General features: G+C 54.6%; 40 protein-coding genes and 2 pseudogenes. 22 read left to right on the forward strand and 20 right to left on the reverse strand.

Translation table 11 applies throughout. The annotated features are described in order from the left end of the window. The coding region (locus CUN67_RS20380; RefSeq protein WP_208717285.1) for a transposase at positions 1 to 305 on the forward strand (305 nt) is incomplete at its 5' end. 124 nt (positions 306 to 429) lie between these two features. Here the strand turns inward: CUN67_RS20380 and CUN67_RS20385 are convergent. Beyond that, on the reverse strand, positions 430 to 1,344 hold the full coding sequence (locus tag CUN67_RS20385) for a LysR family transcriptional regulator (RefSeq protein WP_208717286.1): 915 nt from the start codon (positions 1,342 to 1,344) through the stop codon (positions 430 to 432). A 128-nt stretch (positions 1,345 to 1,472) separates the two neighbouring features. Between CUN67_RS20385 and hpxD the strand changes: the two genes are divergently transcribed. Then, entirely contained in the window at positions 1,473 to 2,504 is a 1,032-nt protein-coding gene (gene hpxD / locus CUN67_RS20390; protein WP_208717287.1) for an aromatic ring-hydroxylating oxygenase subunit alpha, read from the forward strand. Positions 2,505 to 2,515: 11 nt separating this feature from the next. Continuing rightward, complete coding sequence (locus tag CUN67_RS20395) at positions 2,516 to 3,484, forward strand: PDR/VanB family oxidoreductase (protein ID WP_208717838.1); 969 nt, start codon at positions 2,516 to 2,518, stop codon at positions 3,482 to 3,484. Here CUN67_RS20395 and CUN67_RS20400 read toward each other — a convergent pair. Continuing rightward, on the reverse strand, positions 3,481 to 4,086 hold the full coding sequence (locus tag CUN67_RS20400) for a LysE family translocator (protein WP_208717288.1): 606 nt from the start codon (positions 4,084 to 4,086) through the stop codon (positions 3,481 to 3,483). The genes CUN67_RS20395 and CUN67_RS20400 overlap by 4 nt on opposite strands. 111 nt (positions 4,087 to 4,197) lie before the next feature. Between CUN67_RS20400 and CUN67_RS20405 the strand changes: the two genes are divergently transcribed. Together CUN67_RS20405 and CUN67_RS20410 are read left to right on the forward strand one after the other, a co-directional pair. Further along, entirely contained in the window at positions 4,198 to 5,112 is a 915-nt protein-coding gene (locus CUN67_RS20405) for a LysR substrate-binding domain-containing protein (RefSeq protein WP_208717289.1), read from the forward strand. A 201-nt stretch (positions 5,113 to 5,313) separates the two neighbouring features. Beyond that, a complete protein-coding gene (locus CUN67_RS20410; RefSeq protein ID WP_013511857.1) occupies positions 5,314 to 5,478 on the forward strand; it encodes a general stress protein in 165 nt (54 codons plus the stop codon). Positions 5,479 to 5,885: 407 nt separating this feature from the next. Here CUN67_RS20410 and CUN67_RS20415 read toward each other — a convergent pair whose 3' ends face one another. Genes CUN67_RS20415 through CUN67_RS20425 form a run of 3 tightly spaced genes read right to left on the reverse strand, consistent with a single transcriptional unit; the run spans position 5,886 to position 9,714 of the window. Beyond that, a complete protein-coding gene (locus CUN67_RS20415; RefSeq protein WP_208717290.1) occupies positions 5,886 to 7,196 on the reverse strand; it encodes a c-type cytochrome in 1,311 nt (436 codons plus the stop codon). A 1-nt stretch (position 7,197) separates the two neighbouring features. Continuing rightward, positions 7,198 to 8,970, reverse strand: coding sequence for a GMC family oxidoreductase (locus tag CUN67_RS20420; protein ID WP_208717291.1), 1,773 nt, complete (start codon positions 8,968 to 8,970; stop codon positions 7,198 to 7,200). A gap of 24 nt (positions 8,971 to 8,994) precedes the next feature. Then, positions 8,995 to 9,714: a gluconate 2-dehydrogenase subunit 3 family protein gene (locus CUN67_RS20425; RefSeq protein WP_208717292.1), complete on the reverse strand. Its 720-nt coding sequence runs from the start codon at positions 9,712 to 9,714 to the stop codon at positions 8,995 to 8,997. Positions 9,715 to 10,160: 446 nt separating this feature from the next. Here CUN67_RS20425 and CUN67_RS20430 point away from each other — a divergent pair, with 446 nt between their 5' ends. The 3 genes from CUN67_RS20430 (at position 10,161) to CUN67_RS20440 (ending at position 12,633) form a co-directional block, all read left to right on the forward strand. Beyond that, positions 10,161 to 11,189 carry a LacI family DNA-binding transcriptional regulator gene (locus CUN67_RS20430; protein ID WP_208717293.1) on the forward strand — a complete coding sequence of 343 codons (1,029 nt, stop codon included), beginning with the start codon at positions 10,161 to 10,163 and terminating at the stop codon, positions 11,187 to 11,189. 157 nt (positions 11,190 to 11,346) lie between these two features. Further along, positions 11,347 to 11,877: a DUF2778 domain-containing protein gene (locus CUN67_RS20435; RefSeq protein ID WP_208717294.1), complete on the forward strand. Its 531-nt coding sequence runs from the start codon at positions 11,347 to 11,349 to the stop codon at positions 11,875 to 11,877. Positions 11,878 to 12,171: 294 nt separating this feature from the next. Beyond that, positions 12,172 to 12,633 (forward strand): OsmC family protein, encoded by a 462-nt coding sequence (locus CUN67_RS20440; protein ID WP_208717295.1) that lies wholly within the window; start codon positions 12,172 to 12,174, stop codon positions 12,631 to 12,633. A gap of 3 nt (positions 12,634 to 12,636) precedes the next feature. On the opposite strand, the gene CUN67_RS20445 is transcribed toward CUN67_RS20440, so the two are convergent. The 7 genes and pseudogenes from CUN67_RS20445 to CUN67_RS20475 form a co-directional block, all read right to left on the reverse strand. Further along, entirely contained in the window at positions 12,637 to 13,713 is a 1,077-nt protein-coding gene (locus tag CUN67_RS20445) for a diguanylate cyclase (protein ID WP_208717296.1), read from the reverse strand. Between the two features lie 171 nt (positions 13,714 to 13,884). Further along, positions 13,885 to 15,720, reverse strand: coding sequence for a methyl-accepting chemotaxis protein (locus tag CUN67_RS20450; RefSeq protein ID WP_208717297.1), 1,836 nt, complete (start codon positions 15,718 to 15,720; stop codon positions 13,885 to 13,887). A 151-nt stretch (positions 15,721 to 15,871) separates the two neighbouring features. After that, positions 15,872 to 17,189, reverse strand: a pseudogene (fabF, locus tag CUN67_RS20455) (beta-ketoacyl-ACP synthase II). A 21-nt stretch (positions 17,190 to 17,210) separates the two neighbouring features. Continuing rightward, entirely contained in the window at positions 17,211 to 18,770 is a 1,560-nt protein-coding gene (locus CUN67_RS20460) for a DHA2 family efflux MFS transporter permease subunit (RefSeq protein ID WP_208717298.1), read from the reverse strand. Further along, the gene (locus tag CUN67_RS20465; protein ID WP_208717299.1) at positions 18,767 to 19,798 is read right to left on the reverse strand and encodes an HlyD family secretion protein; all 1,032 of its coding nucleotides are present in this window, start codon (positions 19,796 to 19,798) and stop codon (positions 18,767 to 18,769) included. The genes CUN67_RS20460 and CUN67_RS20465 overlap by 4 nt, the downstream gene beginning before the upstream one ends. Then, positions 19,795 to 20,340, reverse strand: coding sequence for a winged helix-turn-helix transcriptional regulator (locus CUN67_RS20470; RefSeq protein WP_208717300.1), 546 nt, complete (start codon positions 20,338 to 20,340; stop codon positions 19,795 to 19,797). The genes CUN67_RS20465 and CUN67_RS20470 overlap by 4 nt, the downstream gene beginning before the upstream one ends. Positions 20,341 to 20,548: 208 nt before the next feature. After that, complete coding sequence (locus CUN67_RS20475) at positions 20,549 to 21,562, reverse strand: LacI family DNA-binding transcriptional regulator (protein ID WP_208717301.1); 1,014 nt, start codon at positions 21,560 to 21,562, stop codon at positions 20,549 to 20,551. Between the two features lie 305 nt (positions 21,563 to 21,867). Here CUN67_RS20475 and ascF point away from each other — a divergent pair, with 305 nt between their 5' ends. Further along, positions 21,868 to 23,316, forward strand: coding sequence for a PTS cellobiose/arbutin/salicin transporter subunit IIBC (ascF, locus tag CUN67_RS20480; RefSeq protein ID WP_208717302.1), 1,449 nt, complete (start codon positions 21,868 to 21,870; stop codon positions 23,314 to 23,316). Positions 23,317 to 23,328: 12 nt separating this feature from the next. After that, positions 23,329 to 24,759: a 6-phospho-beta-glucosidase gene (locus tag CUN67_RS20485; RefSeq protein WP_208717303.1), complete on the forward strand. Its 1,431-nt coding sequence runs from the start codon at positions 23,329 to 23,331 to the stop codon at positions 24,757 to 24,759. A gap of 149 nt (positions 24,760 to 24,908) precedes the next feature. Here the strand turns inward: CUN67_RS20485 and CUN67_RS20490 are convergent, their stop codons facing one another. Then, positions 24,909 to 25,733 carry a helix-turn-helix transcriptional regulator gene (locus tag CUN67_RS20490; protein WP_208717304.1) on the reverse strand — a complete coding sequence of 275 codons (825 nt, stop codon included), beginning with the start codon at positions 25,731 to 25,733 and terminating at the stop codon, positions 24,909 to 24,911. 104 nt (positions 25,734 to 25,837) lie between these two features. Here CUN67_RS20490 and CUN67_RS20495 point away from each other — a divergent pair, with 104 nt between their 5' ends. Continuing rightward, entirely contained in the window at positions 25,838 to 26,725 is an 888-nt protein-coding gene (locus tag CUN67_RS20495) for an SDR family oxidoreductase (RefSeq protein WP_208717305.1), read from the forward strand. Between the two features lie 92 nt (positions 26,726 to 26,817). Here CUN67_RS20495 and CUN67_RS20500 read toward each other — a convergent pair whose 3' ends face one another. Then, a complete protein-coding gene (locus CUN67_RS20500) occupies positions 26,818 to 27,639 on the reverse strand; it encodes a Cof-type HAD-IIB family hydrolase (RefSeq protein WP_208717306.1) in 822 nt (273 codons plus the stop codon). Between the two features lie 720 nt (positions 27,640 to 28,359). Between CUN67_RS20500 and CUN67_RS20505 the strand changes: the two genes are divergently transcribed. Both CUN67_RS20505 and CUN67_RS20510 read left to right on the forward strand, forming a co-directional pair. After that, entirely contained in the window at positions 28,360 to 28,518 is a 159-nt protein-coding gene (locus CUN67_RS20505; protein WP_208717307.1) for a membrane lipoprotein lipid attachment site-containing protein, read from the forward strand. Between the two features lie 85 nt (positions 28,519 to 28,603). Then, positions 28,604 to 28,882 carry a DUF3761 domain-containing protein gene (locus tag CUN67_RS20510; protein ID WP_208717308.1) on the forward strand — a complete coding sequence of 93 codons (279 nt, stop codon included), beginning with the start codon at positions 28,604 to 28,606 and terminating at the stop codon, positions 28,880 to 28,882. 30 nt (positions 28,883 to 28,912) lie between these two features. Here CUN67_RS20510 and CUN67_RS30695 read toward each other — a convergent pair whose 3' ends face one another. From CUN67_RS30695 to CUN67_RS20525, 3 genes are all read right to left on the reverse strand, one after another. Continuing rightward, entirely contained in the window at positions 28,913 to 29,056 is a 144-nt protein-coding gene (locus CUN67_RS30695) for a DUF551 domain-containing protein (RefSeq protein ID WP_208717309.1), read from the reverse strand. A 186-nt stretch (positions 29,057 to 29,242) separates the two neighbouring features. Beyond that, positions 29,243 to 29,719 carry a type II toxin-antitoxin system YafO family toxin gene (locus CUN67_RS20520; protein WP_208717310.1) on the reverse strand — a complete coding sequence of 159 codons (477 nt, stop codon included), beginning with the start codon at positions 29,717 to 29,719 and terminating at the stop codon, positions 29,243 to 29,245. A gap of 66 nt (positions 29,720 to 29,785) precedes the next feature. Continuing rightward, positions 29,786 to 29,980, reverse strand: coding sequence for a hypothetical protein (locus CUN67_RS20525; protein WP_208717311.1), 195 nt, complete (start codon positions 29,978 to 29,980; stop codon positions 29,786 to 29,788). Positions 29,981 to 30,376: 396 nt separating this feature from the next. Here CUN67_RS20525 and CUN67_RS30430 point away from each other — a divergent pair. Continuing rightward, positions 30,377 to 30,638, forward strand: a pseudogene (locus CUN67_RS30430) (hypothetical protein); the annotation flags it as partial. Here the strand turns inward: CUN67_RS30430 and CUN67_RS20530 are convergent. Further along, entirely contained in the window at positions 30,598 to 31,497 is a 900-nt protein-coding gene (locus CUN67_RS20530) for a LysR family transcriptional regulator (protein WP_208717312.1), read from the reverse strand. The pseudogene CUN67_RS30430 and the gene CUN67_RS20530 overlap by 41 nt on opposite strands. A 98-nt stretch (positions 31,498 to 31,595) precedes the next feature. Between CUN67_RS20530 and CUN67_RS20535 the strand changes: the two genes are divergently transcribed. Continuing rightward, positions 31,596 to 32,654, forward strand: coding sequence for an SDR family oxidoreductase (locus CUN67_RS20535; RefSeq protein ID WP_208717313.1), 1,059 nt, complete (start codon positions 31,596 to 31,598; stop codon positions 32,652 to 32,654). Here the strand turns inward: CUN67_RS20535 and CUN67_RS20540 are convergent. Next, positions 32,620 to 33,564, reverse strand: coding sequence for a LysR family transcriptional regulator (locus CUN67_RS20540; protein ID WP_208717314.1), 945 nt, complete (start codon positions 33,562 to 33,564; stop codon positions 32,620 to 32,622). The two genes, CUN67_RS20535 and CUN67_RS20540, sit on opposite strands and share 35 nt — an antisense overlap. Positions 33,565 to 33,676: 112 nt before the next feature. Here CUN67_RS20540 and CUN67_RS20545 point away from each other — a divergent pair, with 112 nt between their 5' ends. The 5 genes from CUN67_RS20545 to CUN67_RS20565 all read left to right on the forward strand — a co-directional run bounded on the left by CUN67_RS20545 (position 33,677) and on the right by CUN67_RS20565 (position 39,702). Continuing rightward, positions 33,677 to 34,822 carry a M20 family metallopeptidase gene (locus CUN67_RS20545; protein WP_208717315.1) on the forward strand — a complete coding sequence of 382 codons (1,146 nt, stop codon included), beginning with the start codon at positions 33,677 to 33,679 and terminating at the stop codon, positions 34,820 to 34,822. Further along, complete coding sequence (locus CUN67_RS20550; protein WP_208717316.1) at positions 34,819 to 36,216, forward strand: YfcC family protein; 1,398 nt, start codon at positions 34,819 to 34,821, stop codon at positions 36,214 to 36,216. The genes CUN67_RS20545 and CUN67_RS20550 overlap by 4 nt, the downstream gene beginning before the upstream one ends. A 195-nt stretch (positions 36,217 to 36,411) precedes the next feature. Beyond that, on the forward strand, positions 36,412 to 37,674 hold the full coding sequence (locus tag CUN67_RS20555; protein ID WP_208717317.1) for a DUF1479 domain-containing protein: 1,263 nt from the start codon (positions 36,412 to 36,414) through the stop codon (positions 37,672 to 37,674). Positions 37,675 to 37,768: 94 nt separating this feature from the next. Further along, positions 37,769 to 38,521: a DeoR/GlpR family DNA-binding transcription regulator gene (locus tag CUN67_RS20560; RefSeq protein ID WP_208717318.1), complete on the forward strand. Its 753-nt coding sequence runs from the start codon at positions 37,769 to 37,771 to the stop codon at positions 38,519 to 38,521. An 83-nt stretch (positions 38,522 to 38,604) separates the two neighbouring features. After that, positions 38,605 to 39,702: an NADH:flavin oxidoreductase/NADH oxidase gene (locus CUN67_RS20565; RefSeq protein ID WP_208717319.1), complete on the forward strand. Its 1,098-nt coding sequence runs from the start codon at positions 38,605 to 38,607 to the stop codon at positions 39,700 to 39,702. Between the two features lie 102 nt (positions 39,703 to 39,804). Here the strand turns inward: CUN67_RS20565 and CUN67_RS20570 are convergent, their stop codons facing one another. Next, entirely contained in the window at positions 39,805 to 41,178 is a 1,374-nt protein-coding gene (locus CUN67_RS20570) for a PLP-dependent aminotransferase family protein (RefSeq protein WP_208717320.1), read from the reverse strand. Positions 41,179 to 41,298: 120 nt separating this feature from the next. Between CUN67_RS20570 and CUN67_RS20575 the strand changes: the two genes are divergently transcribed. Then, complete coding sequence (locus CUN67_RS20575) at positions 41,299 to 42,162, forward strand: DMT family transporter (RefSeq protein WP_208717839.1); 864 nt, start codon at positions 41,299 to 41,301, stop codon at positions 42,160 to 42,162. A 145-nt stretch (positions 42,163 to 42,307) separates the two neighbouring features. Next, the coding region (locus tag CUN67_RS20580; RefSeq protein ID WP_208717321.1) for a helix-turn-helix domain-containing protein at positions 42,308 to 42,768 on the forward strand (461 nt) is incomplete at its 3' end.

Genomic DNA, 42,768 nt, shown 5'->3' on the forward strand with positions numbered 1-42,768 from the left:
AGGTGAGTCGCCATGCGGGACTACACGTTAAGCAGAGCCAGTCAGGGAGCAGCGTAAACCGGCCGGGGCGTCTGGGTAAGGCAGGGAACGGTCACCTGCGCAGGGCAATGTATATGGCGGCGCTGAGTGCGGCGCACCATGAACCACGGGCCAATGCGTTTTACACGGCGTTAGTGGCGAGGGGCAGGAAAAAAATCCAGGCGATATGCGCCATCATGAGAAAATACCTGACCGGCTTATGGAGTTGCATAAAACACGGTCAGGACTTTGATGCAGCGAAGCTTTTTAGTGACAGGCATCCGTAAATACTTGACGCGAGACAGAGTATCTACGGCCCCGTATAGTTATTGACCTGGTCGGCATTACGGTGCAAACCGGTATCATGATGCAACGTGGTTCAACTAAAGACGGCACCACACCCACTGCCGCTCAGCCACCGGGCGGCGTCATCTCATCAATCACTTCGGTGATCCGCTGAATCACCCGTTGTGCCGCACGCGACAGCTGGCGGGAAGGTGCAGTACACAGCGCCAGCGTCAGGGGGCGCAATACGCTGTTTTTTAGCGGCACAAAGTTCAACTGCTTTTCTTCCACTTCACTCATCACATCCAGCCGACTTAACACGCAGATACCAGTGCCCTGGGCAATCAGGCTGCGGATCAGCCGAATATCGTTGCAGGCGATGATATTATCCGGCTCCAGCCCCTGCTTGCGATACAACGCGGCGACACGTTCATGCACCACCAGCGATTCGCCGGGGATGATATGACGTTCACCACTCAGTTCACTGAGCGACAACGATGCCCGTCCACTCAGTGCATGCTGTGGCGGCAGCACTATCCCCATCTCCAGCTCGGCAAACGCCAGCACTTCCAGTCCGCTTTGTCCGGCGGGATCGAAAATCAGGCCAAAATCAATTTCCGCCTGGCGGATTAACTGGCTGATGGCATGGCTGTTGTCTACCGTCAGCTCCAGCCGCAGCCACTGATGTTGCCGGGCGATGTCCGCCAGCGCATCGGCCACGCTGCCTCTGGTCAACGCCTGCACCAGACCGGCACTGACATTGCCGCGTTTCAGTCCCTGAATATCATCAAAACGCTGGCGGGTGACGCGAAATTCACGCTGCCAGCGCATCACATCGTCATACAACAATTCACCGGCGGTCGTCATGCGCAGACCATCCGGCAGACGCTCAAACAACGGCGTACCAAAACCTTCTTCTGCCTGCAAAATCTGCCGGTTGATGGCAGATGCCGATACATGCAACTTCTCCGCCGCTTTGCGCAGGCTGCCGCTGCGTGCCACCTCGGCAAAATAAACCGCGAATCGCGAAAATGGACTCATGTTTCACCTGTACTAATTTTTGCAACACATAATTGAATTAATGCTGATGGATTTGTACAGGGATAATTATCAACAATGACCAGACAAAAATGAAGTCTTTTAATGTGAGCAACCGACAGGACATCGCTATGAACACCATCACCCCACCCGCCCACTGCACGTTTGAACCTGATGACTGGTTGCGTCTCGCAAGCCAATGGCACCCGGTAGCGCGTTCCTGTGACATCGTCGGTGCACCCACCAAAGCGGTGCTGCTGGATGAGCAGCTGGTGGTGTATCGCATCAAAGGTCAGGTGGTGGTGGCACGCGATGTGTGTCCGCACCGCGGTGTACCACTGACACTCGGTTTTCATGATGAAGAAGGAGTGGTCTGTCCTTATCACGGCCTGCGCTTCGGTGAAGGTGGACGTTGTAACCGCATCCCTTCCAGCCCCGGCCAGCCGATCCCAGCCAAACTCAATCTGATTAATTATCAGGTGGAAGAACGCTATGGGCTTATCTGGGTGTGCATGGCACCGGACGCTGACAACCCCGCTCCACTGCCGGTGATGCCGCACTGGGACGATGCCGGGTTCCAGCAGATTAACTGCCCGGGTTTTGATGTTAACGGTTTTGCCGGTCGCCAGGTGGAGGGTTTTCTCGACGTGGCGCATTTCGCCTGGGTGCACACCGAAACCTTTGCCGACCCGGAGAACCAGACCGTACCGCCTTATAACCCCATCGAAACCAATTACGGTTTCGCGGTGGATTACTGGAGTTCCGTGAGCAACTTCGCTGCCGACAGCGACCAGCAGGCTCCGGAAGGTTTCGAGTGGCTGCGCCATTTTGAGATGCACCTGCCCTTCACCGCCACGCTGACCATCCATTTTCCCGGCGAGGCGCGACTGGTGATCATGAATGCGGCGTCACCGGTTTCAGCACGTAAAACCCGCATGTTCGCCCCGATTGCCCGCAATTTTGATTTGCACATTCCGGTAGAAGATGTCCACGCCTTTAACCAGCGCGTTTTCGAGGAAGACCGACTGATGGTGGAAACCCAAATGCCAGAACGCCTGCCGCTTGACCTGACGCTGGAGGCACACATCCCGGCAGATCGCAGCTCGATCGCCTATCGTCGCGGCCTGAAACGCATGGGCTTCGGTGAGTTTTTCCTGGTGTAATGGAGGCGATGATGAACAACGTTTTACGGGTCGTGGTGGATGGTATTTATCGTCAGGGGCGACACAACCTCGGGATTAACCTGGTGGCAGAAAATGGTCAGCCTTTGCCATGCTGGCAACCGGGAGCACATATCGATGTCCATTTCCGCGAGGGTCTGGTACGACAATATTCGTTAACCGGAAAGAGCGAAAACACCGACCATTACCAGATTTGCATTGCGCGTGATAAGCAATCACGCGGTGGATCGCGCTACGTGCACGATGTTCTGCGCCCGGGCCAGGCCATAGACATTTCTCCGCCACGTAACCTTTTCCCGCTCACTCCCGCAGGGAAAGTGATTCTGATGGCGGCAGGTATCGGTATTACCCCGCTGTATGCCATGGCACAGGCACTTGAAGCCGCCGGCGTACCTTTTGTGCTGCACTACTATGTCAGGGAAAGGGGGGACGAAGCCTTTTTGTCGGAGTTATCCAGACCGTTCCAGCACGGTTTCTGCGAAATCTGGCACAGCAGCGAAGGTCGCAGTCCACGCAATCATGCCCCGGCAGAGCTGCTGGACCCCGCTGAAGATACCCATCTCTACCTGTGCGGTCCGGAAGGGTTTATGGCCCATATGTGCGCAACAGCAGCGCAGCACGGCTGGCATAAGGAGAATATCCATACCGAAGCCTTTAAACCTCTGACTGCCGCTCCGGCTAATAGCGATGATGAAAGCTTTACCATCACCCTCGCCTCCAGCGGTCAGCAATGGCCGGTGCCGCCTGACAAGACCATTGCCACGGTGTTGCTGGAAAACGGTGTCGATGTCTCGCTGTCCTGCGAGATGGGCATGTGTGGTGCCTGCCTGACGCGCGTAACCGAAGGACAGGCTGATCATCGTGATACGGTACAATCAAATGCCGAGAAAAACGCCACGGAGCAATATATCGCCCTGTGCTGCTCTCGCAGTTTGTCACGTAATCTGGTGATTGATCTTTAAAGCATTTCCCACAGGTTGTACCCCGCGCCTGCCAGGGCAACCAGCAGCAGAAAACATTGAGATAACATCTCCAGCCGCCGCTGCTGTTTGCCCGCGACCCAGCGGCGAACCACAAGGATGTAACAGGTCATCACGCTGAAATCGAACAGCATCCATACCAATGCCAGCACCAGCAAACTGCTGCCCACATGCGGTGTGATGGAGATGAACTGGGGAAACAGCGCGGCGAAAAACAGAATATCTTTTGGATTCGCGACGCCAACCAAAAAACCCTGACGCACCCCGCCCGGCATCACTTTTTGCTCGCCCGAGGGTAACGCAGATGTTCTCAATCCCCGCCATGCGCTAAAGCCGATATAACCGCACCCTGCCAGCGCCGCGATACGTAAACTTAGCGCATCAATCGACACCAATCCCACCAGCATCAGAGTCGCCAGTCCAATCAGCACCAGCGACGCCCCATGTGCGCCAATCACCGTGGCAAAGGCGCGCCGCATGCCATGACGCGCGGCAGTTCCGGTTACCAGAGCCACCACCGGGCCTGGCGTCACTAATAAGGTGAGAATGGTCAACATATAGGTACTGAGCAATGCCAGATTCATGATCGATAGCTGCAAAGAAAAAGGGATTGTCAGTATTATCGTGCCCGACCCGGTTGAAAAACGGATAAAACTCACGTTGAATGTGAGTTTTACTCAATATAGAAATTCATCATGTCACTCCCTCCCCTCTATGCCCTGCGCGCCTTTGCTTGTGCCGCCCGGCTTGGATCCTTCAGCCAGGCCGCTGCTGTTCTGCATGTTACCCCCGGTGCCATCAGCCGCCATATCCGAACGCTGGAAACGGCGTTTGGCTGTGAACTGTTTATAAGACGCGGGCCAAAGGTCGAAGTCAGCCCGGCGGGCAGCATACTGGCGCTGCAATTGCAGGAGGGATTCGACAACCTTGAACGTGCCTGTGCCACCTTCAGTCAGCAGGGCAAAGCCCTGCGGCTGAAAGCTCCATCGACGCTCACCATGCGCTGGTTGCTTAATGTATTGCAGGCATATCGTGAGCAAAACTCAACGCAACTCGTGGCAATCACCAGCGTCTGGATGGAAACGGACAGTGTCGATTTCAGCAGCGAGCCTTTTGATTGCGCCATCCTGCTCGGCAATGGTGATTTTGGCCCTGAGACTGAAAGTCGCTTGTTATTTGAAGAGTGGCTGATTCCTTTGTGCGCCCCGGCACTCAAACAGCAGGCGCAGCAAAACCTTGCCAGCTGCGAGTTAATTCATCCCACCACCGACCGTCGCGACTGGCGGCGCTGGTTGCACGCCACCGGGCAAACACCCGCCCCTAATCTCTGGCAGGGCAAGGTGTTCGACACCCTGGAACAAGGCAATATGGCGGCAATCAGCGGCCACGGTATTTCAGTCGGGGACCTGAAACTGAGTCTGGATGCCCTGCGCGATGGATTACTGGCGCTGCCGTTTACACAGGCGGTGGCAACCGGAGACGGATATTACTTTGTCTGGCCGCGCGCCTGCGCGAAAACCTCGCAGACCGAAGCGTTGTGGTGTTGGCTGAAAGAACATGTCCCAGGCGAACCGCCGGAGGCAGTCCAACGGGTAAACATTGGCGATTAGAACATTAGGCTGGAAATTATTTTATGGCTATCTAAATCAGCGAAAACAATTTTCACAGCAGAATTTAAACCCGACAAAATTGCAAACTTAGGATTATTCCTGGACCATCATAATTAAAATCACCGCTACAGTTACTCTTGCTTCATGAAGTAAAAGAAGCGCGTACCGTTAATCGCCAAACACATCGATGAGGAATAAACAATGACACAACGTCGTGGTGGTTCAGGTAACTTTGCAGAAGACAAGCAGCGCGCGGCTGAAGCGGGTCGCAAAGGTGGTCAGATGAGTGGTGGCAACTTCCGTAACGACCCGGAACGCGCCATCGAAGCTGGTCGAAAAGGTGGAAAAATCAGTCGCCGCAAGTAACGAAAACACCCGGATACTCCATATTCATTTCTTCTTTTTGTGGGAAATTCTTTCCTGACAAACATTTCACATGCTATCGGAGAGTTATTTTCCCACAAACACCAGGATATTCCCCACCATCTTATACAAGCAGACCATTTAATTTGTACAAGGATATTATCCTTGTACAAATTAAAGCAAAACCAGAGATCATTACATCTCAATTAATAAATGGATCAGACAGCTGCTAACTTTATAAAAAATTGTGATTTCCTGTATTTCCGATACAACTTTCCTGAAGAATATGTCTTTCGGTACGGGTGACTATTCGACACCGTATTGTGATGAGTTGTACAGAATGCACACAAAAACGCGATAAATCGCGCTGCTACCACCCCGCAGCACGCTTTATCGCGCAGGTTTAACGCTTAATGTTCTGCCATTTGCGCAGGCAGCTTCAGTGACGTGCGCTGTTTCGCCACGTCGTCAGTGGTCACAGCGGGTGCCGCATTTCCCCAGCTGTTACGCAGATAAGTCGCTACCGCCGCTACCTGTGCATCCGAAAGCTTCCAGGCAAAGGACGGCATGGCACCGCTGGTTGGGTTACCTGCAGTGACAGCCCCGCGACCACCCTGTAACACAGTGGTGATGATAGATGAGGCATCCTCCGCCATCAGTCCCGGATTACCGGCCAGGCTGGCCGCCAGCTGCGGTATACCTTTGCCGTCGCTGTTGTGACAGGCGCTACAGTTCGCCGCATAGACATTTTCACCCATCTTCATCTGCGCATTATCCGCAGACAACGGTTGCGGGCGCTGCGCACCTGAAGCTGGTACTGACTTGAGATACACCGCAATTGCCTGCAAATCCTTATCGGTCAGATGCTGAGTCGAGTTGGTCACCGCTTCAGCCATCGGACCAGACGCCACCGCGACATGGTTACTGCCCAGTTTCAGGTACTGCACAATTTGGTCGTTGCTCCAGCCACCGATGCCGGTGTAATCATTCGGCGTGATATCTGGTGCGTGCCACTCCGCCAGGTTGCTGCCCTGCAAATAATCGCTGGTATCACCGCCAATCAGGTTTTTCGCAGTATGGCATGCGGCGCAGTGTTCCGGCCCTTCCACCAGATACGCTCCGCGATTCCACTCAGCGGAATGATTCGGATCTGACTGAAAACCGGCGTTTTTAAAGAACAGCAGATTCCATCCCATCATCGCCAGACGGATGTTATACGGAAAGCCGAGGTTGGTTTCCGGCACCTGATAGTGCACCGGTTGTACCGAACGCATATACATCCACAGATCGTGCATATCCTGATCGGTCAGCTTAACGTAGGCGTTGTAGGGCATGGCCGGATAGAGATTCTCACCCTGCTTGCCTTTACCGTGGCGTACCGCGCGGAAAAAGTCCTGCTCGGTCCAGCTGCCAATCCCGGTTTCCACATCCGGTGTGATGTTGCTGGCGTAGATACCACCAAATGGCGTACTGATCGAATAACCTCCGGCCAGATGCAATTTGCTGTCCGGCATGGTGTGGCACGCGGTACAGTCGCTGGCAATCGCGACATAGCGGCCACGAACCACCGCCGCAGCATCATCAGCGCCGGGTGGCTGGCTGGTCAGCACATTCTGACTGGCGACGTCATCCGCAGACGTGTTCCCGTTTTGCCACAGCAAGGCCGCAGCCACGGCGGCGGCCACAATGACCACGCCACCTGCAATCGTTGTTTTTTTCATGTCACACCTTCACCAGCGGGCCAGGGTTTTTCCGGTACTGCTCAAGAATGGCTTTCGCCGTCCACAGACTGAGGGCACCAATGGTGCCGGTGGGGTTGTAACCTGCGTTGTTGGGAAAGGACGATGCCCCGAGCACAAACAGGTTATGTACATCCCAGCTCTGCTGATAACGGTTCAAAACGCTGGTTTTGGGATCGGTGCCCATCACCGCACCACCAATGGTGTGATCGCTGGCGAAGTTATAAGGGGAATAGCTACCCGACGCCGAGTTGGTGCCAATCACCTGTTTTGCACCCATCGCTTTACCAATTTCGACGCTTTTCTCTTCGATGAACTTCGCAGAACGACGATCGTTGTCGTTGTAGTCATAGGTGACGCGCAGCAGTGGATTGCCGTTGTCATCTTTGTATTCCGGGTCGAGATCGAGATAGTAATCTTCGTGTGAGTAGCTGGTGCCCTGACCGAAGATAAAGGTGGCGTTCTGGAACGCATGGGTATAGGCCTGTTTCCACTCTTTACCCCAGCGCGGCGTACCTGGCGGCAAGGCATCGGCGTTACCAATCGGCCGCGCGCCACGCGCAACCACCAGAATGCCAGCCCCGCCGATAAAGCCGAGGCCGGTGTGGTCGAAGTTGTCGCCGTTATAATCGTCAACCTGCTGCGACAGCGCACCGGCACCGATGTACTGGTTAAGGTTCTCATCCGCAAAAAACAGACTGGCACCGGACACGGTCTGGAAACTGTAGGCGCGTCCCACCACACCGGTTTTGCTCACCGGATCGTAAGGTTTACCAATTTGCGACAGCAGCAACAGCCGCACGTTTTGCATCTGGAATGCCGACAAAATCACGATATCCGCCGGTTGTTCCCACTCTTTCTTATTTTTATCGATATAGGTCACGCCGGTGGCCGTTTTACCATCAGCGGCTTTATTGACGCGCACCACCGCAGAATCCGTCAGCACGGTGAAGTTTTCACGTTGCATCAATGCCGGGATCACACAGGCGTTGGGGCTGGATTTGGAGAAGTTGCCACAGCCGTAGTACAGGCAGTAGCCACAATAGGTGCAGGGTCCCATACGCACGCCCAGCGGATTGACGTAAGCACGCGAAGCCTGTCCGGCGGGCACCATAAACGGATTCAGGCCCAGCTTCTTCGCACCATCACGGAATAAATCGGTCAGACGCATGCTTTCCAGCGCAGGCAACGGATATTCGCTGCTGCGATTGCCCTCGAACGGGTTGCCATCAGGAATGATTTCACCCTTCAGCTTGCCCGCTTTGCCCGACACCCCGGCAATCTTCTCGAAACGATCATAGAAAGGTTCCAGCTCGTCATAGGTGACGCCCCAGTCCTGCAAAATCAGCCCTTCGGCGATCTGTTTTTTGCCATAGCGAGTAACGGTCTGTGTATAGGGTTCAAAATCGAACGGGGTGAAGCGCCAGGCCATCCCGGCCCAGTGGGTTCCGGACCCGCCAACGTTATAGCCCAGCTCGTTGAGGTTCCACTCACGTGACGGCAGCGCTGTCTGGGTGCGATTGTTACGGAAAGTGGTGGTTTCCACCGCAGGCGGCAGTAGCATGCTGCGACGGGTATCCCAGCGCAGTTCATCGGTATCAATCGAGGGGGGAAAGTCAGTCGCGGTTTCAAACCACGGGCCACGTTCAATGGCAACGACATTCAAACCAGCACGGGTCAGTTCTTCGGCGATCAAAGAGCCACACCAACCCAGACCGACGATGACGACATCAGCTTTTGGACGGACATTATTCATGTTCAGAACTCGTTATTGCGGGAATTAAAGGGTGTTATCAATCAGGCTGGTAGGAATGATGTTGAGCTTTTGCCCTTTCTTCGCCAGCAGGTCACGGAAGTCATAGCGCGCGCCGGGGAAACCAATCATCTTCCAGCTGGCCATATCTTTATTGCCGCCGTAGATCGGATCAGACAGGAAACCTTCACGGACGTTTTGCAGTAGCAGTTCGAAGAACACCCTGGTTTCTACCTGTTCGCCGAGATCCAGTTTGTTGCTCTCCATCGCCTGTAATATCGCGTCCTGTTGCTCGCCATTCAGCGCCACAAAGGTTTTGCCGAACTGTTTTTGTGTCGCGGTATCGAGTGCCGCGATGCCGAGACGATAGCGCTGCGCGGGGGTCAGGGGTGACTGAGGGCCCTGCTCCGGGGTGCCTTTCACAAAGCGACCAAGACGATAGACCGCGACCGCGTGACCGTAATCACCGGCCAGCTGGCGATCAATAAAAATGGCGCAGCCTGCTTCTTTGCCACTGATGCTCAGGTCGTCAGCGGGAATAAAGCGCTCGGCTATGGCACCCACGGTGTCGAATTCGTGTTGCGTGAGATATTGCAGCCCCCCTGTTCTTGGTGGGGCGGGTGGCGTTTGTACTTTGCCGGGTTGCCAAGGCTGCCCGCCATTGACGACTTCAGCCTGCGCCAGCGTGGGGATCGAGGACGCCACTCCCAATGCGGTAATGGAAGTGAGAAATTCTCTGCGTTTCATATTTTCCCTGCCAATGAATTTGTCACATTGCAAACCGGGCTAAATAACAGACGTGTTTTAGCCTGGCGATAAACATGCCATAAAGAAAAACTGTATAAATTAAATACAGACGTGCCCTTTGGGCGTTTAATAATCAGAATAACAACGAGGTAAGAAGCTTTACATTCAAATCAAGGAATTAAATAAAATTTAACAACGATGCAAAGGTTAATTTCTCACCCTGCATTTTGAAAGGGTTTTCTTGATGGTTTTCCATCATGGATTTTTTTTAATTCTGGTTGCGATCGGTTGTACAGTGCGTTTTTGTTTCGCAACATTCCGGGGCTTGCAAGCGGCAATCGCCTGAGCATAATACGACGAAAAAATAAGCCCTGCTGTGATGAAGAAAGCAAACTTTGCTGCCGAATGATACGGCACGATTTTTATACTGGTGTCCTGAGGAAAAAATGAAAAAACTCACCCTGATTAAGGTGGCCGAACTGGCCGGGGTTGGGATCGCGACCGTCGACAGGGTGTTAAATGAGCGGGGCGGGGTCAAGCCCGAGACAGCACGCAAAGTATTGCGTGCCGCACGTCAGGCGGGTTTACAACGTCTGCTGCCGGAGGAATCTCAGCAGCCGAGGCAGGTTGAAGTTTTTTTAAGCAGCAACAACACCTGGTTTTTCCGTCAGTTGGCTGAAGAATTCGCCCATATCGCCGATCGACTTGGCTATCGCAAAATTAAATTATTTCGCACGCTGGTGGCTGAATCACAACCGGAAAAACTGGCAGAAAAGATAAAAATAAGTAGTGAATTACGCGACGGTATTATCGTCTTTGGTCACGATTATCCGGTTATTCATCAGGCATTACTGGATTGCCAGCTAAAATCAGTTCCGGTTATTTCACTCGCCACTGACTTACCCGAATCTTATCGTTTGTGCCACGTGGGAATAAATCAATATCAGGCCGGACGCACCGCCGGTTTATTAATGAGCCGCAGTATGCCAACGGAAGGTGACGTTATTATGGTCAGTGGGCGTTTTGATTTCCGCGCCCATATTCAACGTATTTCCGGTTTCCGCGATGCCATCAGCCAGCGCGCCCCCTGGCTGCGTCTGCGTGAAGTGCTGGCCGGTGAAGATGAGCGCCACAAAATACGTACCTTGCTGCATCAGACATTGCAGCAATCAACCAATGTGGTCGGCTTATATAATTCCGGCGATAGCAATAGCGATATCAGCGAACTGCTGCGGCAACATGGTCTGGCCGGTCGCTGCTGCTATATTACTCATGAGCTTTATGATGTGACGCACCGGTTATTACAGGAAGATGTGCTGGCCTATACCCTCGATCAGAACGCGCGCCAGCATCCCGAGCTTGCCACACAGCTACTGCTGCGCCATCTGGAACAAGGCTACCAGCCTGATTTATATCAGGATGGCAGCGTAGAACTTAGGATTGTCACCGCCGAAAATCTCCCGCAAAATCGGTAAAACGCCCCACGGCGTCGTCGCGCCGCGACGGACATTTCCCGCAGGTTGTACCCCGCGTCGCCAAACAGTTCAATACACCTGATTAATTACCAGGTGTTACTGTACATCACCCAGGAGTATGCTCCCCCTCTCCAGTAATTCTGTTTAAGGGAATAACATGCAGATAATGCGAATGAATTACGACGACCTGACTAAAGGTGGTGGTGAGGCTAAATTACACGTCTATGGGGTGGGAACCTTTCCAGTGTTTAGCGGTGAAAAACCTTACACTAACTATCCAAACTGCGCATTCATTAAAAACAGCGCTATTCCGGTCGGAAAATACTGGATAGTTGACCGTCCCCTGGGCAGCTTTGCAAACCAGGCAAGAGCTGCGATATGGGACAGCGTTTCAGGCAACAGACATGATGAGTGGTTCGGGCTATTCAGTGATTCGACAATGAGCGACAGAGTTTTCATAAATGGTGTAGCACGTGGTAGTTTTCGTCTTCACCCGGTAAGACCCGATGGCTCAGGAATCAGCCAGGGATGCATTACTTTTGTCAGACCAACTGACTTTCAGCTTGTTCGCCGCTGCATGTTAGCGAGAATGAAAACCCTCATTCGGCGGGGAAGTCTGGAACTATCGGTATATGGCAGAGTGGATGTGAGAGGGGAAAGTGATTTTGAAAACTGTAAATTTCGCTAAGAACATTGCCATTTTTGTCGTGTGTGCGGTGCTGGCGTTCATACTTTCAATGTATCAAATGCCCCTGAGCAACCTGACACAGTCAATTGTGACATGGTCGTATGATCACTTTAGTTATCTGCTTACTGATACCTATGAAAGTGAATCTGACCCTGTAACTTTCTTCACACTAATTTCGGTCCTGTTCATATACTCCATAATTATTTTCCTTATTTTTAAAATGGTTATGCGTTACTTTAAAAACAGCTAATCATTCAGATAATACGCGCCAATACAACAAAAGGAGCAGCAACGATGGCAGCACGGGAACATCATTATCAGGTGACAGTTCGCTGGACCGGCAATCGCGGTGACGGCACTGCCAGTTACACCGCTTATGATCGCAATGGTGAGTTACTGGCAAACGGCAAGCCAACCCTGCCGCTGAGTGCCGATCCTGCCTTTCGTGGCGATGCCACGCGCTGGAACCCGGAGGAGCTGCTGCTGGCGGCGGCCTCTGCCTGTCATAAGTTGTGGTATCTGCATCTGTGCGCTGATGCCGGAATTATTGTCGAGGGCTATGAGGATGCAGCGGAGGGGACAATGGTGGAAGGCACGCGCGGTCGGTTCACACAAATCACCCTAAAACCGCGCATTACCTTGCGCAACCCGGCGGATGCCGACCGTGCGCGGGAGTTGCATCATCAGGCCCATGAAGCCTGCTATGTTGCTAACTCCTTTAACTTTCCGGTGAACTGCGAACCGCAGTTCGATTAAGTTTCATGCCGCGCCAGCCAGCGCGGGTTGCCACAAGCGCACCCCGTTACGTCCGGCGCGTTTCACCTGATACAAAGCTTCATCTGCATGGCGTAACCAATAGCCGAGCGATTCCGCATTGGCGGCAGCGGCAATGCCAATGCTGACCGAGCAACTAAAATCGGCTGACGCTGGCAAACGTAACTGCGCAATCTTTTCCTTCAAACGTTCCGCCAGTGCCACCACCGATTCATCACAAGCGTGATGCACAATCACCCCAAGTTCATCGCCGCCAAAGCGGGCCGGAATATCCTGTATCCCGACATAGTTGCGCAACAACGCCGAGATTTCAGCCAGCAAAAAGTCACCGGCTTCATGGCCCCAGGTATCGTTGACCGCCTTAAAATTATCGACATCGATCAGCAATAGATAGGCGGAACTGTCACCCCGGCGTGTGCTGAGGAACTCACTCTCCAGACGCCGTTCAAACAAGCGCCGATTGGGGATTTCCAGCCCCGGATCCATCAGCGCGATGCGCTCCAGTTCGCGGTTCCGTTTGCGCAATTGCCAGGTCAGGTTGTAGGAAGCCACACTCAACGCCAGCATATATATCGTCGCCAGCGGCAAAGTCAGCCAGACTGTCTGGCGACTGAACGCCAGATGGAAGCCCGTACCATCGACCAGCCACACCACCATAAAGGTGCAAAAGAACGCCTGCAGCGCCGCCAGCAGCTGTGCGCCTCCGCCTGCGGCATAGCGGTCTGAAGCCAGCACCGCCATGATGACAAACGACGGCATCGGACTCATCCCCATCAGCGCCACCCAGATGCCACCAAAGGCGGCGTCCAGGGTCAGATTCCGTCTCTCCGTCGCGGTGGAATCTTCTGCCCGTAACGCGAGGCGATAGGCGATCCAGGGCCAGATAAAGGCGTTGATAAATAACAAACCACAGAATGCCAGGCCGCGATTCATTTCCATCAGAACCGAGAGGATCGGGAAGAAACACAGGATCGTGCCAAGTTGGCGCATCAGGAACATGCGACGGACGAAGCGTACAGAACGTCGCTTCAGGTGATTATCATCGGGTGAGTAGTAATTCATTCACGGGGAAATATCAGATCGTCAAGAAATCCAGTTTATCGGAAAAGCACGACCCCGAACGGATTTTTTCAGATTTTTTCCCTTGTACATTAGTAACAGAATAAATTTTTAACACTCTGGAGGGAAAACAAGCACCGCAAGCCATTGATCTGGCTTACGGCGCGTTGTTCTTTAGCGGGCAACACCTTGCAAACGGAACTGCGCTACCAGACGTTCCAGCATAACCGCTTGTTCTTCCAGCGAGTTAGCGGAGACCGATGAGGCGCTTACCAGAGACGCATTCTGCTGCGTGGTGGTATCCAGTTCACCCACCGCGCGGGCAATCTGTTCAATGCCACGGCTTTGTTCGTCCGATGCTGCCGAGATCTCTTCCATGATCTCATTCACACGCGCAATGCTGCTGAGGATGTGATCCATGGTTTCACCCGCCCGCGCGACCTGCTGATGACCGTTGCTGATGCGGCTGACTGATTCACTGATCAACTGCTCGATGTCTTTAGCCGCCTGCGAGCTACGCTGCGATAAGTTACGCACTTCACTCGCTACCACGGCAAAACCACGCCCCTGCTCACCGGCTCGCGCGGCTTCGACAGCGGCGTTCAGCGCCAGGATGTTAGTCTGGAAGGCGATGCTGTTAATCACTGCGGTGATATCGGCGATTTTCTTCGAACTTTCCGAAATCTCGCCCATGGTACTCACCACATCACGCACCGCGACACCGCCCTGATTGGCGTTGCGGGTGGCCTCAGCAGCAATCTGGCTGGCCTGGCGGGCGTTTTCGGCATTATTTTTCACCGTCGCCGTGAGCTGCTCCATACTGGCGGCCGTTTCTACCACGGCCGCCGCCTGCTGCTCGGTACGCGATGACAGGTCAAGGTTGCCCTGATTGATGGCGCTGGCCGCCTGCGACACGCTGTTGACGCTGCTCAGCACATCACCAATCATGCTGCGTAACCGTTCATTCATTCTCCCCATCGCCGACGTCAGTTTGCCAAGCTCATCACGACGATCGGTGGCAAACTGCGAGCTAAGATCGCCACTGGCAATGCGCTCCGCCAGCTCAAGGTTATGAAATACCGGCTGGGTAATCTGACGGATGATGTACCAGGCGACCAGCACGCCAAACAGAATCGCCAGCCCGCCAATCAGCAACGAAAGCGTTGAAGAACCGTTAGCCAGTTCATCATTACGAGTCTTAACGATGGTGATGATCTGTTTGATTGCCGCACTGCTTTTATCTCCCGCGACTTTCACACCGTCTTCCGCGCTGCGCAGCTGCGTATAAGCCTGAGCAGCCTGCAGGCTGAGATCTTTAAAACGTTCGGTATCCTGCCACAGCGCGTTAAATCCGCCCTGCTGTTCCGGCGGTAATTGCGCCAGCAGCGCTTTCATTCCTTGTTCCGCCTGGCTGAAATGGGTTTCCAGCGTTTTGCGCAGCGGCTCACTGACGTTAAAACGCAACGCCAGCGCTTCTTCGCGCACGTTGCTGATGGCAAATAACTGGTCGTAGATTTGGTTGGTGAGTTCCGGCGTCGTCACCGGGGTGCGGATCAACTGGGTGTAGCGCGAGGTGGTGTCCTGCTGGCTGATGCTATCGAGCTGCGCGCGCAGGCTATTGAGCTGTTGTGTCGCCTGGGTCATCGCGCCAATACGCTGCTGAAAATCCCCCAGATAAGCACTGATATTACGGATGATTTCCGTACCGCCATCTGACCAACTAAGCTTTTTGGCTTCATCGGTGAGTTGCTGCGCGTGAGTGACATACTTCGCCATCACCGCACCCGACTGGTCATCACCATAGAGATATTTGAGGCGGTTAATTTTCGCCTGGAAGACCTCAATGTTGATGTCATAAATCAGGTTGGTTTTCTGATAGATATTATGGATTTCATTAAAGCGCTGCACACTCAGCCCGGTGGCCAGCGCCACCAGCAGCAGCACGATGCCAAATCCTGCCGAGAGTTTTCTGGTGATGCGTACATTCCGCAATCGCGATACCAATCCCATGTTTCCCACTCCTGCGTTTATCATTCTTGTTTAGTTTGCTGCTGGAGTTATCGGAGGAATTACGGAATTGTTTATTGCATGGCGCACAAAAATGCGCGAGTCATCACACCGCCGACTGTAGCGGTGCGATTTATCGCGCGAGGTTTATGATTTATCCCTGCCAGCGCCGGAAAATCAGGCTGGCATTCACGCCACCAAAGCCAAATCCATTGGAAAGCACGTAGTCTATCGGCATCGGGCGAGCCGTCAATGCTACCAAATCAAGACCTGCGGCCGCTTCGTCGGGCTGATGCAAATTAAGCGTCGGCGGAGCCAGTTGGTCACGCAGCGCCAGAATGCTGAAAATCGCCTCAACCCCGCCTGCTGCCCCCAGCAAATGCCCGGTAGCCGATTTGGTCGAAGAGATTGCCACTGGATTGTCGGCAAAAACTGCACGGATCGCCGCCAGCTCACCTTTGTCACCAACCTGAGTCGACGTGGCGTGCGCATTGATATGCTGGATATCGGCTGGCGTGATCCCCGCCTGGCGAATGGCCGTCTCCATCGCCCGGCGTGATCCCCGCCTGGCGAATGGCCGTCTCCATCGCCCGGCGTGCGCCACTGCCATCTTCGGGTCCGGCCGTGAGATGATACGCATCTGCACTGGTGCCATAGCCCACCACCTCCGCCAGCGGCGTGGCACCCCTCTCCAGCGCATGCTCCAGCGATTCAATCACCAGCAATCCCGCTCCCTCCCCCATCACAAAACCATCACGCTGCTGATCAAAAGGACGCGAGGCGCTGGTGGGCTGATGGTTAAAACCACTGGAAAGCGCTTTCGCCGCAGCAAAACCGCCAAGGCTAACGCGATGAATCGCTGCCTCGCTCCCGCCACACAAGGCAATATCCGCCTCACCACTGCGAATCAGGCGCGCGGCATCACCAATCGCCTGTGCACCGGCGGCACAGGCAGTGACCGGCGCACCAAGCGGACCGCGAAAACCATGCGTAATTGAAACATGACCGGCCGCCAGATTGGCTAAAAACGAGGGCACCGTAAACGGTGACAAGCGGCGCGGACCACGCGTGTTGGTGGTTTCTACTGCCGCCGCGATTTCGTTAAAGCCGCCGATACCGGTAGCAATGATGGTTGCGGTACGCTCACGCAGTGCCTCCAGTTGCGGAAACCAGTTGGCCTGAGTCAGAGCTTGCTGGGCAGCAACCAGCGCAAACTCGATAAAGCGATCCATTTTTTTACGTTCTTTGGCCGGAATGACGGCCAGTGGATCGAAGCCGTGCTGCGGGTCCTGCTCAATGGAAGGCACCTGGCCTGCCACTTTGCAGGGAATGTCCTGCGCGGTGTCTTCCGGCAATGGGCTGATGCCGGATTGCCCTTTCACCAGAGCGCGCCAGACATGTTCCACGCCACATCCCAGCGGGCTGACAATACCCATGCCGGTCACGACGATGCGCTTTAATGAGATATCCATATGATCTCCAGATAGTGAGATTTAAGTTTTTGGCACTTTCATAAACGGCACCAGCAAGGCGGCGATAAAAAACCCGATCATGATTAGCCAGAAAGCGTCCGCGAAAGCCTGAGTTTTGGCTTCGCGGAGCGTAAGTGCCGCAAGGTTCTTCAGTGCGGCGGTCTGTGCAGCATCGGGGCTGAAGCCCTGTCGTATCAGTGCTGCGGTGGAAGATTGCATAAACTCGCCCAGCGACAGACTGGCGCTATTGAGATGGTCCGCCAGGCGACTGTAATGCAGGTTTGTTCGATCATTAAGTATAGTGCCGCACAGCGCGATGCCGATGGCGCCTCCCAGATTGCGCATCAGATTAAACAACCCGGATGCCAGTTTGAGACGTGGCGGCGGCAGGCTGCCAAGGGTGAGCGTCACCGTCGGAGCCACAGCGAACTGCTGGGCCATGCCGCGAAAGGCTTGCGGCAACAGGAGTTGTTCCGCGCCCCAGTCGTGGGTGATAGGCACAAAGCTGTACATCGACACGCCAAAAGCAATCAGCCCGGCGGCCAGCAGCCAGCGCAAATCAACCCGATTGGCTAACCAGGAATACAGCGGGATAGAAAGAACCTGAAACAGGCCGGTATAAAAGATCGCCAGCCCAATTTGCAATGCGCTATAGCCGCGCACCGTGCCGAGAAACAGGGGCGTCAGATAGATGGTGGAAAAAATGCCGACCCCGGCCATAAAGGAAAAATAACAACCAAGGGTAAAGGTACGGTCTTTTAACGCGTATAAATCCATCACCGGTTGCTTATGACGCAGCGTGCGCACAACAAACAGTACCCCGCAAATCAGCGCCAGCCAGCCGGTGAGGGTCAGGGTGCTATCATCAAACCAGCCCCAGCGCGGTCCCTCCTCCAGCGTGTATTCGAGACACCCCAGCGACACCGCCAGCAGGACAATGCTGAGATAATCGGCACCGCGCAGCAACGAGGTATCCGGCGAATCAATCTTCACCAGCGCAGGCACCGCCAGCGTGATGTAAATGCCTGGCAGGATGTTGATAAAGAACAGCCAGTGCCAGTTGAAATTCTCGGTGATCCAGCCTCCGACGGTAGGGCCAAGGGTAGGAGCCAGCGATGCCAGACCGCCGATAGTGGCGGCAGCGATCACCCGCTGTTTTCCCTGAAAGAACGCGAACGCCGTGGTGAACACCAGCGGAATCATCGAACCACCCGCCAGCCCCTGCAACGCGCGGAAGGCAATCATGCTTTGAATATTCCACGCCCAGCCGCATAGCACGCTCATCAGAGTAAAACCCGCCGCTGAGGCAGCGAATAACCAGCGGGTGGACATCACCCTTGCCAGCCAGCCGGAAAGCGGGATGATGATGATCTCCGCAATCAGATAGCTGGTCTGCACCCAGACGGTTTCATCATCCCCTGCCGACAAGCCCCCGCCGATATCCCGTAACGACGCGGAGACGATTTGAATATCCAGCAAGGCGATAAACATCCCCAGACACATGGTGGCAAAGGCGATCACCTTTTTGCTGACCGGCATCTGCAACGTGGGGATGGCAGGCAGCGTTGTCTGGTTGCTCATGGCAATGGCTTCTCATCAACCGTTACCGTGACGGACAACCCTGGCCGCAGCAGACCGAGATTTGCCGCATCCCCCTCCAGCGCGATACGCACCGGTACACGCTGAACAATTTTGGTGAAATTGCCGGTGGCATTTTCCGCTGGCAGGATACTGAAACGCGAACCGGTAGCCGGGGACAGGCTGACAACATGGCCGGTAAATGTACGCCCCGGCAGCACATCGGCAACGATCTGCGCCTTTTGCCCCGCCTGTAAATGTGCCAGCTGGTTCTCTTTGAAATTGGCATCCACCCATAATCCCTGCGCAGGCACCAGCGACAGCAACTGAGTCCCACTGGTGACATAAGCCCCTGACCAGGCACGCCGGTTACCGATCACGCCGTCAAAAGGCGCACGGATTTCGGTATAACTCAGGTTGAGTTTTGCCATATCCAGCCCCGCCTGCGCCTGAACCAGCGCCGCCTGTGTCTGCTTCTCACGGGCATCCAGCACCATCAACTGACGCACGGCGACGTTTTTGTCGGCGCGGGCCTTACCTTCCTGGGCCACCGCCTGGTGATAATCGGCCTGTGCATATTCGCGGGTCTGCGCCGAGACAATAGAATTCAGTGCCAGCGCACCATAACGTCGGCTGTCTCCGGCGGTTTTCTCCGTCACCGCCTGAGCGGCGCTCAGCGCCGCAGAAGACCCGACAATGGTTGCCAGCTGCAATTCACGCGTGGCGGCGATATCGGCCAGCGCGGCCTGTTGCGCATCCACCTCACCGCTGGCCTGCATTAGAGCGGCCTGATAATCACGCGCGTCGAGCCGCACCAGCAGCTCGCCCTTTTTCACCCGCATGTTGTCTTGCACCGCAATATCCTGCACGTAACCCGCCACTTTGGCGGAGATGGCGCTAATATCGCCGCCAACATAGGCATCATCCGTTGACTCGATAAAGCGACCTGATTGCCACCACCACAGGCCGTAACCGGCTGCCAGCACCACCGCTGCGACGGCCACCACCGGAATTACCACGCGTTTGTTCATTGCTGTTCGCCTTTTTGCGTCTGCGGCATAAACTTCAGTGCCGTCTCACCCGCGCGTTTTTTCTGCAAATACTCGTGGCGATAGTGAAGGATAGGTGCCGCTGCCGGGGCGGGGATCATGCTGTATTTATCTGGCGTGATCGGCTCGCCTGTCACGCTATCCACCATAATGGCCTGCACAGGACGTTGGGTGGCGATCTCCACCAGCTGCATCTGACGTCCTTCCGGAGAGAAATTGCGACTTCCCCATTCGGCCAGCGCCAGTATCACTGGCCGGAAATCCCGCCCCAAAGCAGTGAGATGATATTCGTAGCGTGGCGGTGTGCTGCTATAGCACACCTTTTCCAGCAGGCCATCTTCCACCAATTCTTTCAGGCGACGGGAGAGAATGTTGGGGGCGATGTCGATGCTTTTCTGGAACTCATCAAAACGGGTAAATCCGGCAAAGGCGTCACGCAGGATCATCATGCTCCAGCTGTCGCCAATCCTCCCGAGGCTGCGTGCAATGGGACATGGGGTCTGACAAAGCGGTTCGTTTTTCATGGTTCTGACTCAGATAAGGTCTTAATGCGCACAGATTTCCATAGTAACTTGCAAAATGCAAGTTACTAAATCGACGGCAGCTCAGAGTGCGAAGTGATTGAGTCAGGTGGATAAGGCCTGCCCAAGTGCGCATGAATGCGCACCCTACAATAGTAGGGTCGGCATTTATGCCGACCAGGCCAATAACCGCACGGAACCGTAGCGAAAATTAATGTTCAGGGGCAGGTCCAACTGATTCGCGCATCACCAGGCTGGCATTGAAACTTTTGCGCTGGCCGATTTCTCCACCATCCAGCATCGAAACCAGCTGTTCGATGGTTTGCTGCACCATTTCCGTCACCGGGATTTTCATACTGGATAAGGACGGGATGGTGTAAGGGGCCAGCGGAATATCATCGAACCCCACCACGGAAACCTGCCCCGGAATGGCAATGTTGGCCGCCGCAAGCTGTTTCATGGCACCTACGGCCATTTCATCATTGCTGGCAACAATGGCAGTAAAGCGGCATCCACGCGTCAGCAAGGTTTCCACCGCCGCCATCCCACTTTGCGCATTCCATTTGCCGGGGATAATCAGCGCATCCTGTACCGGTATCTGATGTTCACCCAGCGCCGCTTTATAACCTGACAGGCGTTCCAGCCCGGTGGGAGAATCGAGTGACCCGGTGATAAAGGCGATATCACGATGCCCGAGCGCCACCAGCTGGTTCACCGCCTGCATACAGTTGGCTTTCTGATCGGAATAGATGCAAAAGCTATGGTGCTGCCGCAGGCGACGATTGATCACCAGAATCGGTTGTTTATGCTGAGAAATGATGTCATCCATCTCATCGATGGAGAGAAAACGTGGATAAATGATGATGCCATCACAACGCAAATCCAGCAAAAACCGAATGGCCGCCCGCTCCTCCGCCGCGCTGTGTTTACCGTCAGCGAGGATTAACTGACGATCCTGCTGTTCCAGCAGGCGTGCAGAATGGGACATCAGCTCGCTAAAGTAGCTGCCGCTGTACAGGGTATTGGTGATCACCAGGCCGATGGTCTGGGTCGATTTAACCGCCAGATTGCGTGCCAGCAGATTGGGGCGAAAATCCGTCTCGGCAATCGCCTGCAGCACCCGTTCGCGCTTTTCCTGGCTGACATAGCCGTTCCCCGACAACACGCGTGACACCGTGGCTTTTGACACACCGGCTTTTTCAGCCACTTCCAGAATGGTCGTCATCGTTTTCTCATCTTATTCAAGACGTTTCGCAGTCTACCTAACATGCTCATTGATTGGGAAATTTTTCGCATGTCCGTCTTTTACACGCAAACGTCATTAAGTGATTCAGTTCACAATGTCATAAATCAAATTTTAAATGTCTTGCCAGGTTAAAAATACAATTTCATTATTTTGTGAAACCGGTTTCTCATGGCGAGAAATTGAGCAAACGCTTTTCCCTGGTGTGCAACATCGTGTCGCCTCTGTCCCTACAACAAATGCGCGACCGGCCAGAAAGTGACCTTTTGATAAGAGACGAAGAATCCATGTCGAAGAATTATGCCGAAGTCTCCCGCTCTATTGTCCAGGCGTTAGGTGGGCTGGAAAATATCGAAGCTGTGACCCATTGCATGACCCGCCTGCGCTTTGTGGTCAAAGACGGTAATCAAATCAACAACCCAGTATTGAAGGCCATCCCCGGCGTGATGGGTGTGGTGCATAACGATGAGCAATGCCAGGTGATCATCGGCAATAACGTCAATCTTGCATATCAGGAAGTGTTAAAGCTCGGTACGCCAGGAGCAAGCGCCGCCGCAACATCAGTGAAACGAAAAATCACGCTGAAAAGTATCGGCGCAGGCATCCTTGACGCGCTGGTGGGCACCATGTCCCCCCTGATTCCTGCCATCATTGGCGGGTCGATGGTTAAGCTGCTCGCCATGGTGCTGAATATGTTCGGTGTGTTCGCCGAAGGGTCGTCAACGCTGGTGATCCTTAACGTGATTGGCGATGGGGCGTTCTTCTTCCTGCCGGTGATGGTGGCTGCCTCCGCCGCGCTGAAGTTCAAAACCAATATGTCGCTGGCGATTGCTATCGCCGGGGTGTTGATTCACCCCAATTTTATTGACCTGATGGCCAAAGCGGCACAGGGACAACATGTTGAATTTGCCTATATTCCGGTGACCGCCGTTAAATACACTTACACGGTCATTCCGGCGCTGGTGATGACGTGGATCCTGTCGCATATCGAACGCATCGTCGATCGCATCACCCCGGCGGTGACCAAAAATTTCCTTAAACCGATGCTGATTGTATTGATTGCCGCACCGATCGCCATTGTGCTGATTGGCCCGCTGGGTATCTGGATTGGCAGCGGCATCTCCGCGCTGGTTTATACCATCCACGGTTATCTAGGCTGGCTGTCGGTTGCCATTATGGGTGCGCTCTGGCCGTTGCTGGTGATGACGGGCATGCACCGGGTGTTCACCCCGACCATCATCCAGACCATCGCCGAAACCGGGAAAGAAGGGATGGTGATGCCGTCGGAAATCGGCGCGAATCTCTCTTTGGGCGGTTCCTCACTGGCAGTCGCTTTCAAAACCAAAAACCCGGAGCTGCGCCAGACCGCGCTGGCTGCCGCCGCGTCAGCGATTGTCGCCGGTATCTCTGAACCGGCCCTGTATGGGGTGGCAGTACGTCTGAAACGTCCGCTGATCGCCAGCCTGATCAGCGGTTTTATCTGTGGCGCAGTGGCCGGGATTGGCGGCCTTGCCAGCCATTCCATGGCCTCGCCCGGCTTGTTCACCAGCGTGCAGTTTTTTGACCCCAATAATCCGATGAGCATTGTCTGGGTCGGTGCCGTGATGGTGCTGTCCGTGGTGCTCTCGTTCATTTTGACCCTGATGCTGGGCTTCGAAGACATTCCGGTGGAAAAAACCACCGCTGCCGCCCCGGCAACGGCACCTGATATCGTCAAACCCGTAAACGCCAATTAACTGAGGCTATTCATGTCTGAACTGACATTTCCAGCAGGATTTTTATGGGGCGGCGCTTTGGCCGCCAATCAGTCTGAAGGGGGCTACCTGGAAGGCGGTAAGGGACTCACCACCGTTGATATGATCCCACATGGTCAGTACCGCATGCCGGTCAAGCTTGGTCTTGAAAAGCGTTTTACCTTACGCGATGACGAATATTATCCCAGCCATAACGCTATCGATTTCTATCATCGCTACAAAGAAGATATCGCGCTGATGGCTGAGATGGGTTTTACCGTTTTTCGTACTTCCATCGCGTGGAGCCGCCTCTATCCAAATGGCGATGAGTTGCAACCCAATCCCGCGGGCATCGCCTTTTACCGCGATGTTTTCAGCGAATGCAAAAAATACGGCATCGAACCGCTGGTGACCCTGTGCCATTTTGATGTCCCGATGCATCTGGTAACCGAGTACGGCTCCTGGCGCAATCGTAAAATGATTGAGTTCTTTGCCCGCTACGCACGCACCTGCTTTGAAGCCTTTGATGGCCTGGTGAAGTACTGGCTGACATTCAATGAGATCAATATCCTGCTGCATAGCTCCTTTTCCGGTGCCGGGCTGGTGTTCGAAAGTGGGGAAAATCCTGAACAGGTGAAGTACCAGGCGGTGCACCATGAACTGGTCGCCAGCGCGTTGGTGACGCGGATTGCCCATGAGGTCAACCCGGAAAACCAGGTCGGTTGTATGCTGGCGGGTGGCAACTTCTATCCGTGGTCGAGCAAGCCGGAAGATGTCTGGGCGGCGCTGGAAAAAGATCGTGAAAACCTGTTCTTTATCGATGTTCAGGCGCGGGGAGCCTACCCTTCCTATTCCAAACGGGTGTTCCGCGAGAAAGGTGTGCAGATCGAGATGGAGGAAGGCGATAGCGAAATCCTGAAAAATACCGTGGATTTTGTCTCCTTCAGCTATTACGCCTCGCGCTGTGCCTCAGCGGAGATGAATGAGCAAAACAGCAGCGCCGCGAACGTGGTGAAATCGCTGACCAATCCGCACATTAAACGCAGCGACTGGGGATGGGGCATTGACCCGCTCGGTCTGCGCATCACCATGAATACCCTGTATGACCGTTATCAGAAACCACTGTTTCTGGTAGAAAACGGGCTGGGGGCGCGTGATGAAATCACCGCTGACGGCAAAATCAATGATGATTACCGTATCAGCTATCTCAAAGAACATATCTATGCGCTGGCGCAGGCGATTGATGATGGTATCCCGGTCATTGGCTATACCACCTGGGGATGCATTGACCTGGTTGCCGCCTCCACCGGTGAAATGAGCAAACGCTATGGCTTTGTCTACGTTGACCGCGATGACCACGGGCAAGGCACCCTGAATCGCACGCGCAAGAAATCGTTCTGGTGGTATAAAAAAGTCATCGCCAGCAATGGGCGGGATTTAGATTAACCCACGCTCTTTTTGGCGATTTCAGGCTGAAACCCCTGCCTAACCGGCATAATGCTTGTCAGTTAAGGCACAATCTGTAGCGGCGTGATTTATCACGCAACCCTGACAAAGCATGCCAATGTCGGAAAAGCGCGCGATTAATCGCGCCGCTACGGACGGGCCAGCAGCCGCGCCAAACAGGCATGATCCTGTTCCCGATGCGGATTAAACACCACCAGGCTGAGTCCAGGTTTGCCCTCAACCGCGAAGGTGCTGTACTCCAGTTCCAGCACCCCTTCGTCTGGGAGCCAAAGTTGCTTGATACCTTCCCCATGCTGGCTGACTTCATGGGATTCCCACAGTCGGCGGAAGGTCTCGCTCATGGCGCACAGCTCCTCCACCAGCGCCCGCACATGTCGGCTTGCACCGGTGCGCGCCACGTCGGCGCGGAAATTCGCCACCAGCCCCCGCGTGACGCTCTCCCATTCGGGTAAGCGTTTTTTCATCTGTTCATCGCGGAACATCATCAGCAGGATATTGCGCTGCGCAGGCGGCAACTGCGCGTAATCGACAAAGACCTTAGTCGCGGCCCGATTCCAGGCCACCACCTGCCACTCGGCGGTTTTCACCAGCGCAGGTGTCACGGGCATACTGTCGAGTACCCGTTGCAGTGAAGGTGAAACGCTGACACCCTCCTGCCAGGTGACACCGGGCAGGCGATTCTGCGCCAGCAGAAACAGGTGGTCACGCTCTGCCGCACTCAGTTCCAGCGCCTGCGCCAGGCGTTCCAGTACCACTTCTGACGGTGCGCCACCCCTGCCCTGTTCCAGCCAGGTGTACCAGGTGGTACTGACGCAGGCGCGAACCGCAACTTCTTCGCGCCGTAAACCGGGCGTGCGACGTCGCTGCATCGGGTAGCCCAGCCTGGCCGCATCCAGCCGCTGGCGGCGTTCACGCAGATAATTGCCCAGCAGATTGTCGTCTTGCATCGTCATGGTTGTTATCCTGTTAGTCCCGATACCCGTATAAGCTCACGACTTTTCGCCGCGCCGCAGGCTTTTATCATAGTGCCTGTTAATAGCCAGTGAGGAGCACGATTATGCGAATTTTTGTGACCGGGGCGAGCGGCTTTGTCGGCTCCGCCATTGTAAAAAAACTCCACGCACGCGGATATCAGGTGCTGGGCCTGGCGCGCAGCGATACATCGGCAGAGAAGCTGCAACAACAGGGCGTGACGGTGATACGTGGCGATCTGGAAGATATCTCCAGTCTGCGCGCGGCAGTGCAGCAAAGTGACGGCGTCATCCATGCGGGTTACATCCATGATTTCAGTCGTATGGATCATGCCGCGGCAGTCGATCAACGTGCCATTCTGGCAATGGGGGAAGAACTGGCAGGTTCAAATCGTCCACTGATTGTCACTTCGGGCACCGCGCTGGTGGCTCCGGGTCGCAGGGCAACCGAACAGGACCCACCGGCAGCAGGTGCGCATCCACGCTCTGATTCTAACATCGCCGCACTGGCGCTGGCGGATAAAGGGGTACGCGTGGCGTTAGTGCGCCTGCCACCCACGGTGCATGGCGCAGGCGATCATGGTTTTGTCCCGATCCTCATCAACCTGGCGAGAGAAAAAGGGGCGGCGGTTTATGTTGAATCAGGCGAGAACCGCTGGCCTGCGGTGAATCGCTTTGATGCTGCCGAACTGTTTTGTCTGGCGGCGGAACAGGCCGAAGCCGGTACGATTTTGCATGCGGTGCAGGAAGAAGGCATTGCCTTCCGGCAGATTGCCGAAACCATTGCCAGCGGGTTATCGCTGCCGGTGAAAAGCCTGACGATGGACGAAGCGCAAAGCTGGCTGGGCTGGATGGCACGTTTTGCCGCTACCGATAATCAGGCTTCCAGCGAGTGGACCCGCAAGACATTTAACTGGCAGCCAGACGGACCGGGATTATTGCAGGATATGCGCGAGACGGATTATTTTCGTTAACAATAACCCTAAGGATCCGTAGCGGCGCGATTTATCGCGCTTGTTTTACAAAATACGCGCGATGAATCGCGCCGCTACAATCCGGTGCGCCATCAGGCAAACGGGAATTCCCGTGCCAGCAGGCGGGCAATTACATTCAGCACACCGTCATCGTTGTTGCTTTCCGTTTTATAACTCGCCACCGCGCTCACCGGTGCGGCGGCGTTCGCCATCGCAAAGCTGTAGCACGCCTGACGCAGCATTTCGAGGTCATTGGCGCTGTCGCCAATCGCCAGCACTTCACAATCATCGATACCCCATTTCTCCTGCAACAAGGCGATACCGTGCGCCTTATGACAGCCGGGGATGATCAGGTCAACAAAACCGAAGCCACTGGAAACCGGGTGCATAATATTTTCAATCGCATTCAGCTCGGTGTGCAGGCGTTCCAGCAATGCCTCAACCCCTTCGTGCGCCAGATTGAGCGAGAACTTGAAGATGGTGTCATCGAAATCGTAGAGGTTGTCGCGCTTTTCCAGCCGATGGTAGTGATTCGCAAGCATCGCCATCACCTCATCCGGCATGGAGGTATGGACGTAGGCACCGTTACGACCACATACCACGGTGCTGATCTCGGGTTCTTTCGCCAGAATGTCGAGGACCTGACGCACCGCCTCGGGAGCCAGTTCGCCACAGAAAATCTCTTCGTTGCTGTCTGATACCCAGGCACCGTTCTCCGCCACAAAGGCGATTTCATTTTTGATTTCGGGAAAATAGCGCAGCAGCTGGTAATACTGATTACCACTGGCGACCACAAAGCGGATGCCTTTTTCTTTTAACAACGCGTACTGGCGCAGAAAACGCTGCTTGTTGTACTGCTTGTTGTCATCCAGAAAAGTGCCATCCATATCTACCGCAATCATTTTCACTGCCATATTACTCTCCCGTATCAGAGTGCCGTCGAATCCGCCCGGCAAAAAGGTTTTCTAAAGCTTACTCGCGGTGTGGGTTCTTGAGAATGCGAATTCGCGCTTTCAGAGCTTTCCAGCCCTCTTTTCGTGCATTTTTGCACCTTTTGCGCCGATCCGGGCTCAGAACAACGCCGCCATGTCGGTGGCATAAGCCTGAATTTCATCCGGGGAGCTGATGCCTCTCTGATATCTCCTATAGTCCACGAAGCAATAGCTTTGTCAGAGTGCGGCATACCCAGCCACCCTCGGCCAGATTTACATTCTGACCTTTTCTAAAATTGGAGTTAGCCAGTGATCCAAAGCCGATTGCCATCAACCCCAAAGCCAAAGCAACCTTCCGCATAGCGATTCTCCATCTTTATGACTTGAGAAATCCTGGCATGAGCCTGGCGCAAGCGAACGCAAAACCGCTCTCAAGTTGCAGTCCGAAAACAGGTTGAGAATTTTGGCTATTTTTCAGGTTAAATGATGTAGTAATAAACTTACCAGCGGCACGCAAGATGCTATTACACGACTACTTTTTTATGCTTCTCATAAATTGAGCCTATGTGATTATTCAGCGAATCGGTAATTGCAGCATGACTACGACTGATGACTGATCGTTTATCAGGATTCCTATTCCAAAACATAGCCGTATATTGCTGATGGGGCTTTCCCACATGGCAGGTTTTGGCAAGGATAATCATGAAAAAAATTATTGTAGTTTTAGTCGCTCTCGCACTTCTTTCTCCGTCACTCAGCTTTGCTCGCGGTGGTCATTACGCTGGTGGCCATGGTTCATCCCATAAGTATGGCAAGTATAAAAACGCACGGACCGGCAACCACTACGAAAAACACCATTGATTGATGACTCACTGACTATGTTCGAAATCCATCACATATGGGTTTCTTTTCTCTGGTAACTTTCTGCCAGCATGGACGATTTATCATGCGATTTATAGCTGCTTTTACCCTTTCAGCGTTGCTCGTTATTCATCCGGCAATCGCTAAGACACACACGCCAGCCACTCAGTCTGATAATGAACTCATTGAGCAAGGTGATTACACAAACTCTGACGGCAAGCAAATCCATCGACCCGCGCATACAAAGTCAGGTAACGTACCTGATGGAGCAACAGCAAAATGCAGGGATGATAGCTATAGCTTCAGCACTCACCATCGTGGCACATGCTCAAGACATGGCGGCGTGAGTGAGTGGCTGGGTTAAACAAAAAGCCCACATGTGGGCTTATTTTTTTTACTTACCTGGCGCTTCAGGAAACGGCATCCAGTGCGTCACTTCAAGAGACGAGTATTGGGTACTGCCATTTAGCATGGCTGCATGAAATCCGTTGAAAAGATTGTAGTTAGCAGAACCAACACCTTTATCTGTGGCGATCATTACCCGGTAAGCCCCGACTCTGGCAAAGAATCGTCAACTGAAATCCACTCCATTGCGTATCTCTATACTTAGAAGAAGTGAAATCCTGGCATGCGGAAGGCGCAAGCGTATGCAAAATTAAGGAGTGGCAGGAACTGTAAACTCATCAAGAGGGAAAAATAAGTGTTTGCTTAGTCGAAATGTATTTTACTCATTCGCAGAGTTAGACAACCATTTATCATCAAATAAGAATTCATGTTGTGCAATTGGCATAGGCTTCTTTTGCAAACGCTGGAAAAGCGTGTAACTAAGATCAATTACACCTTCCATGTATTCCATTTGGTCACATTTCGCATGCGCACCATCATCGATAAATGCTGCTATAACAGCATCTCTGTCTTCCGATACAACATATATCAGATATGCATTACTCACAGGTTTTTTGTATGATTTGGCTTTCCCCCAAAGATCCCAAGCTTCTTCAGTTGAACTCCAGCCGTACTCATTAGAATAGGTATCCTGGCGAATATGTGACTTTCGGACACTCAAGGTAAGGATTTCAGAAGGCTTAGCAAAATGTGCATCCTGTCCAATGTCTGGATGGAATCCCTTTGACCAATAAACTTTGAATGCTTCTTTTAAATCGTAAAGATAATCATCTCCAGCGGCTTGGCGATCTCTCATCTCTTTCGAATATTGTGGGGATAGATAAACATTACCTATTATATAATAGACTTTCTATCCCCAACTTTATGCTATCTCCAGGTCGCCATCCAGATGCTTACGGGAAATGATAGCTTCCGTAAAAGAGCATGAAATCTCTGCCGATTTCTCTGGAGATATCTTGGTCAAACGAACGGTAGAGGATTTATCGCTTTTCGCCCATGCGTTAATCTCAGCACGCACCCGACGCTGGTTGGGGCGAACAGTTGTGAATCTTGTCATACACGCCTCCACTGATACTGCATTACAATGCCCATATTCTAATAACAATTTGCAGGTGCGTAAATATCACCCTTAAGAAGGGGCATAGAGAAGCAACCATAACATCATGATTTAGAATTGAAATTATCAATACCTCGTTGAATCTTAGATAATGTAAAGATCTTCAAACCTTCAGTACACCTTAAACCCACGCGAAATTGCCAGGCCAATCACTTCGCTCTCAATCGAGTCTTTCAATTCACGAAAGCGCAGAAGCGGATCATCTTTGGAATAACCCGTGCGTACACGGGCAGCCATCGTTGGCTGAGCGAGGAGTGCTCATGCTTCAACCGGGCCAACCGCTGGCTGATAAACACCGATCTTCTCTTTCGCCGTTTCCTCAATCGCTTTGACGATGGTATCTCAACCCTGCATCTTGCTGAGCCGTTACGGGATAACGATGTCGGTAAAATCATCGCCTGTGAATTCGAGCCGTCGAAAGTTGCACTTGCGCGCAATCATTTTGCCGATACTGGATGGGACAAAAGGACTTTACCCGGAATATCTGGCACGCGTCCGTGCCGCAGACAGCGGTTTCCTGCCCCTGCCATTTGGTGAGGATGTGGAAGTATCGGTATTTACGTTGAAAAGCCCGGGATCGCCTGAAGTGAATGGTTGATAAATTCCACTAGTGCCCGGACCCGCTGTGGGATAAACCTCGCATCTGGAAAGACAGCATATAAATAGCGGTCCGGCAGGCGGTAATCAGGCAAGATGTGCACCAGCCTGCCGGAATCCAGTGCCGCCGCGCTCAGTGGCCATTGCAGGCCGCCAATGCCGATACCCGCCTCAATAGCCTGCATCAATGCCTGGCTGGTGTTGGCCCTGAACACGGTATTCACCGCCAGCGAACATATTCCTGCGCGGCCAAGCAAGGTTAACGGTGCGTCCTTGGCAATGCCGCGGAAGCGCACATGTGGCAGCTCCGCCAGTTGCATAACATCGTTAACCGGCGTGGCCCTGATGAATGCCGGTGCTGCCACCAGCACCGTTTCCACCCGCGCCAGTGAACGGGCCGCCATCGTCGTCGGTGGCTGCTCCGCCAGGCGCAGCGCCACATCCACCCCTTCACCGATGACATCCGATAAACGATCGTCGAGCGCGATATCCAGCCTGATCCCCTGATGTTCCCGCTGGAAATTAAGTAAATAAGGCAGAAAAAGCTGCCCGATGCCGCTGGGTAACTGCATATGCAGATTCCCCTGCAACTGCTGCTGTGCCGGACGCAGTTGGGTTTCAATGTCTTCCATCGCCTCCATCAGCGGCAATATCTGATGCAGATATTGCGTGCCCGCCTCGGTCAGCGCCATAGATCGCGTGGTGCGTCGTAACAGCACCACGCCTAACTCTGCCTCTAACGCGGCAATCTGCTGACTTATCGCTGATTGTTTCAGGCCCGCCTGCCGTGCCGCCGCCGAGAACGAACCGGCTTCCGCAACCCGGATAAAAGTGCTGATGGCATTGAGTTTGTTATTCATCTATTAAATTTCGTGATAAGTGCTATCGAATGGATGGGATATAACCACAAAAAATAATAGATGAGAATGCAGCCACACCCTCATTTGGAGACGGACACATGCATCACTCATCACACAACAAGGTGGCCCTGGTGGCGGGGGCGAGCGGGATTGTCGGCAGCCAGCTGGTTAACACCCTGCTGGAGCAGCAATGGCAGGTCATTGGGCTGACGCGTCAACAGGCGCGGCCACAGCAACCGATTCCTTATATCAGCGTTGATCTACTGGACAGCGGTGCAAGCGCTGCTGCGCTGGCACCGCTGACTAATGTCACCCACATTTTTTATAGCGCCTGGCTCGATGCTGCGGACTGGTCAGCGATGGTCGAACCGAATGTGCGGATGTTACGCAACCTGGTACAGGGTATCGACGCCAGCGCCCCGTTGCGACACGTCAGCCTGATGCAGGGCTATAAGGTCTACGGCGCGCATCTTGGCCGCTTTAAAACTCCGGCTCGCGAAACTGATCCCGGCGTGCCAGGCGCGGAATTTAATGCGGCACAACTGGCATGGTTGTCAGCGTTCCAGCAGGGCAAAGCCTGGCACTGGAGTGCCTTACGGCCGGGTGTGGTGGGTAGCGCGGTGTCGGGTAATATGATGAATCTGGCGCTCAGCATCGCCCTGTACGCCTCAATCTGTCAGGCAGAGAACCTGCCGTTGCGGTTTCCAGGTGCTGAGCAGACCTGGCAAAGTATGGTGGATCATACTGATGCCAGCTTACTGGCGTCGGCCAGCATCTGGGCCGCCACATCCCCGGCGGCACACAACGAGGCGTTTAATATTAACAACGGCGATCTCTGGCGCTGGAGCGAGCTTTGGCCGGCCCTTGCCCGCTGGTTTGATCTCGACTGCGCCCCAGCGGTAGCGCTGTCGTTCCAGCAGCTGTTCCACGATTATCGGCAGCAATGGCAGACACTGGCGCAGCAGAATGCGTTGCAGCAGGCGGATCTGCTGCGACTCAACGATGGTCGTTTTGCTGATTTCGTTTTTGGCTGGGATTACGACATGTTTGGCGACGGCAGCAAATTACGCCGTGCTGGTTTCAACCAATATCGCGCCACGGACCAGATGTTTTTTGATCTGTTCAGCGCATTTCGTCAGGCGCGACTGATTCCTTAGCTTCTGATTCATAGAAGAAATTACACAGCAGCTGCCAGAGATAGCTGGCAGCTGGGGTGAAACGATGATCGGCACTGCGTAACAGGTGGCTCTGGCTTTCGCGGGCGATACGATGGTCAAGGGGAATCGCCCTGAGTTCGTGGTGACGTAACACTTGTGGAATTGCCTGTTCGGTCATAAAAGCAATGCCCAACCCCGCCTGACACAGCGACAGGGCGCTGGAAAACAGGTTGCAGCAATAAGCGGGGGCCAGCACTTGCCCTTCACTTTTGAAGATTGCGCTGAGATAGCGTTGCAGGCCAAAATTTTCACTCATGGTGATCAGCCGGTGCTGGGTCAGTTCAGCGATGCTGATTTTGCTATAACCGGCTATTGGGTGATCCGGGCGCACGATGGCGCAAATTGGCCCACGGCGAAAACTGTGCGATTTCAGCCCCGGTGGCCCGGCAGTGCCAAACCCCACCGCCATATCCACTTCACCGCGCATGATCAGATCCACGGTGCTCTGCATATCGCCCGAGCTGATATCGACAAAAACCCCTGGCCAGGCCACAGAAAACTCCTTCAACACGTTGTTGACGACCTCTTCCACGATGCCCTGCCCCACCCGTAACGTCACCGAGCCACCGCGCATATGGCGCATGTCGCGCAACTGTCGTTCCAGCAGCTTGCGCCGTTGGGTGGTCTGCGCGTAATCATCCGCCAGTAACTTACCGGCTTCGGTTAACACCACATTGCGCCCACGTCGTTCGAGTAACGGTAGTTGCAGGCTACGTTCCAGCAACGATAACTGACGGCTGACGACCGAAGGGTTGATGCCCAGCGCATCGGCGGCACGCCGTATCCCGCCATGCATCCCGACTTCATATAAATAACTTATCGCCTTCTCCGGATAAGTGGCCGTTGTCATAAGTTGTTCCTATCTGTTGCTCTCAGGGCAACAATTCTAGCATTCCCACCTCATTTTTATACGCAGAGTTTTCTGCGCATACTGCCGTCTGGACTAAGGCAGGAAACTATAAATGAACAATATAAAAAATTACTTACAACAGCATGCTGATGACATTCTGGGCGATATCAAACGACTCGTTCAGGCGGAGTCACCGTCATTAGATAAGGCGGCGGTGGATCGTTGTGGCGAAGTGCTGCAAAGCATTTTTCAGCAGCGTCTGGGCATTGATGCGCAGGTGGATCAGCAGACGACATATGGCAACCATCTGCGTTTTTCACTCGGGGATGACGGCCCACAAACCACCCTGATTGGGCATTTTGATACGGTCTGGGATCACGGCGATTTAGCGCTGCGCGAAGAGGATGGCAAACTGTATGGCCCCGGCGTGCTGGATATGAAAGCGGGCCTGGTGCAGGCCATCTGGGCGGTGCGCGCACTGCAACAGCTGGGTCTGTTAAGCGGCCAGCGCATTGTGTTCCTGTGCAACAGTGATGAAGAAGTCGGTAGCCCCAGCTCCAGCGCCTGGATTGGCCACCACGCCGCAGGCTCCCGGCAGGTGCTGGTGGTAGAACCAGCGGTAGCAGGCAGCAACGACCTGAAAATTGCGCGTAAAGGCACCGGACGTTATGACGTGGTGATTACCGGCCAGGCGGCTCATGCTGGCAACAATCCTGAAGAAGGGATCAGCGCGGTGCAGGAAATGGCGCATCAAATCCACTTCCTCCACGCGTTGAATGCACCGGAACGCGGTACTACTGTCAATGTCGGCATTGCCAATGGCGGTAGCCGGATCAATGTGGTGGCCGACCATGCCGAACTGGGCATAGATACCCGCGTCACCAGCGAAGATGAAGCACAGCGCATCCATGACGCGATTACCCAACTGCAACCGGTGCTGCCGGGTATCGTGTTGTCCGTCAGTGGCGAACAGGGCCGCCCGCCGATGCGTCAGACCCCGGCGTCACAGCAGATGCTGGAACGCGCGCAGCAGATCGCCCAACAACTCGGTTTTGCCGTTGCAGGTAAATCCGTCGGCGGCGGCAGCGATGGCAACTTCACAGCAGCATTGGGACTGCCCACGCTGGATGGCCTCGGTGCCACCGGCGCAGGTATTCATGCACGCCACGAACACATCATCATTGCCAATATCGTTCCACGTGCCGCATTGGTGGCAGGGATGGTGCTGGGCAACCGCGCGGCAGGTGATGTGTTATGAGTCAGGTAAACCTCGCACAGTCAGCGTCAGCACCTGTCGCCCGCCCCGTCGGGCAAAGCCCGTATCTGCTGCTGTTTATTATGCTGGTGGTGGCGGCTGTCGCCACCTGGCTGATCCCGGCTGGCGCATTCGATTATGTCACCCGCGAGGGGATAAAGTTTGCGGTGAAAGGCAGCCTGCACGCGGTGCCGCAGTCAGGTGTCTGGCCGCTGGAGATTTTTACCGCCATCGCGGAAGGCATGGTTAAAGCCGCACCGATTATCTTTCTGATTCTGTTTACCGGCGGTGTGCTGGCGGTGGTGGAATCCACCGGAGCGATTAAAACCGCGCTGAATTCGCTGGCGCGCAGTACCAGCCTGAGTGATACCCGCATCATCCTGATCTTTGGTGTGATTTTCGCCATTCTCGGCACCACCGGCGCGGTGATCAATGCGGTCGTGGCTTTCGTGCCGATTGGCCTGCTGGTGGCGCGTTCGCTGGGGCTGTCGCCGATCCTCGGGGCATCGCTGGTGTATCTCTCTTGTGCTGCCGGGTTTAACGTCTCGGTATTAGGTCCGGCGACCACCGGTCTGACGCAACATCTGGCGCAGCTGCCGATCTTTTCCGGCATGCTGCTGCGTGGGATAACCTTCCTGTTGTTTGCGCTGAGCGCCATTGCTTACCTGATCTGGTCGGTACGTAAAGCACGTCGCGAAGGTCATCTGCGCCCGAAACAGGCTGAGGAGAAGGATGCAACGCTTGTCGTCACCGGTCGCCATAAACTGATTCTGGTGACCTGCGCGCTGGCGCTGATCATTTTCATCAGCGGTGCCGTGCGGCTGCACTGGGGCACCAATGAAATGTCCGCCATGTTTATCCTGCTGGCGATTGTGGTGGGGCTGATTGGCCGCATGTCCGGCACCGATATCGCCAATACATTCCTTTCCGGCTGCTCTGGCCTGGTGAAAGGTGGCTTTATTGTCGGCCTGGCTGGCGCGGTGTCGCTGGTTCTGCAACAGGGCCATGTGCTCGATCCTATCGTTGGTTTCCTCACCGACCTGCTGGCACCCGTACCGCAAAAGCTCGCGGCGATTGGCATGTTTATCAGCGCCGCGTTGATTCACTTCGGCATCTCATCCGGCTCTGGCGAATCGGCAGTGCTGATCCCGATCTTCTCTCCGCTGGGCGATAACCTGGGCCTGACACGTCAGGTCACGGTGCAAACCGTGTTGCTGGGTGAAGGCATTGTTAACTGCATCAGCCCCACCTCCGGCGTACTGATGGCGGTGCTGGCTACCGCAGGTATTCCTTTCGGTAAATGGCTGCGTTTTATCGCGCCGCTGATCGCCGTATGGTTCAGTATCTGCGTGGTGATGCTGTTAATCGGTGTGTCAATCAAGTGGGGGCCGTTCTAAGCCCGAACACCATCAACCTAACCTTCTGTCACGGCGCGATTTTTCGCGCCGTTTTCTTTGCAGCAAAAAGTCCCCCTGGTTATCTGTGAGCGAGCGCAACATTTTGATGTTGCGCTTTTGTTATTTCCGCTTAATATTACGAATGAAAGTTAATTAAGATTCATTCGAAACAAACCAAACCGACCAGGAGTTGCTATGAACACCTCTTTTACCTCAGTGACCCTACCTGACGATCACAAAGCAAAAATCCGCCTGATGAAGCAGCAGCTCAGAGCGCAAATTGGCGACGTTGAAGGCTTATTCCTTCAGGTGAAGGCTAAAATCACCCAGGCCATTGCCGAAGCAAAGGAAGATGAAGCGCAACGGGGAACAGCCTGGCCGGTGGTTAGCTGGCGTGATATCGCAGAAAAAAATGTCTCTCAGGATCAAATCGATTTTATTAAGCGTCGCGGCTGCGTGGTGGTGAAGCAAAACTTCGCCCGTGAAGAAGCGCTGGCCTGGGATAAGGCGATGCTGGATTACCTCGAACTGAATGATTTTGACAACATCTATCGTGGCCCCGGCGATACCTTCTTCGGCAGCCTGGAAGCCTCCCGACCGGAAATTTATCCCATCTACTGGTCCAAATCGCAGATGGAGGCACGCCAGAGCGAAGGGATTTCCCTGACACAATCCTTCCTGAACCGGTTATGGAAATTTAATAGCGGCGGTGTGACCTGGTTCGATCCTGATGTCAGCATTATTTATCCCGATCGTATCCGTCGCCGCCTGCCGGGCACCACCTCGAAAGGGCTGGGCGCGCATACCGACTCCGGCGCGCTGGAGCGTTGGTTGTTACCTGCTTATCAGCAGGTATTCCGCAAAATTTTCAATAACCAGTTTGCTGACTACGATCCCTGGGATGCCGCGCACCGTACCGAAGTGGATGAATATGATGTCGCCAATACCACCAAATGTTCGGCTTTCCGCACATTCCAGGGCTGGACCGCACTTTCCGATATGGAAGCGGGCCAGGGCTTGCTGCATGTGGTGCCGGTGCCTGAAGCCATGGCGTATGTTCTGCTACGTCCGCTACTTAGCGATGTACCGGAAGATGAGCTGTGTGGTGTGGCGCCCGGTAAAGTGCTGCCGATTTCACCGCAATGGCACCCGGACCTGATCGCGGGTTTATCTTCCATTCCGCCGTTGCAGGCAGGTGACTCGGTGTGGTGGCATTGTGATGTGATCCATTCCGTCGCTCCCGTTGAGTCACAACAGGGCTGGGGCAATGTGATGTATATTCCCGCCGCTCCCTTATGCGACAAAAATCTGCGCTACGCGGAAAAGGTCGCCAATGCGCTGGATTTCGGCATCTCTCCCCCTGACTTCCCGCGTGAAGATTATGAGCGCGACTGGCAGGACCGCTTCACCACCGCCGATCTCAATGCCATAGGTAAACGTAGCCTGGGGCTGGCCTGATGAAATCGACCCGGTGGTCCATCCTTCGCCACCGGGCGAACGGCTTTCTGCTAGACTGGCGAGGTTTACCCTAACCGTGCCACCTAAAAACTCTATGAATACCCGACACGAACAGATTATCCAGCTGGTGAACGAGCGCGGCAGCGTGAGCGTGAGCGAGCTTTCGCAGTTGACCGGCGTTTCCGAAGTGACCATTCGTCAGGACCTCAACGCACTGGAACGCGAAAATTTCCTGCGCCGCGTGCACGGCTCAGCCGTGGCCCCCGACAGTGATGATGTCGGTTCGCGCATGCGTACCCGCTATAAAATCAAACAGGCGATTGCTGAACACGCCGCGTCATTGGTGAATGATGGCGAAGCCATTTTCATTGAAGGTGGCAGCACCAACGCGTTGCTGGCGCGTTGTCTTGCCAGCCGCAAAGATCTGACCATCATCACCGTGAGCCACTACATCGCCCAGCTACTGCGGGATTCGCAGTGTGAAGTGATTATTCTCGGTGGTCAGTACCAGAAAAGCAGTGAATCGATGGTGGGTTCGCTTACCCGCTTCTGCCTGCAGCACATCAATTTCCATAAAGCCTTTCTCGGCGTTGATGGCTGGCACCCGGATACCGGTTTTACCGGCCGGGATATGATGCGCTGCGATGTGATCAATGCGGTGATGGCCAAACAGACTTACACCATCGCCGTGACGGATTCCTCCAAATTTGGTGTGATCCATCCCTACCCCAGCGCACCGGAATACCCGTTTGATGCAGTGATTACCGATGACGGCATTCCCGCCACCGCGCGCGAGCATCTGACGGAAAGCGGGGTGCGGTTAGAACTGGTCACTCAGCCAAAGTAACGTTATAACGCACAAATTGATTGTTGCCCGCATGGCTTCTAAGCGCATGATGTCTTCCTTTGGCATGAAACCAGGATAAACACATGAGCAAATTATTTAGCCCGATCAAACTGGGTGCGCTTGAGTTAGATAACCGCATCGTGATTGCCCCGATGTGCCAATACTCGGCACAACAGGGATGCGCCACGGCCTGGCACCGTATCCATTTAGGCCAGCTGGCATTCTCCGGCGCAGGGTTGTTGATCATCGAAGCGACGGCGGTAGAACCGGAAGGCCGAATTTCGCCCCAGGATCTCGGCCTGTGGGATGATACGACGGAGCAGGCCCTGCAAACCGTGGTCAACGATATTCGCCAGTATGCCGATATCCGCCTCGGTATTCAGTTAGGCCATGCCGGACGTAAAGCCTCCACCTTCGCCCCGTGGCTGGGCGGCACCCAGATTCCGCTGGAGCAGCAAGGCTGGCAGACTGTTGCGCCTTCCGCTATCCCGATGCATGACGGTGAGCGCCCACCCACCGCGCTGACCCATGCTGACCTCGAACGCATCAAACTGGCTTTTGTTGCCAGCGCGCAGCGCGCGGTGCGTATTGGTTTTGAATTGATCGAACTGCATGGCGCTCATGGCTATCTGCTGCATCAGTTCCTGTCGCCGCTAGCCAACCAGCGTGAAGATGAATACGGCGGCAGCCTGGAAAACCGCATGCGTTTCCCGCTTGAGGTGTTAGCAGCGGTACGCGCCGCCGTGCCGGAGCATGTCGCGGTGGGTGTGCGAATTTCCGCTACTGACTGGGTAGAAGGCGGCTGGGATGTGGCGCAGTCTGCTGAGTTCTGTCAGAAAATTGAAGCACTGGGATCGGCCTATGTCCATGTCTCCAGCGGTGGCCTTTCTGCCCAGCAGAAAATCACCGTATCAGCCGGTTATCAGGTGCCCTTCGCCCGTGAGTTGCGCAAAATCACCCGTATGCCGGTCATCGCGGTGGGGCTGATTACCGAGCCGCGCATGGCGGAAGATTTGTTGCAGGAAGGCGATGCCGATTTGGTGGCGCTGGCACGTGGCATCCTCTACGATCCACGCTGGCCCTGGCATGCGGCAGCTGAACTGGGTGCCAGTGTGCATGTGCCGCCGCAATATCTGCGCTCTGAACCACATGGGGTGAAGGGGAGTATTAAAGCCCGTTAACGTTGCCCCGTAGCTACCTACCATACTGAATATCGTCTCCAGGTGCGCATGAATGCGCACCCTACGGGTGTAAGGTCGGCATTTATGCCGACCGGGTAAAAATTACTCGCCCATCACCCTCTTAAGCACGCTATAAATCCGTTCATCGTCTGACTGCGACACATTAAAGCGCAAAAAACGATCGCAAGCGCCGGACTGGCTAAAGGTGTTGCCGGGGGCCAGTACCACGCCCTGTGACAAACAGGCGCGCGAGACGTCTGCGGCATTCATCCCTTCCGGCAGTTCACACCAGAGAAATAACCCGCTTTGCGGCACCAGCCACGGTCGGATACCCAGCTGCCCGAGCCGGGAGATGACCTCCAGCCGGTTATCCGCCAGACGCTGCTTAATCGCCTCGATATGCCTTCGATAACCACTATCTTTCAAAATATGCAGCAGCACATCGGCAGCCAGCTGGCCACTGCTAAAACCGGTGGCGATTTTAAGATCGGTAAGTTTATCCACCCACCCGGGTTTCGCGGCGATAAAGCCACAACGCACCGACGCAGAAACCGTTTTAGAGAAACTGCCGATTAGCATGACCCGCGACAGGCCATCGAGCGCGGCCAGACGCGGTGCCGTGCTGCTTTCCAGATCGGCAAAAATATCATCCTCGACAATCACCAGGTCCGAATCTTCGGCAATTTTCAGCAGACGATGCGCCGTTGTCGGGGACAGAGTGCCACCAGTCGGGTTGTGGATACCGGCATTGGTGATATACAGGCGCGGCGCGTGCAGCGTCAGTGCCTGCTGGAACGCAGCGAGATCCGGCCCCTGCGCGGTCCAGGGCACGCCAATCACGTTAACCCGTTGCGCTCTGAGCAGCGCATGGAAGTTGAAATAACAGGGATCATCCACCAGCACGCTATCGCCCGGTTCAAGTAAAAAGCGGCAGATAAGATCGATGGCGTGGGTGCCGGAATCCGTCAACACCAGTTGGTCGGGCGTCACCGGCAGACCATACCCTGCCAGACGTCGGGTCAACAGTTGACGCAGTTCCGGGTTGCCTGCGGGAACGGCGTAATCAGTCAGCAAGGCGCTTTCGCTACGCGCGGCCTTGCGTAATGCGCGGCGAATCCCTTCTTCATACATCCAGCTGGCTGGCAGCCAGCCACAGCCAGGTTTCAGCATGTCCGGCGCAGCTTCAAGTGCCTGTCGGGTAATCCACAGAGGATCAATGTCACGCTCCACCTGCGGGCCGAGCTGCGCAAGATCCAGTGGCGCAATCGGCCCGGAAACAAAAAAGCCCGCTCCCGGACGCGAGACAAGGATATTTTCCGCTTCCAGCCGATCATACGCCTCCACCACCGTGGACACTGACACGCCTGCCGAATGCGCCCTGGCGCGTACCGAGGGCAGGCGGCTGCCCGGCGTCAGCGCCCTGGACGCGATCTGCTGACGAATATCATCCATCAATTGCTCGATACGGGTTTTCATATCGTCCCCTTCTGTACTGCCCTGGAGACCAGTACAGTTTTTTAAAATCGTACTGGATTGTATCTGGCCTGGCTGCCGTTGTCAGTGGTTTACTGCGCAACATTAAGTCAGGAGACGATGATGAAAATTGTATTAAATGGCTGGGTCAGTGGGTTTATTGGTGTGATGATTTTTGCCGGTTCGCTGCCCGCCACCCGTGCTGCAATCAGCGGTTTTAACCCGCTGTTTCTCACCGGCGCGCGTGCCACCATTGCCGCCCTGCTGGGGAGTTTATTATTGCTGGCGCTGCGCCAGCGTCGCCCTGCCCGTGGCGATATTCCGGCGCTGGCGATCACCGCATTGGGCGTGGTGGTAGGCTTTCCACTGCTCACCGGCCTGGCTGTGCAGCATATTTCATCCGCACGTTCGATTGTGTTTCTTGGCTTACTGCCGATGTCGACGGCGATCTTTGCCGTGCTGCGTGGCGGCGAACGCCCTCGCCCGCTGTTCTGGCTGTTTTCACTGACGGGCGGAGCCATCATCGCCGGTTATACCCTGAGCGACACGGCGGGAATGATGATGACCGGTGATAGCCTGATGATCGGAGCCATCATCTTATGCGGGCTGGGATATGCTGAAGGCGCAAAACTCTCGCGGCGTCTCGGCGGCTGGCAGGTCATCAGCTGGGCGCTGATTCTTTCCGTTCCCGTCATGTTACCGATTGCCGCGGTTACGCGTCCGGCGACCTTTGCCAATATCGCGATGTCTGCCTGGCTGGGGTTTGCCTATGTCTCAATCTTCAGTATGCTGATCGGCTTTATCTTCTGGTATCACGGCCTGGCGAAAGGCGGGATTGCTGCGGTTGGGCAGTTGCAGTTGATACAACCGTTTATGGGATTTGCGCTGGCGGCTTTACTGCTGCACGAATCGGTCAGCTGGGCCATGCTGATGGTAGCGTCCACCACCCTTGTTTGCGTGTTTGGTGCTAAACGCTTTGCGGGCTGAAATACGTTTGTTGCTACCTGGTGCGCTTGAAAGCGCACCCTACGCCTGTAGGGTCGGCATTAAGGTACAAACCGGGCACATAGGTAACACTTTAGACCGGGCACATGGGTAACAGTTATAAACGGCATAGCAGAGGAGACTCACTATGCCCTGGACTGAGACTGTTATCATGCAACGCCTTGAATTTATCCGTGCCTGCCTTGCAGGCACTCATTCCGTTTCTGAACTTTGCCGTCTGCACCGTATCAGCCGGAAAACCGGCTATAAGTGGCTCAGCCGATTTGACCCCGCTGACCTCTCCTCTCTTCAGGACGCCTCACGGGCAAGACTCACACAGCCGGAGAAAATCTCCCCGGATATCGCTGACCGCCTCATTCTCTTCCGTATGCAGCATCCCGACTGGGGACCCAAAAAAATCCATCACTGGTTCCTCAGTCACGACCCCGGCTTCATCGTTCCTGCCGCCAGCACCATCGGGGACCTGCTGAAACAGGAAGGCCTGGTGCCTGACCGCCTGAAGCGTAAACGCACACCCGGCAATGTGCAGAAACTCACGCAGACTACGGCGAATAATCAGGTCTGGTGCGCAGATTTTAAAGGCCGCTT

The sequence above is a fragment of the Pantoea cypripedii genome, from assembly GCF_011395035.1.
Taxonomy (GTDB): domain Bacteria; phylum Pseudomonadota; class Gammaproteobacteria; order Enterobacterales; family Enterobacteriaceae; genus Pantoea; species Pantoea cypripedii_A.

Coding starts and splice junctions, on each gene's coding strand:
- CUN67_RS20485 (WP_208717303.1), top strand. CDS start 23,329: ATGTCTGAACTGACATTTCCAGCAGGATTTTTATGGGGCGGCGCTTTG.
- CUN67_RS20545 (WP_208717315.1), top strand. CDS start 33,677: ATGAACAATATAAAAAATTACTTACAACAGCATGCTGATGACATTCTG.
- CUN67_RS20565 (WP_208717319.1), top strand. CDS start 38,605: ATGAGCAAATTATTTAGCCCGATCAAACTGGGTGCGCTTGAGTTAGAT.
- CUN67_RS20415 (WP_208717290.1), bottom strand. CDS start 7,196: ATGAAAAAAACAACGATTGCAGGTGGCGTGGTCATTGTGGCCGCCGCC.
- CUN67_RS20510 (WP_208717308.1), top strand. CDS start 28,604: ATGCGATTTATAGCTGCTTTTACCCTTTCAGCGTTGCTCGTTATTCAT.
- CUN67_RS20385 (WP_208717286.1), bottom strand. CDS start 1,344: ATGAGTCCATTTTCGCGATTCGCGGTTTATTTTGCCGAGGTGGCACGC.
- CUN67_RS20435 (WP_208717294.1), top strand. CDS start 11,347: ATGCAGATAATGCGAATGAATTACGACGACCTGACTAAAGGTGGTGGT.
- CUN67_RS20445 (WP_208717296.1), bottom strand. CDS start 13,713: ATGAATTACTACTCACCCGATGATAATCACCTGAAGCGACGTTCTGTA.
- CUN67_RS20570 (WP_208717320.1), bottom strand. CDS start 41,178: ATGAAAACCCGTATCGAGCAATTGATGGATGATATTCGTCAGCAGATC.
- CUN67_RS20440 (WP_208717295.1), top strand. CDS start 12,172: ATGGCAGCACGGGAACATCATTATCAGGTGACAGTTCGCTGGACCGGC.
- CUN67_RS20400 (WP_208717288.1), bottom strand. CDS start 4,086: ATGAATCTGGCATTGCTCAGTACCTATATGTTGACCATTCTCACCTTA.
- CUN67_RS20530 (WP_208717312.1), bottom strand. CDS start 31,497: ATGAATAACAAACTCAATGCCATCAGCACTTTTATCCGGGTTGCGGAA.
- CUN67_RS20405 (WP_208717289.1), top strand. CDS start 4,198: ATGTCACTCCCTCCCCTCTATGCCCTGCGCGCCTTTGCTTGTGCCGCC.
- CUN67_RS20430 (WP_208717293.1), top strand. CDS start 10,161: ATGAAAAAACTCACCCTGATTAAGGTGGCCGAACTGGCCGGGGTTGGG.
- CUN67_RS20535 (WP_208717313.1), top strand. CDS start 31,596: ATGCATCACTCATCACACAACAAGGTGGCCCTGGTGGCGGGGGCGAGC.
- CUN67_RS20425 (WP_208717292.1), bottom strand. CDS start 9,714: ATGAAACGCAGAGAATTTCTCACTTCCATTACCGCATTGGGAGTGGCG.
- CUN67_RS20495 (WP_208717305.1), top strand. CDS start 25,838: ATGCGAATTTTTGTGACCGGGGCGAGCGGCTTTGTCGGCTCCGCCATT.
- CUN67_RS20550 (WP_208717316.1), top strand. CDS start 34,819: ATGAGTCAGGTAAACCTCGCACAGTCAGCGTCAGCACCTGTCGCCCGC.
- CUN67_RS20520 (WP_208717310.1), bottom strand. CDS start 29,719: ATGAGAGATCGCCAAGCCGCTGGAGATGATTATCTTTACGATTTAAAA.
- CUN67_RS20555 (WP_208717317.1), top strand. CDS start 36,412: ATGAACACCTCTTTTACCTCAGTGACCCTACCTGACGATCACAAAGCA.
- CUN67_RS20475 (WP_208717301.1), bottom strand. CDS start 21,562: ATGACGACCATTCTGGAAGTGGCTGAAAAAGCCGGTGTGTCAAAAGCC.
- CUN67_RS20460 (WP_208717298.1), bottom strand. CDS start 18,770: ATGAGCAACCAGACAACGCTGCCTGCCATCCCCACGTTGCAGATGCCG.
- hpxD (WP_208717287.1), top strand. CDS start 1,473: ATGAACACCATCACCCCACCCGCCCACTGCACGTTTGAACCTGATGAC.
- ascF (WP_208717302.1), top strand. CDS start 21,868: ATGTCGAAGAATTATGCCGAAGTCTCCCGCTCTATTGTCCAGGCGTTA.
- CUN67_RS20470 (WP_208717300.1), bottom strand. CDS start 20,340: ATGAAAAACGAACCGCTTTGTCAGACCCCATGTCCCATTGCACGCAGC.
- CUN67_RS20525 (WP_208717311.1), bottom strand. CDS start 29,980: ATGACAAGATTCACAACTGTTCGCCCCAACCAGCGTCGGGTGCGTGCT.
- CUN67_RS20575 (WP_208717839.1), top strand. CDS start 41,299: ATGAAAATTGTATTAAATGGCTGGGTCAGTGGGTTTATTGGTGTGATG.
- CUN67_RS20560 (WP_208717318.1), top strand. CDS start 37,769: ATGAATACCCGACACGAACAGATTATCCAGCTGGTGAACGAGCGCGGC.
- CUN67_RS20395 (WP_208717838.1), top strand. CDS start 2,516: ATGAACAACGTTTTACGGGTCGTGGTGGATGGTATTTATCGTCAGGGG.
- CUN67_RS20540 (WP_208717314.1), bottom strand. CDS start 33,564: ATGACAACGGCCACTTATCCGGAGAAGGCGATAAGTTATTTATATGAA.
- CUN67_RS20410 (WP_013511857.1), top strand. CDS start 5,314: ATGACACAACGTCGTGGTGGTTCAGGTAACTTTGCAGAAGACAAGCAG.
- CUN67_RS20505 (WP_208717307.1), top strand. CDS start 28,360: ATGAAAAAAATTATTGTAGTTTTAGTCGCTCTCGCACTTCTTTCTCCG.
- CUN67_RS20500 (WP_208717306.1), bottom strand. CDS start 27,639: ATGGCAGTGAAAATGATTGCGGTAGATATGGATGGCACTTTTCTGGAT.
- CUN67_RS20465 (WP_208717299.1), bottom strand. CDS start 19,798: ATGAACAAACGCGTGGTAATTCCGGTGGTGGCCGTCGCAGCGGTGGTG.
- CUN67_RS30695 (WP_208717309.1), bottom strand. CDS start 29,056: ATGATCGCCACAGATAAAGGTGTTGGTTCTGCTAACTACAATCTTTTC.
- CUN67_RS20450 (WP_208717297.1), bottom strand. CDS start 15,720: ATGGGATTGGTATCGCGATTGCGGAATGTACGCATCACCAGAAAACTC.
- CUN67_RS20420 (WP_208717291.1), bottom strand. CDS start 8,970: ATGAATAATGTCCGTCCAAAAGCTGATGTCGTCATCGTCGGTCTGGGT.
- CUN67_RS20490 (WP_208717304.1), bottom strand. CDS start 25,733: ATGACGATGCAAGACGACAATCTGCTGGGCAATTATCTGCGTGAACGC.